Origin of the sequence: Mangrovibacterium sp., assembly GCF_041596335.1 — a bacterium.
Classification (GTDB): Bacteria; Bacteroidota; Bacteroidia; order Bacteroidales; family Prolixibacteraceae; genus Mangrovibacterium.
Genome location: NZ_JBFHIT010000030.1, coordinates 1 through 57,671, shown reverse-complemented (window position 1 = coordinate 57,671; position 57,671 = coordinate 1). Strand labels below are relative to the sequence as shown.

39 protein-coding genes (1 of these 39 running past the window's edge) are annotated in these 57,671 nt (G+C 43.3%); 27 read left to right on the top strand and 12 right to left on the bottom strand.

The genetic code is table 11. The features are described from left to right. The 5 genes from ABZD21_RS11875 to ruvX all read right to left on the bottom strand — a co-directional run. A protein-coding gene (locus ABZD21_RS11875) for a TrkH family potassium uptake protein (RefSeq protein ID WP_372775219.1) crosses the window boundary here: on the bottom strand, nt 1-1,103 show its 5' portion. The gene continues 346 nt to the left of window position 1, outside the view; the window shows 1,103 of its 1,449 coding nt (coding positions 1-1,103); it begins with the start codon at nt 1,101-1,103; its stop codon lies beyond the left edge, outside the window. Nucleotides 1,104-1,128: 25 nt separating this feature from the next. Then, nucleotides 1,129-2,463, bottom strand: coding sequence for a Trk system potassium transporter TrkA (trkA, locus tag ABZD21_RS11870; RefSeq protein ID WP_372775218.1), 1,335 nt, complete (start codon nt 2,461-2,463; stop codon nt 1,129-1,131). A 214-nt stretch (nt 2,464-2,677) separates the two neighbouring features. Then, on the bottom strand, nt 2,678-4,579 hold the full coding sequence (locus ABZD21_RS11865; RefSeq protein WP_372775217.1) for a ComEC/Rec2 family competence protein: 1,902 nt from the start codon (nt 4,577-4,579) through the stop codon (nt 2,678-2,680). Between the two features lie 123 nt (nt 4,580-4,702). After that, on the bottom strand, nt 4,703-5,266 hold the full coding sequence (def, locus tag ABZD21_RS11860; protein WP_372775216.1) for a peptide deformylase: 564 nt from the start codon (nt 5,264-5,266) through the stop codon (nt 4,703-4,705). Then, a complete protein-coding gene (ruvX, locus tag ABZD21_RS11855; protein ID WP_372775215.1) occupies nt 5,266-5,685 on the bottom strand; it encodes a Holliday junction resolvase RuvX in 420 nt (139 codons plus the stop codon). The genes def and ruvX overlap by 1 nt, the downstream gene beginning before the upstream one ends. 198 nt (nt 5,686-5,883) lie before the next feature. Between ruvX and ABZD21_RS11850 the strand changes: the two genes are divergently transcribed. Beyond that, nucleotides 5,884-6,453, top strand: a complete 570-nt coding sequence (locus tag ABZD21_RS11850) for a hypothetical protein (protein WP_372775214.1) — start codon at nt 5,884-5,886, stop codon at nt 6,451-6,453. 59 nt (nt 6,454-6,512) lie between these two features. Here the strand turns inward: ABZD21_RS11850 and ABZD21_RS11845 are convergent, their stop codons facing one another. Together ABZD21_RS11845 and ABZD21_RS11840 are read right to left on the bottom strand one after the other, a co-directional pair. Then, the gene (locus tag ABZD21_RS11845; protein ID WP_372775213.1) at nt 6,513-6,881 is read right to left on the bottom strand and encodes a methionine-R-sulfoxide reductase; all 369 of its coding nucleotides are present in this window, start codon (nt 6,879-6,881) and stop codon (nt 6,513-6,515) included. 183 nt (nt 6,882-7,064) lie between these two features. After that, nucleotides 7,065-7,715 (bottom strand): hemolysin III family protein, encoded by a 651-nt coding sequence (locus ABZD21_RS11840; RefSeq protein ID WP_372775212.1) that lies wholly within the window; start codon nt 7,713-7,715, stop codon nt 7,065-7,067. A gap of 255 nt (nt 7,716-7,970) precedes the next feature. Between ABZD21_RS11840 and ABZD21_RS11835 the strand changes: the two genes are divergently transcribed. From ABZD21_RS11835 to ABZD21_RS11820, 4 genes are all read left to right on the top strand, one after another. Next, complete coding sequence (locus ABZD21_RS11835) at nt 7,971-8,561, top strand: RNA polymerase sigma-70 factor (protein ID WP_372775211.1); 591 nt, start codon at nt 7,971-7,973, stop codon at nt 8,559-8,561. A gap of 87 nt (nt 8,562-8,648) precedes the next feature. Next, nucleotides 8,649-9,653 (top strand): FecR family protein, encoded by a 1,005-nt coding sequence (locus tag ABZD21_RS11830; RefSeq protein ID WP_372775210.1) that lies wholly within the window; start codon nt 8,649-8,651, stop codon nt 9,651-9,653. A gap of 183 nt (nt 9,654-9,836) precedes the next feature. Further along, entirely contained in the window at nt 9,837-13,091 is a 3,255-nt protein-coding gene (locus tag ABZD21_RS11825; RefSeq protein WP_372775209.1) for a TonB-dependent receptor, read from the top strand. A 31-nt stretch (nt 13,092-13,122) separates the two neighbouring features. Beyond that, entirely contained in the window at nt 13,123-14,793 is a 1,671-nt protein-coding gene (locus ABZD21_RS11820) for a RagB/SusD family nutrient uptake outer membrane protein (protein WP_372775208.1), read from the top strand. Between the two features lie 210 nt (nt 14,794-15,003). On the opposite strand, the gene ABZD21_RS11815 is transcribed toward ABZD21_RS11820, so the two are convergent. The 4 genes from ABZD21_RS11815 to ABZD21_RS11800 form a co-directional block, all read right to left on the bottom strand. Next, entirely contained in the window at nt 15,004-15,612 is a 609-nt protein-coding gene (locus ABZD21_RS11815; protein ID WP_372775207.1) for an NTP transferase domain-containing protein, read from the bottom strand. Next, the gene (locus ABZD21_RS11810) at nt 15,605-16,621 is read right to left on the bottom strand and encodes an XdhC family protein (protein WP_372775206.1); all 1,017 of its coding nucleotides are present in this window, start codon (nt 16,619-16,621) and stop codon (nt 15,605-15,607) included. Before ABZD21_RS11810 ends, ABZD21_RS11815 begins: the two co-directional genes overlap by 8 nt. Before the next feature lie 42 nt (nt 16,622-16,663). Next, on the bottom strand, nt 16,664-18,910 hold the full coding sequence (locus ABZD21_RS11805; protein WP_372775205.1) for a molybdopterin cofactor-binding domain-containing protein: 2,247 nt from the start codon (nt 18,908-18,910) through the stop codon (nt 16,664-16,666). 72 nt (nt 18,911-18,982) lie between these two features. Then, nucleotides 18,983-19,438, bottom strand: a complete 456-nt coding sequence (locus ABZD21_RS11800) for a (2Fe-2S)-binding protein (RefSeq protein ID WP_372775203.1) — start codon at nt 19,436-19,438, stop codon at nt 18,983-18,985. A gap of 658 nt (nt 19,439-20,096) precedes the next feature. Here ABZD21_RS11800 and ABZD21_RS11795 point away from each other — a divergent pair. The 4 genes from ABZD21_RS11795 to ABZD21_RS11780 all read left to right on the top strand — a co-directional run bounded on the left by ABZD21_RS11795 (nt 20,097) and on the right by ABZD21_RS11780 (nt 27,939). After that, nucleotides 20,097-22,016 carry a BNR repeat-containing protein gene (locus ABZD21_RS11795; protein WP_372775202.1) on the top strand — a complete coding sequence of 640 codons (1,920 nt, stop codon included), beginning with the start codon at nt 20,097-20,099 and terminating at the stop codon, nt 22,014-22,016. 40 nt (nt 22,017-22,056) lie between these two features. After that, on the top strand, nt 22,057-23,277 hold the full coding sequence (locus ABZD21_RS11790; protein ID WP_372775201.1) for a glucuronyl hydrolase: 1,221 nt from the start codon (nt 22,057-22,059) through the stop codon (nt 23,275-23,277). A 27-nt stretch (nt 23,278-23,304) separates the two neighbouring features. Then, nucleotides 23,305-26,421: a glycoside hydrolase family 2 TIM barrel-domain containing protein gene (locus ABZD21_RS11785; RefSeq protein ID WP_372775200.1), complete on the top strand. Its 3,117-nt coding sequence runs from the start codon at nt 23,305-23,307 to the stop codon at nt 26,419-26,421. A 183-nt stretch (nt 26,422-26,604) separates the two neighbouring features. Next, a complete protein-coding gene (locus ABZD21_RS11780) occupies nt 26,605-27,939 on the top strand; it encodes a BNR repeat-containing protein (RefSeq protein ID WP_372775199.1) in 1,335 nt (444 codons plus the stop codon). A gap of 41 nt (nt 27,940-27,980) precedes the next feature. Here ABZD21_RS11780 and ABZD21_RS11775 read toward each other — a convergent pair whose 3' ends face one another. Further along, on the bottom strand, nt 27,981-28,463 hold the full coding sequence (locus ABZD21_RS11775; protein WP_372775197.1) for a hypothetical protein: 483 nt from the start codon (nt 28,461-28,463) through the stop codon (nt 27,981-27,983). A 126-nt stretch (nt 28,464-28,589) separates the two neighbouring features. Here ABZD21_RS11775 and ABZD21_RS11770 point away from each other — a divergent pair, with 126 nt between their 5' ends. The 18 genes from ABZD21_RS11770 (at nt 28,590) to ABZD21_RS11685 (ending at nt 57,670) form a co-directional block, all read left to right on the top strand. Next, entirely contained in the window at nt 28,590-29,306 is a 717-nt protein-coding gene (locus ABZD21_RS11770) for a hypothetical protein (protein ID WP_372775196.1), read from the top strand. Between the two features lie 22 nt (nt 29,307-29,328). Continuing rightward, complete coding sequence (tsaA, locus tag ABZD21_RS11765; RefSeq protein WP_372775195.1) at nt 29,329-29,832, top strand: tRNA (N6-threonylcarbamoyladenosine(37)-N6)-methyltransferase TrmO; 504 nt, start codon at nt 29,329-29,331, stop codon at nt 29,830-29,832. A 283-nt stretch (nt 29,833-30,115) separates the two neighbouring features. Next, a complete protein-coding gene (locus ABZD21_RS11760; RefSeq protein WP_372775194.1) occupies nt 30,116-32,260 on the top strand; it encodes an ATP-binding protein in 2,145 nt (714 codons plus the stop codon). 247 nt (nt 32,261-32,507) lie between these two features. After that, a complete protein-coding gene (locus ABZD21_RS11755) occupies nt 32,508-32,954 on the top strand; it encodes a thioredoxin family protein (RefSeq protein WP_372775193.1) in 447 nt (148 codons plus the stop codon). 4 nt (nt 32,955-32,958) lie between these two features. Then, nucleotides 32,959-33,945 carry an FAD:protein FMN transferase gene (locus ABZD21_RS11750; RefSeq protein ID WP_372775192.1) on the top strand — a complete coding sequence of 329 codons (987 nt, stop codon included), beginning with the start codon at nt 32,959-32,961 and terminating at the stop codon, nt 33,943-33,945. Between the two features lie 77 nt (nt 33,946-34,022). After that, the gene (locus tag ABZD21_RS11745; RefSeq protein WP_372775191.1) at nt 34,023-34,244 is read left to right on the top strand and encodes a DUF4266 domain-containing protein; all 222 of its coding nucleotides are present in this window, start codon (nt 34,023-34,025) and stop codon (nt 34,242-34,244) included. A 13-nt stretch (nt 34,245-34,257) separates the two neighbouring features. After that, nucleotides 34,258-35,730 (top strand): DUF3570 domain-containing protein, encoded by a 1,473-nt coding sequence (locus ABZD21_RS11740; protein ID WP_372775190.1) that lies wholly within the window; start codon nt 34,258-34,260, stop codon nt 35,728-35,730. A gap of 425 nt (nt 35,731-36,155) precedes the next feature. Beyond that, the gene (locus tag ABZD21_RS11735) at nt 36,156-36,542 is read left to right on the top strand and encodes a YidH family protein (RefSeq protein WP_372775189.1); all 387 of its coding nucleotides are present in this window, start codon (nt 36,156-36,158) and stop codon (nt 36,540-36,542) included. A gap of 1,119 nt (nt 36,543-37,661) precedes the next feature. Beyond that, nucleotides 37,662-42,425 (top strand): glycosyltransferase, encoded by a 4,764-nt coding sequence (locus tag ABZD21_RS11730; protein WP_372775188.1) that lies wholly within the window; start codon nt 37,662-37,664, stop codon nt 42,423-42,425. A 357-nt stretch (nt 42,426-42,782) separates the two neighbouring features. Continuing rightward, the gene (locus tag ABZD21_RS11725; RefSeq protein ID WP_372775187.1) at nt 42,783-44,009 is read left to right on the top strand and encodes an exonuclease SbcCD subunit D; all 1,227 of its coding nucleotides are present in this window, start codon (nt 42,783-42,785) and stop codon (nt 44,007-44,009) included. After that, nucleotides 44,006-47,086: an AAA family ATPase gene (locus tag ABZD21_RS11720; protein WP_372775186.1), complete on the top strand. Its 3,081-nt coding sequence runs from the start codon at nt 44,006-44,008 to the stop codon at nt 47,084-47,086. Before ABZD21_RS11725 ends, ABZD21_RS11720 begins: the two co-directional genes overlap by 4 nt. A gap of 358 nt (nt 47,087-47,444) precedes the next feature. Further along, nucleotides 47,445-48,455 (top strand): L-rhamnose/proton symporter RhaT, encoded by a 1,011-nt coding sequence (locus ABZD21_RS11715; protein WP_372775185.1) that lies wholly within the window; start codon nt 47,445-47,447, stop codon nt 48,453-48,455. Nucleotides 48,456-48,497: 42 nt separating this feature from the next. After that, the gene (locus ABZD21_RS11710; protein ID WP_372775184.1) at nt 48,498-49,631 is read left to right on the top strand and encodes a mandelate racemase/muconate lactonizing enzyme family protein; all 1,134 of its coding nucleotides are present in this window, start codon (nt 48,498-48,500) and stop codon (nt 49,629-49,631) included. 4 nt (nt 49,632-49,635) lie between these two features. Next, nucleotides 49,636-51,072, top strand: coding sequence for an NAD-dependent succinate-semialdehyde dehydrogenase (locus ABZD21_RS11705; protein WP_372775183.1), 1,437 nt, complete (start codon nt 49,636-49,638; stop codon nt 51,070-51,072). A 2-nt stretch (nt 51,073-51,074) separates the two neighbouring features. Further along, the gene (locus ABZD21_RS11700) at nt 51,075-51,773 is read left to right on the top strand and encodes a bifunctional 4-hydroxy-2-oxoglutarate aldolase/2-dehydro-3-deoxy-phosphogluconate aldolase (RefSeq protein ID WP_372775182.1); all 699 of its coding nucleotides are present in this window, start codon (nt 51,075-51,077) and stop codon (nt 51,771-51,773) included. Between the two features lie 45 nt (nt 51,774-51,818). After that, nucleotides 51,819-52,907: a sugar kinase gene (locus tag ABZD21_RS11695; protein WP_372775181.1), complete on the top strand. Its 1,089-nt coding sequence runs from the start codon at nt 51,819-51,821 to the stop codon at nt 52,905-52,907. 437 nt (nt 52,908-53,344) lie between these two features. After that, entirely contained in the window at nt 53,345-56,581 is a 3,237-nt protein-coding gene (locus tag ABZD21_RS11690; RefSeq protein ID WP_372775180.1) for a glycoside hydrolase family 2 TIM barrel-domain containing protein, read from the top strand. A 207-nt stretch (nt 56,582-56,788) separates the two neighbouring features. Further along, nucleotides 56,789-57,670: an AraC family transcriptional regulator gene (locus tag ABZD21_RS11685; RefSeq protein ID WP_372775179.1), complete on the top strand. Its 882-nt coding sequence runs from the start codon at nt 56,789-56,791 to the stop codon at nt 57,668-57,670. Nucleotide 57,671 lies beyond the last annotated feature (1 nt).

Sequence of the window (57,671 nt, the reverse complement as noted above, 5' to 3'; positions counted from 1 at the left end):
CGTAATTCATAATAACTGTTTTTCAACAACAGTACAATTCGCATAATTTTGATCCCACCTCCGGTAGATCCGGCACTACCGCCGAAGAAGAACAAGGTGAAAATCAACACCATCAGGAAAGGTTTCCAGGTTAAATAGTCGGCCGTCGCAAACCCGGTTGTCGTAATTACTGATACAACCTGGAATAAGGTATCGCGGAAGGCTTGTTCGTAGCCTAACTGGGTTGTTAACAATAGACCAGAAAAAATAATTGCAGTAAATATGACGACAAAAAGAACGTAGTATTTAAATTCTTCATTCTTGTACATTTTGTCAAATTTGCCAATCAACGCGCTGTAAGTCAGTGTAAAGTTCGTTCCGGCAATAAACATGAAAAAGATAATTACATACTGAATGAAGGGAGAATCCCAATGCGCGACTGATGCCTGTTTGGTTGAGTAACCACCGGTAGCCATTGTGGTAAACGAATGGTTGATGGCATCAAATAAAGTCATTCCGCCCGCCCAAAGCAATAGCGATTCAACCACCGTAAACGAAACGTAGATGGCCCAGAGGTTTTTGGCCGTTTGCTGAATTCTCGGGTTGAGTTTGTCGGGTACCGGGCCGGGTACCTCCGCGGCGAAAAGCTGCATTCCACCAATTCCAAAGACCGGTAAAATAGCTAACGAGAGAACAATAATTCCCATTCCACCAAGCCACTGGGTTAAACTTCGCCAAAACAAAACCCCATTGGGGAGCGCTTCAATATCGTTTAAGATTGACGATCCGGTTGTGGTAAAGCCCGACATGGTTTCGAAAAAAGCGTCGGTAATGTTGTCAATCGATCCGCTCAGCAAGTAGGGGAGGCTGCCAAAAAATGAAAACAGTATCCAGACCATACTGACAATAATGAATCCATCGTTTCGGTTAATCCGTTTGTCAGCATTAAACATACTGGCCGAAGTGACTCCTCCGATTACTATTGTGATCAGTGATGATTGAAGAAGAGGAATAACATCGTGGCCCCCATATATCAATGCAACCAGCATCGAGATCAGCATAAAAACACCTTCAACGATTAATAAAAATCCTAGAATCTTTATAATAGCTTTGATATTGAACATATGCAGATCGGGTATGTAAAAATGATTATTTAAAGAATTTTTCTAATTTTCGGATTGCTGATTGCAGCGCAAAAACAACAACTTTATCTCCTGCTTGAACCTCTGTATCGCCTTTGGCGACGAATGCCATTTGTCCGCGAATGATACCCCCCACGGTTGCATCTTGCGGAAATCCAATGTCCTTGATAGGACTTGTTGTAATTTTTGAGTTTTCAGAGGCGATAAACTCAAAAACTTCGGCTTCGGAGGCCGTTAGGCATTTTGCCTGGGCAACCTGAGCTCCCAAGGTATATTTGTAGATGTAACTGGCGGCAATCAGTTTTTTATTGATGAGACTTCCAATGTCCATGCTCTCTGCAATGCCCATGAAATCGATGTTTTCAACCTCTGCGACGGTTCGTTTTATCCCGAGGCTTTTGGCCATGTGGCACGATAGGATATTGGTCTCGGCATTTCCTGTTACCGCAATGAAAGCATCCATTCGTTCAATCCGTTCTTCTTTAAGCAGGTCGAGGTTGCGACCATCGCCGTTAATGACCAACACATTTTCGAAGCGGTCGGCTACCTGTTGGCTGCGAACTTTATCGGATTCAATGATTTTGATGTTGTAATAGTCTCCCAAGCGTTCGACTGTCTTTTGGGCAATGCGGCTCCCTCCTAGAATCATGATATTTCGAACGGGGAAAATTTCCTTGCCGGTTAGCTCAAAGGCTTTGTTCATGTACGCTCTGGTGGTAATGAAGAAGATAATATCTCCACTACGCACGTAGTCCCGGCCATGCGGAATAATCGTATTGTTCTCACGATTGATGGCTACCGCACGAATTTCAGATTCAATGAAGGAGAGTTCCTCAAACGTTTTGTTCAATACCGGAGCATTTTCACGAATTTTTATACCCATCAAAATTAGCTTTCCGCCTGAGAATTCAATCAGTTGCCGGGTGCCAACTTGTTTCACCGACGAGGCGATTTCTTTCCCTGCCAGACTTTCCGGATAGATTAGCTCGTCAACCCCAAGGTTCCGAAGTTTTTCTTTATACTTCTCTTCCAAATATTCACCGTTGTTAATCCGTGCTACTGTGCGTCCAACACCCATATCTTTGGCCATAACACAAGCCATAATATTTCGTTCTTCGTACGGAGTAACAGCAATTAACAAATCGGATTTTGATACACCAGCATCCTTTAAATCTTTAAACGAGTTGGCATACCCGGTAATGGTCAGCAAATCTACTTGGCTGGATAGTTTATTCAGTTTCTCAGTATCATCGTCCATCAATACGATGTCGTGATCTTCCTTGCTCAGCATTTTTGCAAGGTGAGTGCCCACTTCTCCAGCTCCGACAATAACAATCTTCATTGAGTAATTTTGTATGCTTCGTTAAAATATGCCAAGCAAAGAAACATATAAAATCTTCAATATCCATGCAAAAGGAATAATTTTTAACAGGTCTGCATGGCGCTTAATATCAGCGTCAAAACGTGTTTTTACACCTTGTTCGATTAGTATCTGCTTCCCGAAATTCGAAATTTTCAGCTGTTTTATTTGTCGGTTTTGCGATCGATTGCACAGTTCAATTTGCATTGATTTGCGGATTGCCGGTTGGTTTGTCACCACCGCGAGCGTGTTTTATCAGCTTAGTCTTTTTTTGAATATCAACCCAGAGGTAGGTCTCGTTTCCAAACTGGCAGAGCTGGTTTTCGATCAGGATATCGCGATTGCGGAATGTTACCGAATCGACTAGTGGAATTACATGAGGACGATGGAGATGGAGTTGGGTTTCTGCCATTGAATAAATATACGGCGACAGGTTACTCGTATCGCTGGAAATCAGATAGTTTTCTCGTCCGTTAATGAAGTGAAACGTCGGGTTTTTCCCTTGATAGATAAGTAGTTTATGTTGATTGAGTAGGTTTAGTTTATTGTTGATTCCGATTATTTGAAACAAAACAAAGCACAGTAAACTGAGTTGCAGCAATCGGGCTCGCTTGTAGTGAATAAAAATGATTATTAGCACGATCTGGCTAACAAGCAGTGTCAACTGTCCGAATGTTATCGAAATGTTTTCAACCAGTGCTCCGGGTAGTTGGCTGATAAATTTAAGTAGATCGAGGACCAGCGTGTTGACAAAATCCAGGCCAATCGCCAGAATCTTACTGATTGGAGGAAGAGCCGAAAACAGGAAAAAGAGCAAGGTTCCGGATAGCAAAATAAAGGCTGCCGGAATAACCACGAAATTGCTAAGCCAAAAGTAAACCGGGAATTGATTGAAGTAGTAAATGCTCAAAGGGAATGTGCCTATTTGCGCAGCCACTGAAACACACAACAGTTGCCATGGATAAGCCAGAAGCTTGTTTCTGACTGGGAGCATTTGTTCCAGTTTAGGGTAGAAATAGACAATGCTTAAAACAGCAGCATAGGAAAGTTGAAATCCCACAGCAAACAAAATGTCGGGGTTGATGAGTATAAGTGCAAAGGCTGAAGCGGCAATCGAATTGTAAATTGAGTTTGTCCTGTTGGTGCTTTCGGCAATTAAAAGGAAGGTAAACATGGTTGTTGCCCGTTGAACCGAAGGTGAAAAGCCGGTAATCAAAGCGTAAAGCCAAAGAAACGTCGCAATTAGGATAAACCGAATTAGTTTTCCCTTGCGAATGTGCTTCAAAAAAAGAGACAGCCGGAGCAGAAACATGAAAATTAGTCCAACATGCAAACCGCTCACAGCCAACACATGCATGGCTCCGGTGGTGGTAAAAAATGCTCTTGTTTCGGGCATAAGCTCTTTCCGGTAGCCGAGTGTAAGAGCGGAAATAACCTGAAAGCTTTCAGAACCCGGAAGCTGAGAACGCAGCTGGGCTAAAAGTTTATTTCTGAACTTTTCAGCAGCCAATCGGATGCTGAATGGGCTGCCACCGGCAATCGTTATGTTTTCAGTTTTTAAGTAGCAGCTATAAAAGATGCTCTGTTGCTCAAGGTAAGCTTTGTAATCAAATTCAAACGGGTTGCCTCGGTTTTCTACCCGATTCAACCTGCCTTTACAAAACAGCTGATCCCCAACCTGAAGGTTCCCGGTCGATGGCGATTTCTCGATCCAACAGATGAGTTTGCGACCGATCAGCGAATCGGGTTCAGTATAGTCAATTCTCATTAAACACTGAAAGCTATTGGGTTTTTCAGTTGGGTTTTCAAGCAAGCTTCCCAAAAAGTGAGTTTCTGCGACCGGAGCCGATGGAACTGACGGATGCTGTAATTTGTAATTTAGTGCCGACAGCAGAAAAATGAGACTGGCCAATGTGGCTGATAGCGCCAAATCGAAGGGGTATTTTCTTTTTACAGACAGATAGATGGACCAGCACAGAAAGAACAGCAGTATGAATCCTGTTGCAATGAGCAGAATTGGGAAATGCCTGGCGGTTAGGAGACCGGCGATCCAGAATCCAAGGATTTTTAGAAAGGGATTGTTGGCAAAAAATTTCACTGTAAATTCATGATGAACATGTAATTTACAGTGAAATCATAGTTGAAATCCAGTAGTCTACGCTATGAATTTGATGAATAGCGGATTTTCGGAGTCGAAACCCCGTAAGTTTATCACGAACGACTATTTTCGTGTGCCCGGAATCACAATCCGATAACTCGTTTTTACCTTTCCTTTGGTAATATTTGTTAGTCGGCTTTTCAGCATTCGTTTTTTCAATGGAGTTAAATAATCGATCAGAAGTTTACCTTCCAGATGGTCGTACTCGTGTTGAATGACCCGGGCTGCAAAACCGCCGTACTCTTCAATATGTTCTACAAAGTTTTCGTCGAGGTATTTGATTTTAATAAACTCAGGCCGCGATACGTCTTCTCTAATTTCCGGCAAACTCAAACAGCCCTCATTCATCACCCATTCATCACCTTTTAGTTCCAATATTTCAGGGTTGATAAATGCTTTTTTAAATCCTTCCAACTCCGGTTCTTCTTCAGCAGCGGTCGACGCGTCAATTACAAACATCCGGATCGATAGCCCGATTTGAGGAGCAGCCAGGCCAACTCCGTCCGAGAAATACATGGTATCAAACATATCTTTAACCAGCTGATCGAAATTTGGGTAATCCTTTTCAATCGGTTGGGCAATCTTCCGCAAAAGTGGTTCTCCGTAAACAGTAATCGGGTAAATCATTATCTGTATTTTTTTTGTTCTAAATACGATTGCAGGATAATAGTCGCACTAACCGCATCAATCGTCGCTTTATTTTGTCTGTCTTTCTTTTTTAATCCGGCATCAATCATCGTTTGAAAAGCCATTCTGGAGGTAAACCGTTCATCGACCTGTTCAATCGGCATCTCCGGGTATAACTTTTGAAACCGCTTTAAGAACGGATTGATATACAAAACGGCTTCAGAGGCTTCATTGTTCAATTGCAACGGATATCCGATGATCACTTGCTCTACATTTTCCTTCGCGAAGTATTCCTTCAGAAAGTTAAATAACTGGTGGCTCGGAACAGTCGTTAGTTTCGTCGCGATCAGTTGCATTGGATCAGTTACTGCCAATCCAACCCTTTTTTTTCCGTAATCAATAGCTAAAATGCGTCCCACCGTTTCAAATTTTGCTGCAAAAATAACAATCTAATTGCATTTCCGAAGCAGAATGCAAAAAATATAGTATTTGCTTGTTGCTGTAAGTGTTTGAAATTTATGTTGTTGTGGTTTTGGCATGCCGTTTGTAAATTCTCGATCAACTGATATCGGTAAAAGAGAACAAACAATTTAAGTTGAATTTTAAACCACGAAGTCATGAAAACAAATCTAAAATACCAGATCGCTGCAGTAGCCATGATCGCCGGATTCGGCTTAGTCAGTTTTACAGCAGAAGCTCAAAAGAACGATTCTAAAAAGGCAGCCAAAAAGGAATATAAGTACGAGAAAAAAAATGAGCGTAATAGTTACGATGCCCGGTCAGACTACCACTACAATTCGAAAAATGAACGGAAAGCCTACAACTACAATCGCTATCAGCGGAATGTTGTAAAGAGCAAACCTTACAATGACCAACGCTACGCCTATCATCATCCGCATTACGGACAAGTGTATCGCCAGTTCGACTATAGCCCTGTTCGGTTAAAACATGCACATGGCGATTTTTACTATCACTCAGGATCTTATTATACCTATCGACCACACGTAGGCTATGTTCGTGTAGCAACTCCTTCAGCTTTTGTTTTTAGCAGTCTGCCGGGGCAATACAAGCGCGTTTACTTTGGTGGAACCCCTTATTACAGAGTTGGTGATTTGGTTTTTGAACGTTGTTCGCACGGTTACAGACTTGCTCCCCAGTTAAACATTAATTTATCGGCTCGGTTTTAACCGAAGGTGGTAAACGAAATTATTCAACCGGCAGGTAGCGCTCTACTTGCCGGTTTTTTTTATTTCTTGTTGGTGGGTTCAAAGTTCAGCGAAACCGAATTCACACAGTGGCGGGTATTTTTGTCCGTCAACCTTTCGCCGTAAAACACGTGCCCAAGGTGTCCGCCACAGTTGGCGCAGGTAATTTCCGTCCGACGTCCGTCGGCGTCAACCGATTTTTTGACTGCGCCCGGAATTTCATCATCAAAACTTGGCCAGCCACAGCCTGAGTCGAACTTGTCGTTTGATTTATACAGCGGCGCGTTGCATTGTTTACAGGTGTAGGTACCATTTTCGCTAAAATCGTAGTATTGCCCGGTAAACGGTCGTTCAGTTCCTTTTTCGAGAATAACATACCGTTCAAAATCATTTAATTGTTTGAATTCCATGGTTTCATTTTTTAGTTTCTTCTCCTGCGCACTGCCGCTAAAGCAAACAAACATAAGGACGAGAAGTGCCGGTACTTTCATTGCTTTTTCTTTTAAGGACAATCGCACGCGTAAATTTGTTTGGTGAGAATTGTTAAAAGTTCCCAATGCCAACATGCTGCGGGGATTGCAACAATGGAGTGGTTATTGAATCGGGAGCAAATACAGAAAGGCAAAGAAATGGCAGATTGATCCACCCAGAATGAAAAAGTGGAAAACCAGATGAAAGAACGGAACTTTTGGAAAGGAATAGAATGCGGCCCCTGCAGTGTAACTTAGTCCACCTGCCAATAAAAACCAGAGTGATGTGGCCGGTACATTGCGGATTACCGGTACAATGGCAAAAATAATCAGCCATCCCATGGCGATGTAAAGGGCTGTTGACAGGTTGCGCCAGCGGGGTTTATAAAACCACATTTTAAAAACAACCCCTGCGATAGCCAACGACCACACCAGCCCGAAAAGTGTCCAACCGACCCAGCCCCGCAGCGAGGTTAACGTGATTGGTGTATAGGAACCGGCGATCAGGATGTAAATCGCTGAATGGTCGAATCGATTAAGCTTTTCCTTCAGCCGGGGCTTTTTCACTCCATGGTAGAGCGTTGAGGCGAGATAAAGCAATATCATGCTCACTCCAAAAATTGAAAAGCTGATAATATGCCAGATGTTTCCGTGTAACGCACCAAAGACATTCAGTAAAACAACTCCGGCGATTGCCAAAGCTACACCAACTCCGTGAGAAATGCTATTCGCGATCTCTTCAGCTTTTTTCAGTTTTAACTTTTGTAATCTCATAGGGCATTTATGTGGAATGATTTGAAGAGCAAAATTAATGAATCGTCAACACTTTGGACACATTAATCGGTTGGAGTTACGAACAAGCTGGTTTGCTTTGATTGAAATAAAAAATTGGATCTCGATAAGGAATTTTATATTTGTCGGAGATAAGTTATTCTGCATGCGTTTACCAAACGGCGTTTTCGCTGTGAAAAGTGCAGGAGAATTTCGTTCAAAAAATCGATAATACTTTTCTTCAGGGAAAACATAAAATTGGCAAATCAAATACCATATCAAACTGAACAGGAAATACTAAGCCGGATTGCCCAAGGCGATTTGAAGGCCTATCGTATATTGTTTGACCGGCATTTTTCTGATTTGTGTAATTTCCTTCTGAGTTACTTGCATGATCGCCGTTTTGCTGAAGAGATTGCTTTAGAAATTTTCACGACCATTTGGGAAAAGAGCGATCAGCTAAATATCCATACAAGTGTTAAAGCCTATTTATATACTGCTGCAAAGAACCGAGCCATCAGTATTTTTCGACGCAATAAAAATCATTTATTAAGAAGTTTGGATATTGAAGAACAGTCGGTAATTGCTGACGAACGATCTCACCTGTATCTGGAAAATAAGGAATTGCGGGAAATAATTCAGGCAGCGGTGGATTCACTTCCCGATCAAAGCCGCAAAATTTATAAGATGGCCTGGGAGGAAAATCTGTCGCACAAGGAAATCGCTGAAAAGTTGGGCTTGAGTCCCAAAACAGTAGAAAACCATGTGGGCATTGCCTTACGCAAGCTACGAACACAACTTCGACCATTTTATAAACAGATTTTTACGATCTGGGTTACTGCACTTTAATTCGCATTCGAAAAAATTATTGCAAGAAAATAAAAATCCGTTGAGGGATTTCTATTTTCCCGACGTCATACCAACAACAACACCGTAATGAAAGAAAGTCAAACACCATGGGACGCTATCGGAGCCTATCTGAAAAATCAGTCAGATAAGCAAAATGAAGCCATTGTAAAAGCATGGTTAAACGAATCGGCAGAAAATATTGAGTTGTTCAGGGTGATTGTCGATACCCAATTGATTACACGCCAGGTTCCTGATTTTTATGAACCCGACATGGAAAAACTTTGGGCGGAACTAATTACCCGTGTGCAGCCCAAACAAAAAGGGCGTAAAATCATTTTGTTACCGTTGTTGAAATATGCCGTCGCTGCAGCTATTCTGGTATTTGTCTTTATAGCCGGGAGATGGTTTTCCGGAGATAAAGCAGTGGAAGAGACAATGGAGGCATATTCGACGGTGTATGCAGCGCCGGGGCAACGAACGCAGCTGGTGTTGCCCGATAGTACCAAAGTTTGGCTTAACTCCGGTTCTTCCTTAAAATATGCCACCAATTTTAACTTCGGTGAGCGAGAGGTTTTTATCTCAGGCGAAGGTTATTTCGAAGTCACAAAAAACAAGCGTAAACCTTTTGTTGTGCATGCAAACGATTTGCAGGTGAAGGTTTTGGGGACGCACTTCAACGTGAAAGAAGATTTGAAACACCAGGTATCGGAAGTAACCCTGGTGGAAGGGAAGGTGCAAGTGCTGGATGATAACGCGAAATCGCTGACTTATTTGGCTCCCGGCGAACAGTTGAAAATGAAAGACAGGCACTACAGCGTTGAAAAAACGGACAATCCGGAAGCGCTCATTGCCTGGACGCAAGGTGTGCTTGTCTTTAAAGATAAACCATTCGGTGAGGTTATTGAATATTTGGAAAGTTGGTATGGGGTAAGCATTCAGCTGGAGGAATCACTATACGACAATCACCGTTATACCTTCAAGTTAATGACAGAAAGTTTGCGTGAGATGCTGGATCTGATTTCAGAAATAACACCAATTCAATATGAAATAGAGGGGGAGCAGGTGTACATCAAAACGAAAAGAAATTCTTAAAATAAAACAGGAAAGGCGGCCACCTTTCCTGCATATTATCAATTGTTAAACCGAATCTGAATACATCGCATACCGCTAAATATGACTGTATTCCGGATTCATAACTGATCTCGTAAAATTATGAAAAAAAAACGATTGAATTTGTACCGGGGTAACTCGTGTGCAAAAAAAATGCTTTTGACTATGAAGCTAACAGTTATCTTAACCTTGCTAACGACACTAACTGTGTTCGGAGGGAGTTTTGCTCAAAACTCGAAATTAAACCTAAAAATTCAGAATCGTCAAATCAAGGATGTTCTGAATGAGATTGAAAATCAGTCGAACTATTCCTTTATGTACGACACCAAACAGGTCGACGTGGAACGGCATGTGAGCATCGATGCCCAAGAAAAAACGATTGATGAAGTTATGGCAGACCTGTTAGATGGGACCAATGTGACCTACAAGGTGATTGAACGTCATATTATGCTGATGGCGCAAGACAGCCCAAAAGTGCAAATGCAAACCGGTTCTGTAACGGGCCATGTTGTATCTTCCGATGGTCTACCATTACCAGGAGTTACGATTGTTGTAAAAGGAACCAATGTCGGAACAATCTCTGATTTTGACGGAAATTTCAGCTTAGCTGGTGTGAAGGCTACCGACGTACTTTCTTTCAGTTTTATTGGTATGCAACCTCAGGAGATCCCTGTTGGCAACCAAACTGCTTTCTCGATAACGATGCAGGACGAAATCATCGGTGTGGATGAAGTCGTGGTTGTTGGTTATGGTGTGCAAAAGCGTTCTGATATTACCGGTTCGGTAACTTCCGTTCCTTCAGACCGCTTGGGAAAAGTACCGGTAACGAACCTGATGCATGCCATTGAAGGTTCGACAGCTGGTTTAAACGTAACACAAACGTCGTCGGTTCCAGGTAGTTCAGGCAGCATGCAAATTCGTGGTGTCAACTCAATCAATGCCAGTACCAGTCCGTTTATTGTGTTGGATGGTATTCCATTCTTTGGTCAAACCAACGACATTAATCCAAACGACATTGAGTCAATCGAAATTCTGAAAGACGCATCTGCTGTCGCGATTTACGGTACCCGTGGTGCGAACGGTGTAATTTTGATCACCACAAAACGCGGTTCACAAAAAGATGGCAAGCCGGTTATCACCTACAATGGCCATGTAGGTGTTGAGAGTATTGCTCACAAGTTGACCCCGATGGATCCGGAAACCTATGTGCAGAAATATGCAGATTTCAATACAGCCAACGGGTTGACACAAACTTCGGTATTACCCAATGCTTCTGAAGTTGAAAACTATGAAGCATGGCAGCAGGGAAATTATACGCCAACCGACTGGATGGACGAAGTATCGCAGACCGGATTGCTGCAGGATCATAGCATAAGTATTTCAGGTGGTACCGATAGAGTGCAATATTTCGTTTCCGGTGGTTATCTCGATGAAAAAGGGATAGTTAAAGGTTATCACTATAAGCGTGCCAGTTTCCGCTCTAATCTTGACGCTAAGATCAATGATTTTTTAAAAGTTGGTACGTCGGCATTCTTTACCAATAATAATTACGACGGTGGCCGTGTAAACTTTTTGGAAGCGAATGCCATGAGTCCGTTTTCAAAACCGCGCGACGAAAACGGCAATTACATTATCTATCCCATGGCGCCGGAACAACTTTTTGCAAACCCGTTGTTAGGATTGACAAAGGATCGTTTGGACAGAGCATTGAACCTGACTGGTAACGGCTATGTTGAATTAACGCCGGGAATTGAAGGATTGAAATACCGGATGAATGCCTCATATATTTATAACATCTACAGGCAGGCCAATTATTCTGGTCGGGCGGCTAATGATAATAACGGAACTGCAGCAGTATCGAACTGGCAAACTGATAACTGGGTTGTGGAGAATATTCTTTCGTACACCAAAGATTTCGGGAAGCATCACATTGATTTCACAGGTCTTTACTCAGCTCAAAAAGTAACCTATTTCAGATCGTGGGCAAACGCTTCAGGATTCATTAACGATGCACTTTCTTACTACGATTTGAAAGCGGGCGTGTCTCAGTCGGTTGATTCGGAAGGTGATGAGTATACTTTGCTCTCGCAAATGGGGCGCATCAACTATTCATACGATAGCCGTTATTTATTTACTGTTACTGCACGTCGCGACGGTTATTCGGCCTTTGGTGCGAACACCAATAAATACGGGTTGTTTCCTTCGGTTGCTTTAGGTTGGAATATTGCAAATGAAAGTTTTCTGGAGGATAGTCCAACAGTAAATCAATTGAAGCTCCGTCTTTCTTACGGTGAAACCGGCAACATGGCTATTGGTGTTAACCAAACTGCTTCGACTGCCGCAACTGTTCAGTATCCATTTGGAGGAACAGCCTATACTGGTATCCTGTACAATAGTTTGGGGAATGGAAACCTGAACTGGGAAAGTACGAACTCTGCTAACCTCGGTGTCGACTTTAGTTTGTTCGACTTCCGAGTAAGTGGTACAGTCGAGGTTTACAAAACAAAAACAAGCGACATTCTATTGAAACGTAATTTACCCGGAATCACAGGTTATTCAAGCATTTGGGCCAACCTGGGTAAAATGCAGAACGTTGGTCTGGATGTGACTATTAAAACTATAAATATTAAAACTGCCGATTTCAAATGGACCACCGACCTAAACTTCTCAACTTATAGAAATAAGATTCTGGAACTTTATGGTGATGGGAAAGACGACATTGGTAACCGCTGGTTTATTGGCGAGTCGCTGAAAAATTATTACGACTATGAGAAGGTAGGCATTTGGCAAACAGGAGAAGATACATCAACTTCAGATCCTGTGTCTCAAGCGGGTGATTTGAAATTCAAAGACCAGCTGACTGTTGATACCGACGGAGACGGTGTGGCTGATGTTGCTGATGGTAAGATTAGCTCAGATGATAAAGTGATTTTAGGGCGAACCGACCCCAAATGGACCGGTGGTATTACAAACACATTCACCTATAAAAACTTCACATTAAGCGCCTTCCTTCAGATCTCTCATGGTGGTTTGAAATCGAACCGTGACCTGACTTATGCTGATGAAGCATGGCGCCGCAACCTCCCTGATGGCTTTGAGTACTGGACCGCTGATAACCCCAGTAACTACTGGCCTTCATTGGCCGCGTACAAAAATGTCAGAGGCTATGGTTTTGCTGAAGACTGGAGCTACGTTCGCATAAAAGATGTGACACTGAGTTATTCTGTTCCAAAAGCTTTCTTAAATGAGTATAACATCGGCGGATTAACTCTTTTTGCAACCGGTAGAAACCTGCACACCTTTACAAAGTGGTTTGGATGGGATCCGGAAATGAATTACGATTCAAGGGGATCGGGCAATTGGACTAACAATTACCCTCCTGTACGTACGATTTCATTTGGACTTAACCTAACTTTGTAATTTTAGCACCTGAAAAAAAATGAAAATAATTATGAAAAAATATATCAGAATAATATTGAGTGCCGGTGTTATCCTAACAATAATCACGGCCTGTTCCAAATCGTTTTTGGATGAAGAGGTACTGGATGCCTATGCTCCTTCAACACTTGATAACAAGCTTGGTTTTGAAGCTGCTTCGATCGGTTTGTATAATCATTACAGCACAGCGTTAACCACTACCTGGGATCAGACCAGGCTGGGGATGTTCCAGTTAGGGACTGATATTCTTTGGGCGCCAATGGGGCGGTCGAATGGTGATGCACGCCCTTATTTCAATTATGAAAGCTTAACTTCAACGGACGCTGCCGCCGAGAAATACTGGGATTACCTCTATACGTTAATCAACAACGCGAACGTAATGATCAGTAATGCTGACAAAACGAGTGCTACCGACATGACCGCAGCAGAAGTAGCTGCCTACAGTTCCGAAGCAAAATTCTTCAGAGCCTGGGCTTACAACCAGCTGGTAACGTTTTGGGGCGATGTTCCTTTATTGACCGCTCCGCTGACTGAACCGAAAACAGATTTCACGCGCAATGCAGTTTCTGAAATCAACACCGTAATTGAGAGTGATTTGCTTTACGCAATTAACAATCTCGGAGATATTGATGCCGTAAGCCAAGCTCGCGCGAATAAATCGATGGCTCGCCAGTTGTTGGCTACGGTTTATCTACGTGTTGGAAAATATGCTGATGCCGAAACGCAATGTACAGCCATTATTACCTCAGGTAAATTTAGCCTCATTACAGAACGATACGGAGATACAAGCAATGGAGGCGATGCGTTCTCGGATATGTTCCGTGTTGGCAAGCAACGGCGTAACCAGGGAAACACGGAAGCAATTTGGATTTTGGAACAGGAGAATCCAGCGGATGTACCCGGTGGAAGCACTAATTATCCACAACAACGTCGCGTATGGGGTGGTGGCTATCACGATGTGCCGGGGATGACTCCTTGCGATACACTTGGAGGACGTGGATTAGGTCGTGTTCGTTTAAACAACTGGGTTGTGTATGAATTGTATGATGATGGTGATATGCGAAATTCACGGTATAGTCTGCACCGCCAGCACTATTTCAATAATCCGGATGCCAAGTATGCGGTGGTTTATGGTCAGCCGGTTCCCTATGGTCAGGACGTAACCTTTGATTTGGGGGGGACTTACGGAACATTGAAAGTGAATGCGTTGGATACCATATACAAATTGGCACCTTACACCTTAAAATGGGGACATTTCGACCCGCGTGATACCTTTGGTTATGGGATGTGGAAGGACTTTGTTTTGATGCGTTTGGGCGAAACGTACCTGTTGAGAGCTGAAGCACGTTTCAGACAAAATGATTTGGATGGTGCAGCAGATGATATCAATGAATTGCGCGATCGTGCTCGGGCTCCCGAAGTTACGTCAGGCGACATTACGCTCGATTTTATTTTGGATGAACGTGCTCGGGAATTGTTAGCTGAGGAAAATCGTCGGGAAACCTTAATTCGCACCGGAACACTAATTGAACGTGCCACGAGGTTGAACGGAACGACTACTTTGGCTAATGGAAACATCGAAACAACAAACGGGTTGGAAGCTCACCATGTGTTGTTCCCGATCCCTCAAGCTGAAATCGACTTGAATAAAGACGCCGATCTTGGACAAAACGACGGATATTAATCGTCTCGCAGAACTGAATCCGGAAGAAGTAACTAATAAATATGCAATTTCAGATCAGTTAATGGTTCTATAGATCTAAGCGAAAGGCTGTTCGAGAAATTTTCGGGCAGCCTTTCTTTCTATGTTGCCGCCGGTAATTGTCAGCTCATGCATCGATTGTAAAACAGGTCTGATATGTGTTTGGAACTTGCAGTTTTAATGGCAGTTTCATTAGCCGGCAGATTGACTTTTTAAAAAAGCAGCCAGCATTTCCTGATACTTTTCACGGGTGTCCATATCTTCGAGTTCACTGTCGGAATCTACACAAATCACCCATTCATTATTGTCAGTAATCAATCTTTTTGCCCCTTTTTCGCCATTTAATTTCTTGAGATCATCGAAGTAACTTTTACCAAAAAGAGCGGGTACGCCCTGCCAACCGTTTTTCGATCGCGATGCGACGATCCTGTTTGGGTTGAAGTTTTCGATCATTTTTTTCAGATGTACTGCGGAGACCATGGGCTGATCAATCAGGGTGATCAAGATGCCTTCGGTTTCCGGAAATTTTTTGGTCATTTGAGTGATTGCCGCGGAAATAGAACTTCCCATACCTGCCGGCCAATCCTTATTCAATAAGACAGTAGCCGGATATCTTTCGACAAATGGTCTGGTTTGCGCTGACTGCGAACCAAGCACGACAAATACGGGATACCCGGTATTCAGCAACTGCTGAATTTGAAACTCAATTAAGTTGTATGATCCCCAGGGGAGCAATTGTTTGGGTTGTCCCATTCGGGATGATGATCCCGCCGCTAAGAGTAAAATAGAAATTTCAGCCATGGATCGAACCTGTTTTGTTCCGTAAAGCAATCGGTTCCTGTCGGCGGATGACGCTTAGTATCTCGGCCAGGACAGATACCGCTATTTCTTCGGCAGTTTCCACTCCCACGTTGATTCCGGCAGGCCCGTGGATCTGATCTAAAAAGTCAATGGATAGTTCGGGGTTGAATTCCAGAAGGCTTGACAAAATTCTCTCTCGTCGTTTCACAGACCCAAGTAGACCGAGATAAGCAGGGGTGACATCCTTAAGCGCCAGTAAATACTGGACATCTTTGTTCAAACTGTGCGTCATCATCACAATTGCCGTCTGTTTGTCAAACAGCGATTGATTGATTTCCCCGAAGGATGGGGTGATAATTGATTTGGCGCCGGGGAAAAATTCGATTGTTTTCGAATCGTCGGGAGAGGCGACGACAGTAACATCCCACCCCAACAGGGCGGCTGATTTGCACAAATGAACCGCATCGTGTTCGGCACCAAAAATGTACAATTGAAACGGAGGATCAAACGATTGTACGAAAGATTGCTGATCTTCAATTTTCTTCGGATTAAAGTTGGGATTAAGTGAGTAGCTTTCTCCGTTTAGCTCACACAAGGTGCCCAGATTTTCGTATTCACCAACGGATGATTTAAAGTAGGCTTTCATGCTAAATGGCAGCCTTTTTTTCAATGCTTTACTAAAAGCGTTAATCAATTCATAGCTAAGAAAAACCGGTTCAATGAGTATCAGGATATTGCCATCGCAGCCTAAGCGGAAACGACCATCATAAGTGATCATTTTGGACGTCCCGCGTTGGAATACCGTCTGCGCCTGACGAGAAATTTCTCCTTCAACACAACCACCGCTGACAGCTCCGACTGAATCTCCGTTTTCATTGATAACCATCCGCACCCCGGGGCGGCGATAAGAAGAGCCTTCCAGGCCGACAACCGTAACAAGAACAGCCTTTTTATTCAACTGCTGCCATTGGGCTAAAGTTTGAAACAAGCATTTTATTTCGTGTGTCATATGTCAACGATTTTTGTTACTGAAAAAGCTTACCCGTTGTGTTCAATCAAATTGGTTTTTAATGAATGGCTGATGATAGTATCGTGTGCCGGTTGCTTTGTACAAAGCATTTGCCAGTGCAGCCATTACAGGAGGGTAGGGCGGTTCGCCGAGACCTGTCGGATGGATCTCATTTTCCACAAAATGGACTTCGATCGATTTTGGAGCTTCAGCATGACGGATAAGCCGGTAGCTATCGAAGTTATTTTGATCCGGTTGCCCATCAGAAAATGTGAGTTGACCGTACATGGCCTGCCCGATTCCGTCCACGATGCCTCCTTCTGTCATATTAACAGCAGCATCCTTATTGACTACAATGCCGCAATCAATGGCAGCGTAAACCGTCTGAATAATGGGTTCGCCATTGTCAAACTCAATGTCCAATACATTGGCCACATACGAACTATGGCAGAAATAAGCGGAGACCCCACGTTTTTTTGCGGCAGAATCTGTTCCCCAGCCCGATTTTTCGCGAACCAGTTCAAGCACTCCGGCATAGCGGGCTGCATCGTAGTCATTTTTCTCGCCAACCGGATTATCCTGAGCCCGTTTCAGCAGATCGAGACGAAACTGAATCGGGTCTTTACCTGCCGCTTCAGCTACTTCATCCAGAAATGATTGCTCCGCAACAGCATTGAAATTGGAGCCCGGTGCCCGCATTGCTCCAACACTGATGTTGGATTCAATGGCCCAGCTATCGGCCAGGTAATTATCTACAGCGCCGGCGGGAAACCGGTTTGCATGTAAGGCATTTTCGGGAATACCGCCCATCCGGACATGAAAGCCAATGAGATTATTATCGACATCGAGTGCTGCACGGTAAAGCGCATGGTACGCCGGACGATAAATACCAAAGGTCATTTCATCTTCGCGGGAGTAGATCAGTTTCACCGGTGCATTCATCTTTTGCGAAATCAAAGCCGCTTCAACCATAAAGTGTCCGTACAAACGCCGGCCGAATCCACCACCCATCCGGGTCATTTGGATGTCAATTTTTTCCAGAGGCAAACCCAATCGGGCCGACAAGGTTTTTTCCATATACTCAGGTGACTGGATCGGACCAATTAATACGGCATTGTCCGTTGTTACGTCGGCAACGAAATTCATTGGCTCCATCGGGCTGTGGGCCAGAAACGGTGCTGTGTAAGTTCGTTCAATTACTTTAGCCGCATTTTTAAATGCTTCTTCCGGCTTGCCATCCCTTCGCTCTTTCCGACCTGGCTTTGTCGCAGCTGCCGCCATTTTCGCATTGTGGCCGTCTGAACTTTCGAGACCAGAGGGTACAACAACTGTTTGATCGCCTCCCCAGCCTGCAACAGCCATCTCATAGTCCGAAAAAGGTTCCCATTCGACTGTTAACATCAGCTTGGCATTCATTACTTCCCAGGTTGAGCGACCGACAATAGCCACCAGATCGGTGAACGAAGCCGTGTCGCACCATTGTTGCTTATAGTCGTCGTTATAGGTTTTAATTTGAAAAACATCTAAAATCCCCGGCATGGCTTTCGCTTCCGTTGCGTCGAACGATTTCAGTTTCATTCCGAAAGCAGTTGGATGTTCCAGCATAGCAATCAGCATGCCTTCTTTTTTGTAATCGAGACCAAATAACGGTTGACCGGTCACGATTTTATATCCGTCGACATTCTTTTTGGATGTCCTGATAATTTTAAAATCTTTTAAATCCTTCAACTCTACTTCTTCCGGAACGGGCAGTTGGGCTGCAGATGAGGCGACTTCGCCATAGCTCACCTTTTTCCCGCTGTTTTTATGATACAACACACCTAATTCGCTGGTGATTTCATCAACCGGCACATTCCATTTTTGGGCTGCAGCTTCTTTCAGCATTTTACATGCCGAAGCGCCTGCCAGTCTGAGCGCGTTCCAGCTCTGTTTTATCGAGTCACTTCCTCCGGCCAATTGCCGGTTAAAAATGTCGGTGTTAAGCGGTGCCTGCTCTACGATCACATTTTTCCAGTCAACATCCAGTTCTTCGGCTACAATCATGGGCATGGAAGTTTTCACATTCTGACCAATTTCGGGATTGGGCGACATGATCGTGACCACGCCGTTTTCACCGATCTTTAAATAGCCGTTAATTTCGAACCATTCATCAGGGATCGTCAGGCCTTTGGGAGCATCGGCGGCGCACGAAGCAGCCAGCCAGTTAAATCCAATCAGCATGCCTCCACCGGCTAAAACAGAACTTTTTAGGAAAGAACGCCGATTCAATTTCGTTTTTATAATTGTCATGTCACTTGGGTTTAAATTAGTGATTCATCTGTAGAAAAGATGATTTACAATTGGACCGAAATGGAAAGTCCGTTAAGAATTGGCCGCAGTTTTAATTGCTGCCTTAATCCGGGTGTAGGTGCCACAACGGCAAATATTGCCATTCATGGCGGCTTCAATTTCCGCGTCGCTGGGATGTGGATTACTCAACAACAAGCCGGCAGCGTTCATGATTTGCCCCGACTGGCAATAACCACATTGCGGAACATCATGTTCTATCCACGCCTTTTGCAGCGGGTGATCGCCGTTTTCAGAAAGTCCTTCGATCGTTGTGATTTCCTGATCCCCAACTGAATCGACAAAAGTGATACACGAACGCACAGCGAAACCGTTCATGAGAATGGTACAGGCTCCGCATTGAGCCATTCCGCATCCAAACTTGGTTCCAACCAGATTGAGATGATCCCGGAGTACCCAGAGCATCGGGGTTGAAGGATCAACATCAACCTGGTATTCTTTTCCATTAATCTTTAAATTGAATTGTGCCATATGTTGAATTTTATAGTTGACAGCCTTGCATGAAGCATTCACATTCATCGGATGTCGTTAATTTTGCACAACCAGCTTTTGCCAGATGTGGGAGCAGTCGGTTTTCCTTTCTTACGAATTTATACAAAAATGTTAGCCCTTACTATTCGTTTTTGCGTCGATATCTCTCGATTTTAGTGTTTTACAAATGTTCCGAATCTTTTTCAAAGACTTTAAGATACGTCATCCGGTTTTGATCTCTTTGCCGTCCTCACGAAAAAGCTTACGATTATATTACTATTGAAGTCGATTTTACCCGGAACTTCCGTTTGCACCATGTTTTTTTGAACACGGGTGTATTGGCAGGGGGAAATTATTTTTTTAAGCTCTCTTCCTATTTACCGGAATATACTTGATGATCCAAAAGTCCAAACTAAAATTAATTGAGTAAAATTTGTTTTTGAGTTGAGGGTTAAAGGAGCTTTATTCGTCATTAATTAAACATGCTTTAATTAGCACTCCGGTTATTGTTACCTGGATCAATAGGAGAAAGGGTATCGGCTAAAATTCTAACCCAAAATAAAAAGAGCTATATTCCATGCAGGATTGTCGGTTTTTGCGCAAAAAAATTTCCGTTTTTGAGACGGGAGCTTTATCTACTTTAGAAATTGATACAAAAATGAGGCTTCCATTTACAAATTTCGGGAATGGCCAAGCTAAGCGTGTAAAGCAAACTGTTTTATGCTTGTTGATTGCTATCGTCAGCCTGACAAGTTGTTCGGGAGCAAAAGAACAGGTTGCAACTAAAAAGACCGATCGCTACGAAGTAGCCCGCGAAGGCGCCTGGTGCTGGTTTGCCGATCCCCGGGCGATTCATTATGAGAATGAAGCCGGAACAATCAATAAAACGTTCATTGGCTACATCGATATTCATGGAAATATTAAAGCTAGCCAGCATGATTTTCTGACGGGAAAAACGCAAGAGGTTTTGATCAGATCCTGGTTTCAGCCGGATGATCACAATAATCCGACCTTCCTGGTTCTTCCCGATGAGCGGGTCATGGTATTTTATTCACGACACACCGATGAACCGTGCTTTTATTACCGCATTTCCGGGAAGCCCGGCGATATTACAGACCTCGGCCCGGAGTTTACAATCCCAACCGATCGGAATACAACTTACCCTTCTCCTTTTATTTTGTCCGACGATCCCGATCATTTTTACTTGTGCTGGCGGGGAATAAGCTGGCACCCGACAATCGCTAAACTGTCGTTGCCCGATGACGAAGGGGCGGTTGAAATGGTTTGGGGCCCAAATCAAATCGTGCAATCCACGGCATCACGGCCCTATGCCAAATATGCCAGCAACGGAAAGGATAAAATTTATATGGCCTATACAACCGGCCACCCGGATCCTACGATGCCCAATTATATCTACTTCAATTCAATCGACATTAACTCGATGGAGTTAAAAGATGTCACAGGCCGCGTGATTTCGAAAATAGGCGATGAATTACACCATGTAGCAGCAACACAGGATTACGAAGATGAATATACCAATGCTGTTGTTGATGATACACAGCTGCGCGATTGGTTATGGCAGGTTACTCTGGGTAAGGATGAAAATCCGGTTATCGCCATGGTGCGCATCAACGAGGACAAAAGTTCGCACGATTACTATTATGCACGTTGGACAGGTACCGAATGGCAAAAGACGTTTTTGACAAATGCCGGCGGCCATTTTCATCAGTCGCCCGACATTGAGAAATGCTACAGTGGCGGAATGGCGATTGACGATCAAAATCCCAATGAAATCTACTGCTCTGTACCGGTTTCGGGGAAATACGGAGAAGTTTACGAGCTTGTAAAATATACCATCAATGAGCAAGGTGAAGTCAGTCAAACAGACTCACTAACGAAAGATTCGAAGTTGAACAATGTCCGTCCTTTTATCATTCCCAACCGAAACGATTCTCCCCTGAAGTTGACCTGGATGTATGGAGATTATCACGATTGGATTGTCAGCAAAGAACGTCCGCAGGGATATTGCACGTCAGTTTATGCCGATTACAACCTGAAAGGGGAAGCCGTTGACCTAACTTCGGGCTTGGTATCCGATGCGTCTTATTCCGCGAAAGAAACAGGAAACAGAACATTTCAGATGCCGGAGTCGGATGAGTATTCAATTTTTCTGGAATTGGAACTCGATACTTCGGCTTATAGCGGAACATTGCTTAGCGCGAATAATTTCGAATATGCGGTAAACGGCGAAAGCATGAAACCATCTATTCGTTGCGAAGAAAGCACATCTAACAGCACGAACATTTTGGGAAATTCCGATGGTTGGAAAGAGGCGCCCCGATCAACAGACGGCGCTTGGTGCGATCCTGTAAAATATACCTCTGTCCGGTTAACGCTTGTATATTCGGATTACGAGTTGAAGAGCTACCTGAATGGCCTTGTTGATCAGGTAGTGGGAATGAACGGATTTAAATTTACGCAGTTTCAAGTCGGCGAATTTGCCACTAAAATCAAAACCTGTAAAGTGTATAACCGAACGTTAAATCAGGCTGAAATTAATCAGTTGTCAGGTAATTGATGATATTTAAAAAGAGCATTTATATAAATAAACCCAAATCATGCATAAACAAATTAGTTCCTTTTTGTTGCTGCTCGCTGTTTTTTTCAGCTGCACAACACCGGAGAATAAAGAGAAGCCGTTGGCGCAAGTGATTAACGAATCGTTGGAATTTGCGACGCAACAAAGCCTTTTAATGGCTGAATCGTTGAAAGACCAACCCGACCGTCTACCCAAAACCATCAACGCTGAAGGACAATTGGAAACATGCGGTTCAGCCTGGTGGGTGAGCGGATTCTTTCCCGGGGTACTTTGGTATTTGTACGAAAGCAATCCTACAGATAGCCTGAAAGATTGGGCGATCAACTATACCTTGCGCGTTGAGGATCAGAAGTACACCACCGACAACCACGATGTTGGTTTTATGATTTTTTGCAGCTTCGGTAATGCCTATCGTCTAACCGGAGATACAGCTTACAGCGAGGTGATTCATACTGCCTCAAACTCACTGATTACCCGTTTCAACCCAACCATTGGCTGCATTCGCTCGTGGGATTATGCTCCATGGAGCGCCAAGTGGCAGTACCCGGTAATTATCGACAATATGATGAACCTGGAGATGCTGGAATGGGCATCCAAAGCCTTCAGCGATACCGTTTACAGTCATGTTGCTGAAAGCCATGCGAACACAACACTGAAGAATCATTTCCGGGATGATTTCAGCAGCTACCATGTTATTTCCTATGACACAATTACCGGTCAGGTTGAAAAGAAAAATACCGCTCAGGGTTATTCCGACGATTCCGCCTGGGCACGTGGTCAGGGCTGGGGCTTGTATGGTTATACCATGATGTACCGCGAAACCGGCAACAAAGTTTACCTGGAACAAGCCGAAGGTATTGCCGACTTCATTTTGAATCATCCGAATTTGCCGGAAGACAAAATTCCATACTGGGATTTTAATGCCCCGGATGTCCCAAACGCGAAGCGTGATGCTTCAGCCGGAGCATTGATTTGTTCTGCTTTAATTGAACTGAGCGGTTATGTTCCAGCTGAAAAATCGCAAGATTACCTGATTGTCGCCGAGACTCAGTTGAGAAGCTTAAGTTCTCCGGCTTACCGGGCCGAATTGGGTGCAAACGCGAACTTCATACTCAAACACAGTGTTGGGCACATGCCTAACGGAACAGAGGTTGACGTGCCGTTAACTTATGCCGATTACTATTACGTGGAAGCTTTGATGCGCATGAAGAAACTACTTCAGGAAGAAGAAAAGCAATAGTGAAACAATCAAACGATATAGAAAACCATGAAGAAAAATTTAATTTATTTCCTTTTAATTTTATTCTCAATTACCACAAAGGCACAGTCGACGAACGACTGGGAAAAACCGGCTGTTTTTGGAATTAATAAAGAAGCTCCACGGGCGCATTTTATTCCTTTCGCTGATGAAGCTTCGGCTTTAAAAAACGACAAATTCGAATCGGCTTTCGTTTTGAATTTGAATGGAAGCTGGAAGTTCAACTGGGTGTATGCACCCGAACAGCGACCGGTCGATTTTTACAAAGAAAGTTACGATGTAAGTGGCTGGAATCATATTGAGGTCCCTTCGAACTGGGAACTGAAAGGATATGGAACGCCGATCTATACCAACATCACTTATCCTTTTCCGAAAAACCCACCCTTCATTGATCACAAACACAACCCCGTGGGTTCGTACAAACGCAGCTTCGATTTACCGGCCAATTGGGATGGTCGTCGGGTGGTTCTGCACTTCGAGGCTGGTACTTCGGCCATGTATGTTTGGGTGAATGGTGAAAAAGTAGGCTACAGCCAGGTAACCAAAAGCCCGGTGGAGTTCGATATTACCGACTACGTCCGCAAGGGGACCAATAATTTGGCGGTTGAAGTTTACCGTTGGAGCGATGGCTCGTATCTGGAAGACCAGGATTTCTGGCGCCTTTCGGGTATCGACCGCGATGTTTATCTAACCAGCACCGATCAGGTTCGTATTGACGATTTCTTTGCCAAAGCTGGTTTGGATAAAGCCTATAAAAACGGAACGTTCTCAGTAGAATTGGACGTGAAAAACTACAGTGCCAAGGCAGCTTCCGGTTCATTGCAGGTTCAAATTCTCGATGCTTCCGGCAAGCAGATTTATAACACTAAGAAAAGCTGGAAAGCCGGGGCGAATGCTTTGGCAACTGTTTCAGCTGCCACAACGGTAAAGGGCGTGAACCCGTGGAGCGCAGAAACACCAAACCTATACCAATTGCTCCTTGCGTTATATGATGCCAACGGAAACTTACTTGAAGCGACTTCTCAGCAAATTGGTTTCCGCACCGTTGAGCTGAAGAATAGTCAACTGCTGGTAAATGGGAAAGCCGTTTTGGTGAAAGGGGTGAACCTGCACGAGCACAATCAAACTACCGGTCATTATGTGGATAAAGCAACTATGCTGAAAGATATTGAAGTGATGAAAGCGCACAATGTCAATGCAGTTCGTACTTCTCATTATCCGCACAGTTCGCTTTGGATCTCTCTTTGCGATCAGTATGGTTTGTACCTGGTTGACGAAGCGAACATTGAAACGCATGCCATGGGAGCGGAGTTGCAAGGATGGTTCGACAAATCGAAGCACCCGGCTTATTTACCCGAGTGGCATGCTGCTCACATGGATCGTATTCATCGTTTGGTGGAGCGCGATAAAAACCATGCTTCCGTTATTCTTTGGAGTTTGGGAAATGAGTGTGGAAACGGCCCTGTTTTTCACGATGCTTATAAGTGGATTAAGGAGCGGGACAATACCCGTTTGGTTCAGTTTGAGCAAGCCGGAGAAAATGAAAATACCGATGTCGTTTGCCCGATGTACCCACGCATGAAAAATATGCACGAGTATGCTGAAAGGGAAAACCCGGGACGTCCGTTTATCATGTGCGAATATTCGCACGCGATGGGCAACAGTAACGGTAATTTTAAAGAATATTGGGATCTGATCCGCTCCAGTGCACACATGCAGGGGGGCTTCATTTGGGACTGGGTTGACCAGGGCCTGGAAGCAACAAACTCATTAGGCCTCAACTTCTGGGCTTATGGTGGCGATATTGGCGGTTACAAATACACGCACGACGAAAACTTCTGTATGAATGGAGTCGTCTTTCCTGATCGCACGCCACATCCGGGATTGATGGAAGTGAAACACCAGTATCAGAGCATTCATGTCAGCGCTGTCAACTTGTTAAAAGGTGAACTGGCCGTTTACAACGAATATTCATTCATCAATTTAAGTGAATTCAACTTTAAATGGATTTTACTGAAAAATGGCGAACAAGCAGCAGCCGGTGAATTCACAAGTTCTGCCAAACCCGGCGAAACTCAAAACGTGAAAATCGGTTTGCCTGAAGTGAAAACTGAACCCGGTGTTGAATACACCCTGAACGTTTATGCCTATACCAGGGACGCCAAAAACCTTGTTCCTGCTGGTCACGAAGTTGCACGCGATGAAATCGCTTTTGAAAACAACAATTACTTTGTAGCTCCCAAAGCTTCAACCGCTAAACCGACCGTGAAAGAACATGATCGTCAGATTACACTGGAAGCCAATGGTGTTCAGGTGATCGTCAGCAAACGTTCCGGTTTGCTCGGGCGGATGGTTGCTGATGGTCAATTGCTGATTAGCTCAGAGTTGACTCCCGACTTCTGGCGTGCACCGACCGACAACGATTTTGGTAACGGAATGCCTGTTCGGTGTAATGTTTACCGGGCAGCCGGCTTAAATCGTGAGTTGAAACGCATTACGGTGGAAGAAACAGCAAATACGGTTGTTGTGACCAGCGAATTGTTGCTGAAGGATATACATTCAAGCTATACACTGGTTTATGCCATGAATGGAGACGGTAGCGTGAAAGTTGATGTGGATTACAAAGCCGGCGTCGACAATTTGCCCGATATGCCACGCTTTGGTATGGTGGTTCGTTTGACGGGCGATTACGATCAGTTTAGCTACTACGGCCGTGGGCCCTGGGAGAACTATAACGACCGCAGTTCTGCTGCTTTCCTTGGAGTTTACTCAAGTGAGGTCGCCGATCAGTACGTGCCCTATATTCGTCCTCAGGAGAATGGTTATAAAACCGATGTTCGGTGGATGAGCCTTACCAATGAAGCGGGTACTGGTTTGAAAGTTGAAGGTTTACAACCGTTAAGCGGCAGTGCCCTTCATTTCGAATCGGCTGATCTGGATCCGGGATTGACTAAAAAACAGCAAAATGCAGCCGATGTTCATTCGCGTTTTGATGTTTTCCTGCACATCGACCTGGAACAGTGCGGTGTTGGCGGAGATGACAGCTGGGGAGCCTGGACACACAAACAATATCGGTTGGAAGAAAAAGCCTATTCTTATAGTTTTATATTGAAACCAACAAAATAGAACAACTAAAAAAAAGGGGATGTCCCAAAAGTTCAGGCTCAGGTTATCCCGAACTCCCTGCCCGGCGGCAGACGGGGGTTCGGGATCTCAACATACTGATCGTCAGATGCTGAAATAAATTCAGGGTGACAATGCAGAGAATTTATGACTTTTGGGACAGCACCACTTTGTTAATATAAAACCATGAAATTCAAATTGTATTTTTTTGCTGTATTGGTTTTTTGGGGGCTGATGTCCTGTTCATCTCCAATAGAAACGAATCCGGCAACGGAATTTTCGGCCACACTGAAACCAATCGGTCTGGCTTGGTCCGAAAACAGCGTGAACGCAACCATTTTTCGTAAAAACTCCGTCGTATCATCGGCCAACTTTCAGTTTGTAGCCTATTACGACAGCGCTGCTCATGTGGTGTTGGCGCGTCGAAAGCATGGCTCCGATTATTGGGAGCTTCACCAAACGCAATATTCCGGCAATGTTCGTGATGCGCACAATGTCATCAGTCTGATGGTGGATGGTGATGGTTATTTGCATCTTAGTTGGGATCACCATAATAACCAACTGCACTATTGTCGCAGCCTGGAACCCGAAGGACTTGAACTGGGAGAGATGATTTCGATGACCGGTGAAAATGAAACGGTGGTTTCTTACCCCGAGTTTTATGCCATGGCCGATGGTGGACTGTTGTTCGCCTATCGCGATGGCGGTTCCGGAAATGGTAATTTGGTACTGAATCGATATGACCTGAAGGACAAAAGCTGGTCGCGTTTGCAGACCAGTTTAATTGATGGCGAAGGACAGCGCAATGCTTATTGGCAAATGTATGTCGATCCTGCCGGAACCATTCATGTTTCGTGGGTTTGGCGCGAAACGCCTGATGTTCATTCCAATCACGACATGTCATACGCTTGCTCTAAAGATGGCGGTCGCAGCTGGTATAAATCGACCGGCGAACAATACCAACTGCCGATTAATGCAACAACTGCCGAAGTTGTGAAAGTAATTCCGCAAGGCAGTAACCTGATCAACCAAACATCGATGACAACTGATGCTGCCGGTAATCCTTTTATTGCCACATATTATAAGGCACAGGGCGACATTTGTACCCAGTTTCATATTATTTACCGGCAGGAAGGCGTGTGGAAATCATCGGTTGCAACCAACCGCGAGCTTGATTTCGAGTTGGGGGGTGTTGGCTCCCGAAGTATCCCGGTTAGCCGCCCGCAACTGATGATTCTAAAGGTTGGCGATGCGCAGCAATTGGTGCTAATCTATCGCGATGAAGAGGAGGGGAACAATGTTGTCCTTTCAACATCGGTGTTAAGCGATAATCCGGAGTGGACTTCGCAAATCATCAGTCCCTATCCGGTTGATCGCTGGGAGCCCTCTTACGATACTGAAATATTACGCCGGCAGAATAAACTGGATCTGTATTTCCAGAAGGTGGCGCAAGGGCAGGCCGAGACAACAATTGCCTTGCCTCCACAACCGGTAGGCGTTTTAGAAATTAGATTGAAATAGATTGATTTGATTGGTCCTTCGCATTGCGGGGGGCTTTTTTTTTAATCCTCAAAGTAGAAATCGTCGGGATTGAAGGGAATATCATCGTCCGGATCGTGATCGAATGGACCAACCCCGGGGGGATTGAACAAACCCCAACGGTCGATGGTGTAATTGGTGATATCGAACGAAGCAACCCAATCAATAAAAAGCAAGCGGTATTCTTCGAGCAGATCACGCACGATTGTATAGTATTCAATTTCTTCAAAACCGAACATCTCAAGGCTGTGGTAATGTATTATTAGGTTGTGCGCGGCTTTCCGGATTATGGTGGCGCATTCCATTTTGATATCGTACAACGAAGACGCTTCAGCTCCGGCAACTTTCACCATCAGGATCAGCGAATCGGTTAAAATTTCGGTTTTAACAAACTGAAGTTTTTCATGATCATCCGGAATTAAGTCGGCAATTTTGGAAACTACCTCGTAAATCTCATTTCCTTTTCTGTAAATCGGTAAATGTTCAGTCTGTTTGTTCCTTAGCATGTGGGGTCATATTTGTGGTTGCGATTAATATAACGTTAAAACATGGGCTTCATTTTGTCACATTCAATTAAAAATAGGGTACGAACGGGCTTTATTGAATATTTTCGTGCCAAAGTTCAACAAAAAATGGATTACTTAAAGTCGGCCCTTGAATTGAAACAACTGATTCGGAAGGTGAATCACCTGCAAACTCAGAAAGAAACGAGTGTACTCGCGCATCGGAATAGTATGTTCCTTTTTTCGGGCAGCCATTTGATTGCCGAACAGGTAATGGCCGAATTCACCAATGAATTTGTTCAAAAAACCTTAGCTGTGTATCCGAACGCCACGTCATTTGTAATGACTGATTTAGCGGCTACCAAGGTGAAAGAGAAAACGCTGACTTACTGGTTGTACAAGGGCTATCATACCGGATTGGAAAAGGGGATGGTGTACTATCAGCCGATTGATGAACAGAGCTTGAACAAAATAGGGCGTCTGCAGTACAGCAACCTGGAAGACAATATTTTCCTGAAACATAGTGCTCCGGACTTCGAGGAAAGTTCGGCAAATGCCATGGAAACGGAAGAACAAATTGAAGGCAGTAAAAGCATCGTATTCTTTATCGGCAATATGGACGAGACTCGCTTGTTGTACGATATTCAACGGGTGATTTTCGATACGCTGAACAATGTTCAGAATCATAAAAATCTGAATTTCAGGTTTATTCTGAATATTACCCGATTCGGAGGAAAAACAACGACCGAATTTTTAGCTCAGCTGAAGGATATCGAGCATTTCGTCAAAAAAGAACTGGAGCGGGAATACCCCAATGTGCGCTATGTATTCGATCTGGAAAAGTAAGCCCAATTAAAAACGAACTAGCATGAGTGCGACTAATTTCCCATCGATCAGCTTTCAGCCCATTGGCCTTATCCGTACGCCACATGCCGACTTGGTAAACATGCCCATTCAGCCTGTTGGCGCTAAAGGAGTTGAAGGCATGATTGAATTGACGCCCGATTTACAGGAAGGACTGACTGATCTGGATGGTTTTTCGCACCTCACACTGATTTATTATTTGCACGAGGTGAAAGGTTGTGAGCTAATGGTGAAACCGTTTATGGACAACCGGGAGCATGGTATTTTCGCCACCCGTTCGCCCAAGCGCCCCAATGCGATCGGGCTGTCAACGGTGAAGCTGATCAAGGTAGAAGGAAATCGGGTTTATTTTGAAGGAGCCGATATGCTTGATGGAACACCTCTGCTGGATATCAAGCCGTTTTTCCGCCAAACCGATAATCGTCCCGATGCCGTTTCCGGGTGGCTGGACGAAAAAGATGAGCTCATGGCTCACAACCAGCGTTCGGACGATCGCTTTACGAAATAGAGCAACACCACCAATTTTTTCTTTTAGGCAGATTTCTCGCCGGCATTAACCGAACTTGAGTCGCACCTGTTGGCGCTACTCAAGTTCGTGTCACCCAATCTGCTGTTTTGCTTTTCATTTTGGCTCCCGGTACACCTGCCGGTCGGGAAAGCGTCTGACTTCGATGAAACCCCAAATTTCACAAATAGCAACAAACTTCGGTTTTTAGCAAAATCAAACCCACTATGTGATCATACCATTCGAGGATTTTTTTTTCTACATTTACAGGCTTTACACAAGTGGAATGAGTAAAGTGCTTTCAAAACACATGATGTTTTATTTCGTTGTTTTTATATTCTTGTGCACGTTAAATAGTTACGCGCAAGAGGAACTTCAAATTGATTCCCTGAAAAAGCGAAATCGAGTTGAGTTAAATAAAAATCAGCAAGTCGATAATTACAATCAGATTGCCTATTTATTTGGGGGTTTTAACACCGACAGTTCGCTTTTTTACAGTCATAAAGCGTTGTTTTTAGCTGAAGAAGTTGGATTTACAAGCGGGCAGGCAACGGCACATTCCTACATTGCCCGAGGCATGATTCAAAAGGGAGAATTGAAAAATGCGATCACAAATTTCAATTCTGCCATTCCCCTTTTTGTTTCCGAAAACGATTCGTCGAATGTTCTAAGTTGCTACCGGGGGTTGGGTTTTATCTACTCGTATGGCTCCAATAAATTAAAAAGTCTGGAATATAACCTCAAAGCACTCCATCTTGCCGAACAGCTGAACGATTCTGCCAGCCTTTCAGTTATCTACAATAACATAGGAGCAATCTACCGGTTTCTCGACAACCATGAATCCGCTTTGTTCTATTTCCAAAAATCGTTGGATATGGAAGTCCAGTGGCAAAACTTCTACGAAATGGCAATTGGGTTCGCAAATGTTGGAACAGTAAGGGTTGAAAATAACCAATATGCAGAAGCGGCGCAGGACTTCAAAAAAGTGTTGGAACTCCTTCCGCAAGTAGATGGAAACTACATAACGGTGAATTTAGATTTGTCACTATCGAGGTATTATACGACAATTAACCGCTTCGATTCGGCTTCCTATTTTATCGAGCAGTCAATTCGAAAAAGCAAGCGTGGTAAATTGCCTCAATATTTAGCAACCGCTTATTCCCGGAAAGGCGAATTGTTGTTAAAGCAAAAGCGGTACAAGAAGTGTATTCGATATTTTGAGAAAAGCTTAGCGCTATCCGATTCGATTGGAATTCGAGATGATTTGCCTAAAATATATGAATCGCAGGCCATTGCCTATGCAAATTTGGGTATGCACAATAAGGCCTATGAGCTATTGTTGGAACGAAATAGCGCGATAGATTCAACAAAGAATAAGGAAGTTGCCGTTTTAATTGGTGAATTCGAAAAAGAGCAAAAAATAAAGGTCGAGTCAGAACGTCAGATCTTAGAACATAAGCTAAAAGAACAAGTCGCCGAAAATAGATCCATTCGCATGAGGTATCGGCTTAAGTATGCCATTGGCATTATCTTATTGCTGTTGTGCATTATTGTCGTTGTCGGGTATCTGTTTCTGCGAATAAGGAAAAATAAGCAGGTTCTTGAAAGTCAAAACTCGATTATAAACAGCCAAAAATTACAACTGGAAAACAGTCTGAAGGAGTTGGAAATTAGTGAGGAAAACCTCAAGCAGTTGAATGTCACCAAAGACAAATTTTTCTCCATTATAGGGCACGATTTAAGAAGTCCGTTCAATGCGATCATCGGATTTAGCGACGAACTAACCCAGTCGTATGACTCGTACAATGACCAGCAACGAAAAGACATGATTGCCATCATCAGCGATTCATCAAAATCGACTCAAAAACTGTTAGACAACCTTCTAAACTGGGCTTTATCGCAACAAGAGCGAAGGCCTCTATTTAAAAAGCGACATTCGCTGACCCGGTTGGTTGAAACCGGGATTTCGGCTTACAAAAGTGCTGCCGCTTTAAAGAAACTTAAGGTGACACTATCAATACACGATAACCCGACTGTGTGGGTCGATAATGAGACCATTGAAATTGTGATCTCGAACCTGTTCAACAATGCCATAAAATTTACCCAATGTGGCGGATCAATTCACCTCCATAGTGTCGCTACGGCAGGCGAGGTTCAGCTTTGTATTCAGGACAACGGGATTGGAATGACAGACGAAATTAGAAGCGGCCTATTCGAGATTGAAAAAGACGTCAGGCGTTTGGGTACATGCAGCGAGAAAGGCACCGGTCTTGGTCTGCTTCTGTGTAACGAATTTGTAAGCAAAAACAACGGTAAAATTTGGGTGAATAGCACCGAAGGTAAAGGAAGTGAATTCTGGATTTCGCTACCTGCTTCCGAAACGAACAGCCAGGCCACCGGCCGTTCTTACACGACATTGGCAGAAGCGTAAACCACATGATCCAAGCAGGAATCAATTTAAAAAGTTTGTAATCGACAAGCCACCGTTCGTTTATGCGGGCGCATTGCTATTGAATAGGGGATAGCCATGGCTTGTGAAGCGTACAATTGTCATTTTACGGTGGTTGATTGTAATTTGGACAGGGAAGTTGCCCGCGATCCCCAACGATTTCAGATCTGTAATTGTCAGCGCAAATACTAATAAGACAAAAATGTCGTTTAATGAAAAATGCACGACAATGAAAAAAATGAAATTGATTTTAACACTTCTGTTCTTTGCAGGACAATTATCGCTAGTCTATTCTCAGAATTGGGAATTAGACTTTGACAACGCACTGAAAACAGCTCAGGATTCGAATAAAATTATTGTTTTAGTGTTCTCTGGTTCAGATTGGTGTGCCCCCTGTATGAAGTTGGAAAAAGAGATTTGGGAGAGTGAGACATTTAAAAACTATGCTGAAGACCATTTTGTAATGGTGCGAGCCGACTTTCCGAGGGGAAAAGCGAATAAATTGCCGAAAGAACAAGAGGAAAAGAACGCGAAACTTGCTGAAAAATACAATCAAAATGGCTATTTCCCATCCGTCGTAATTATCGATCAAAATGAAAAGGTATTAGGCAATACGGGGTATAAAAAGCTGTCGCCCGAAGAGTATATCGAGCATATAAATAACCTGGCTAAATAAAAACATGAAGCAGACCTTTTTCTTTTTAATCCTTTTTCAGGTAATAACTTGTCAGGCTCAAGAAGCGTTCAATAAAACTGTTCTTTTAATGGGAAGCAGGTTCGACATTACAGTTGTTGCAATGAACGCTACCGAAGGAGACAAATATATTGAAACTGCGATAGCCGAAATTTCAAGAATTGAGAAATTGATTTCTTCCTGGGACAATAATTCACAAACGTCAAAAATTAATCAAAATGCAGGCATTCAGCCTGTAAAAGTAGATCAAGAGCTGTTTGATTTAATTTCTCGTTCGATCGCTATTTCGTCAGTTACCGACGGGGCTTTTGATATTAGTTACGCGTCAATGGATAAGATTTGGAAGTTTGACGGAACTATGACACTAATGCCAACGAAACAAGAAATTCAAAAATCGGTAGAGAAAGTGGGGTGCCAAAAAATTAGTTTAAATCCTGAAAATCAAACCGTATTCTTACCTCAAGTGGGTATGAAAATTGGCTTTGGAGCTGTTGGGAAAGGATATGCAGCAGATAAAACCAAAAAATTATTGATGGAAATGGGTGTTACTGCCGGAATCATTAATGCTTCCGGCGATATGAATACCTGGGGAACGAAACCCGATGGTACCGAATGGACCGTTGCGATTACTAACCCGATGAATAAAAACAAAGCCTTTGCTCTACTTCCCTTGAAACAAGGAGCCGTAGTTACAAGTGGTGATTACGAGAAATATGTTGAGTTTGATGGCATTCGGTATGCCCATATCATCAATCCCAAAACGGGCTATCCTTCTCAAGGCATTATTAGCGTAACTGTATTTGCGCCAAGTGCTGAACTTGCCGATGCCTTAGCTACCTCTATTTTTGTAATGGGTGTAGAAGTTGGCTTAGACCGCGTAAATCAATTACCCAAGGTGGAATGTATTATTATTGACACGGAGGGCACTATTTTTCAATCTCAAAATATAAAGATCAATGAAACGGGCAGGTAGAATAATTGAGCCGGGAGTCGAATTAAGATACCTGCGGGTTCCATATTATGCCATTCAAAACATTCAATTTTAATCGTATGAATAAGCGAATTAGTTTTATTGTATTAATCTTCTTAATACTCGTAAGTTTAAGTTCTTGCGTAGCCGTGAAACCCTACGAAATGGTATCTATTAACGATCCCGATATGACGTTGACAGATCGAAACGCGAAAAAATTTCATACCGCCTTTCAAGTTTATCGTGAAGGGGCATCGGGAGGAAATGGCGGAAAATCAGGAGGTGGCTGTGGTTGTAATTAAAAGCGTCAATCGTATGAAAATCATTCTAATAAGTTTTATTGTCCTCTTGCCTTTTTGCCTATTTGCTCAACAGGACACAGATAGTACAGCTTTTCATAAAAGAGCATTGGAAAATACCGAATTGAGTATATTAACTAGTTTCTATACTCAGGATGGTAAAAATGCCGCTGTAACGGGAGGAATCGGCTCTGAACAACTCAATGACTATGCGACTAACATTCACGTTTCCATACCCGTGAAACAAAATGGTGTTTTAACGATCGATGGAACTGTATCCGCATACACATCAGCATCGTCCAGTAATTTAAACCCTTGGTCGGGGGCATCAAACGGAGGTGATGATGATGACGATGATGACCATGAAGACCATGATGATGATGACGACCATGATAATGAGGCAGGTGTGAATACAGGCACACCATGGGCAGCATCTTCAGGAGCCTCGCGCCAAGATGTTTGGGCAAATTTAGCTGCATCATACAGTCATTACTCCAAAGACAGAAATTCCATTTACAGTGGAAATTTGAGTGTCTCGAATGAATATGATTACTTTTCGCTGGGAGGAGGACTTGGTTTAGTAAAGCTTTTTAACAGAAAAAATACAGAATTAGGAATAAAGTCGAATGTCTATCTCGATAACTGGAGACCAGTTTACCCGACAGAAATAAAAACCTATATTGAAAATAATGGAAATCTTAATTCAGATTTTTTTCAAGACACCGATATATTGAATCAAAACGGAGACATTATTGATAAGTTTTCGCAAAATGCCTGGAGACCTTCGCAGGATAAATTAATTGATGACAAAAAACGAAATACTTATTCCGCAACAATTAGTCTTTCCCAAATACTCGGTAAAACAACTCAGCTATCTCTTTTTTCTGATATCGTGTATCAAACGGGGTGGTTGGCAAACCCGATGCAACGGGTTTATTTTGCTGATATCGACAATTTTTATATTGGTAACGCATCTAGTATTCCAGTTTATACCGACGAACGGAATCGCGATGTTTTTCAATTAGCCGATGACATTGAACGACTTCCCAATAGCCGACTGAAAATCCCAATAGGCATAAGGTTAAATCAATACGTGACAGAAAAAGTTGTTTTACGTACTTATTACCGTTATTATTTCGACGATTGGGGCATACAATCGCATACCATTGACGCGGAATTAGCGATAAAAATTGGGCGAAAATTTACCATTTATCCAAATTATCGTTTTTATACGCAAACCGAAGCAGATTATTTTGCTCCTTACGAAACACATCTCTCAACGGATGAATATTACACGTCCGATTTTGATTTGTCGAAATATGACACGAAACAACTAGGCCTGGGCGCGAAATACACGGATATTTTTACAAAATCTCATGTCTGGAAATTCGGCTTAAAAAGTTTGACACTCGACTATAATTATTATGAACGAACAACCGGACTGAAAGCACATATTGTTTCATTTGGAGCAGATTTTATAATTGATTAAAAACGAAGCGCTTGTGCTGATCATTAAGCGCCCGTTCCGCGCGAGGCACAGCGGCTGAACCGGGTGTTGAGGTAGTCGGTAAAGACCTTTACCTCTCCCCGGGTGAAGGATTGAATTCCGCTGAAGCGTTCCGAATCATCTCCAACATTGATCCTTGGCGCTGCAAGGTTTGTTTCGTTGGACTGATCAGCGCTTTTCCGATTAACAACACTGCTTAAGCCTTTAAACGGCAAACGTTTGTTGACTCAGGCGATAGCCTACCAGATTTTATCTATGATCGGAATCCTGATTTTACGATCGATTAACCATATGAATTATAATTCATACATTTAACATCGTAGCCGGTCGCTGCGAGAGAATACCAGAATGTCTTTTGTCGTTCATGCAGACAGTACATACATCGAGAAAACAGATTCAAAAACGCTATGGAAAACTTAGAAGAAAAAAACTCCATTGAAAGATCAAGAGAACATCTGGCTAACGAGAGAACCTTTCTTGCCTGGATACGAACATGTATTGCTTTAATGGGACTCGGCTTTGTCATTGTGAAGTTTTCTTTGTTTTTAAAACAACTCTCATTATTTTTTGAAACAGAGGATTTTCTATCAAAAGGGTATTCCTCAATGGTTGGCGTAGTCATGGTCGCTATAGGTGTCGTAATTACAATCCTGGCTTTTTTACAATACAAAAGAAATGAGAAACAGCTGGACAATAATCACTTTGTTTCCTCCTCCATGTTGTCACTATTAGTAACGCTCATAATCATAATCGGTGGCATCTTCTTGATGTTTTACTTGTTTTCAAATCTTTGATTACGATCCGATCTGAGTTAAGATATTTTGCCCGACCGCCATGGTCGGGCTTTTTATTTTTAAGCGGCTGTCAGCTCCTGTTTTTATTGTTTGAACGGAAGGTTTCGAGTCCTGTCTTGTGTTCGGAAAGCTGATTTTCGATCAGTTGCCCTTTTTTTGCGAAGCTCTGCCGGGCCCGGAGCAGGGCTTTTTCACCAAGTTCAGTATTGATTTATGATTTCGGCACGCTCAGGCCGCGGCTCGCCGGAGCCCAATCGCCAGATGGTATCCAGCTTTTCAGTTGCGGCAAGCCGGATCCTGCTTACGACTATCGATGCGTTCCGGCAAGTTTATCCGCCCCATTTCGCTACCTGCTTCCGAAACGAACAAGCAGTCCGCCAAACACCACGCCAACAGCATTCGGCCATTTACGCAACCAAGTAAGGAAGATTGAACCAACCGAAACCCGAAACCAACCAACAGTAAACCAACTCGTACGCTGCGTAAACCAGTTACAACAAGCATCAAACAACATCAGCAGACATGTAAACCGTTTGCAACCCTCATTAAACCACATTCGCAGAACTGTAAATCGCTTTCAACCGTTATTAAATGACATAAGCAGAAGCGTAAACCAATTTCGACGATCATTATACGACTTTAGCAGTAGCGTAAACTACATTCTGATTACATTATTCGACTTTAGCAGAAGCGTAAACCGCTTTCGGATATCATTATTCAACTTAAGCAGAGGCGTAGACTACATACAACCTTCATTACACGACTTAAGCAGCCGAGTAAATCAAATGATCCAAGCAGTAATCAATATAAACCGTTCGTAATTGACAAGCCACCGTTCGTATTTGCGGGTGCTTTGCGAATAGGCAGGGAATAACCATGGCCTGTGAAGCGTACAGTTCACCTTAAACGGTGGTTGATCGTAATTTAACAATTGTTGAAAACTAGCTGAATATTTTTGTAAAATAAATTACGTAAATCAGTAATTTAGTGAATCCAAAAAACAATGATAAATAAACAGCCCACGCACATTGCACACATTAGCAAATCGCACAGGCTGACACACAAACCAAAATTTGCAAAGGAGTGCAATAGTTCCCGAAACAATAGCCGTATCTAGAGATGAAATTCTGTGTTATCATAGCGACCTCACAAAAAAGAACATACTGGTTGATTAATCGAAGTTTGCTTTCTGTTTACAGCCAAGTTGGAATTAAAAAATCGGAATGGAGTGTAATCGTAGTCGATGATAATAGAGGCACGTCTGAGTTTATTGAAATTCAAAAACAAGTAAAACTTCTAAGAACCAAATTGAACCTTAGTCCTACTGAATTTTCTACAACTATTATTAGGAATAAACGAACTCAGTTTATGTCTGGTACAGGCGCATGGAATACAGGAATATATGAATCCCATGTTAACTCTCCTGATGGTTTTGTAAGCATTCTAGACGATGATGACGAGTATTTGCCAAATCATTTATCAGAATGTGTTTCAGTAGTGAAGACCGACTCTGTCGCGGTATTTCAGCGTTTAATATGGTATAATGAGGATAAATCAACTACGGATGTAGATTTGACAAAAAGAAGTTTAACTCCAGAAAATTTCTTTATTGGAAACCCAGGTGTTCAGGGGAGTAATATGTTTTTTAAAACACAAAGCCTTATCGAAATAGATTGTTTTGACGAAACACTACCCAATACAACTGACAGAGATTTAATGATTCGTTTCCTATGGAAAAATAATTTGAACAATATAGAGGTAATAGAACAAGTTGGAGTTTGGCATTATAATCATAAAAGGCAAAAAGTGAACAACGATATTCTAAAAAAACAAGAAGGATTGGATTTGTTTTACAAAAAATTCAAAACTCATTTTTCAGAAAAAGATTATCAAAAATCATTAATTAGAGCAAAGAAATATTTCAATTATACTCCTTCGGAACAGATTGTAATTTGTATGGCATTAAAAAATGCAGAAAAGACTGTGGAAAAAGCTGTTCTTTCTGTTTTAAAACAAACCAATACAAAACGTGAAATTGTTTTATTAATCGGTAACGATAACTCAACTGACAACTCAGAAACAATACTAAAAGAAATTGTTTCGCAAAATCCTAGTATTGTTTTGCTTAATGTGAGGTTTGGTAAAGCATATTTAATCAGAAATTATTTGAACAAATATGCCCGAAAAAACTATCCCAATTGTGTACTTATTGGCAGACTTGATGCAGATGATGTGATATACAATGAAAAAACAATTAGTCAGATTGAAAAATTGTATGATGAAACAAATTTTGATGTTTTTATGTGTGGTAATAAGCAAGTTAAAAACGGAGAAATTCTAGAGTGGGAGAATAAGCCAAGTAAAAAACTATTACAAGAGGAATATCTTTTAAGTCAGCTATTTGAAATGACAAAAAGAAATCCCAAAGCAGAACTACCTTCTTGTAATACATTCATAAAGCCATTCATAAAGACTGAATATCCTGATAAACTAAGTGCAGAAGACCACTGGTTTACAGTATTGCTTCTGCTTCAAAAAGAAAAGCTAAATATTCAAATTGACGAAAATTTGATTTATTCTGTTTATTCCTTGGGTGGAAATACCACTAATAACAACAAAAAAGCAGATGTCTATAAAGAAAGCAGAAAGGAGCTTTATGAGTTTTTTAAATATCAGAGTAGAATAAAAAGAGCAGAAAATATCCTATTAACAAGAGGTATTCAGTCGATTGAATATTTAGGTGAAGGACATGAAGGAGTAGTTTTTAAAGATACAAAAAGTGTATATAAGGTTTTACTACCAATAAACAACGAAACGTTTAATTTTGAAATAGCCAACAGAAGAAATTCTTTCTTTTTAAATCTACCTATGGATTTAAAGCACTTGTATTGCATTGAACTAATAAAAACACAAGAATCCATTATTGTAAAATATCCTTTTGAAGAAGGGGCGAAATGCAGTTCTTACACAGAAAACGAAGCTATTAGTATCCTAACCGAGCTTTGGCAACAAAAAATCATCATTTTAGATTGTAAACCAGAGAATTGTATTCGAATTGGAGACGCTGTGAAAATCATTGACTTAGATGGTAAAGAGTACAATGATAATTTGTTTTTAAACATGTGTGCAAGAATGTATTTGTATGCTAACTATTACAGTAAATATGAGTACGCAGAATTTCATAAAGTAAAACGAAGTGCCATCAATAATTTTGAACTTCCAGAGCTAAACGGGTTGCGTGTTTTTGTTAATCGAGTGTATTCCAATATCATTTTTGAAGAATCAAAGCACTTTAACCATTTTGAGGATCCTGTAGAAGATGAAATTCAGGAGCAAATCAATATTAATGACAATTTGGAAAATGTATTATTTTCCAAAATCAAAGACCATAAATTTTTAACAGGAATCTATCTTGATGGATATAAGCTGAATAGTGATAATTATTTTGAGCCTATAAATCTGCGAGTAGGTTTTAAACCAATAACGCCTATTGATAAAAAGGTTACATTGCTTATAAAAACCTGCCCACAAGACACAGCGACCATTGATGAAAATGTAAAACATATTATAAAGCAATTGTCTTCTCCAAATTCATTTTATGAAGTATTGATTTCCATTGATACGAAAGAGGAAGATTTTCTGCGAGAATTTAACGGCAGTGGAACTTTAAAAGAGCTACTAGAAAAGGTTGAAAACCTAAAAGAAAATAGGATAATTGACCGATATATTATTTTCGACCAATCCAAAACCAAGGAACTAAATAAACGGTGGTTTGACATAGATTCAGAAGCTTCGCATACAATTAGTAAAGCCCCTTTAGCTCCTCAGTTATATGCCTTTGAACAGTGTAAAGGGGATTATATTCTGCAAATGGATAGCGATGTCTTGATTGGCCGAAAAGACTACAGCCATTCATTTCTTACCGATATGTTGTCAGAGTTTGATAAAAACAAAGATGTTGTTTCAGTCGGTTTTAATATCCCACAAAAAGAAACTAACGACTATTGGGGATTTAAAGATGGCGGATTTGTTCCAGAGGTTCGGATGGGGTTATTGCATAAAGAACGTATTCATAATTTGTTTCCATTGCCTAATTCGGTCAGCGCAAATGGGAAACCTGAACTAACTTGGCAGAGGTCTTTGCTAAAGATGCAAAAAGAGCGCAATAAAGTTTCTATTCGTGGTGGTGACCATCGAAGTTTTTACATCCATCCGCAGAATTACCGAAAAAAAGAACCGTATGCCTGGCTAACTATTTTAGATAAAGTAGAACAAAATATATTGCCTGATTTTCAATTTGGAAAGTTTGATGTAGAAGGTTCGTTGTATGATTGGTCAATTCCCAAAAGGAATGAAAAAATTGTAGTGGTTTCGTGTTTTAGAAATGTTAGTATTGACCGTTTCCTGAGAATGTGGTGTTCTTTAATGGCTCAAAGCACAGCTGATTTCGGAATTATTCTCTTAGATGACAATTCTGATAACGGACTCCCTTATTTTATTGATACCCTAATTAAACCTCATTTGAATAAGGTTACTATCATCAAAAAAAGAAACAGGTCTACACGCTTGGAGAATGTGTATACTGCAATTCATTATTATGTATCGAATCCGGACTCAATAATTGTGATGTTAGACGGTGACGATGCTTTGATAGGAAAAAACGTATTAACTACAATTGTTGAGAAATATGACGCTTACAATGCTGATGTTGCAGTAGGTCGCTTTCATCAAACTTATAGAATACAGCCACACTATCGCTATCCAGTTGATTTTGCAAATCCAAGAAAAACAGGAGGCAATGTTTGGCAACATTTAAAAAGTTTCAAGAAATATCTTTTTGATGCAATACCACTTCATTATTTCAAATACAAAGAAGAATCTGTAAAACTTTATAATAACAAATGGCTTCAGTCATGCGATGACTTTGCTTTAATGGTTCCTATTGTAGAAATGTCCCAACAACCAATTTATTTAGATGACATTAACTATTATTACGAGCGTGATTATCAAAAAAGAGATGATAGTAGGGACATAAAAGAACATTGTATTGCGGAAATTCTAACAAAACCACCCCTATCAAAAAAGGATGTATTCAAAAAAAGGAAAACCTTTCTTCCCAATACTAATAAAGTTGAAATAGACATTACTTATGAGTGTAATCTAAAGTGTTTAGGGTGTAATCGCTCATGTACGCAAGCACCAACAACAGATTGTGTTACATTTTCAGATATAAAGCAGTTTGTAGAAGAGTCTGTACTTTCTAATAAAAAATGGGAACTTATAAATATTCTAGGTGGTGAACCGACCTTACATACAGAATTTGAAAAGATTATAAAATATATACATAACGAATATATCCTAAAGCAATCTCCTAAAACTATATTGCAAATTGTCTCTAACGGATATGATGAAAAATCACGAATTCTATGTGATGATATGAGAGCAAAGTACCGGAATGTACACATTGATTATGGTTCATACAAAACAGATAGAGTGGTAGAATATTTTTCACCATTTAATGATGCACCCGTTGATGATGATAATTTTAAAGACGCAGATTTTAAAAAAGGTTGTTGGGTAACCAGTTACTGCGGTATTGGCTTAAATAAAAATGGCTATTATGCCTGTGCAGTTGCAGGTGGAATAGATCGAATTTGCAATAAAAATATGGCTATCACCAAATTGACTGAAATAACCAATGAGAGATTAGAACAGCAATTAGAAGAATTTTGCAGATACTGTGGTAACTTTAAAGCATACGAAGAGAATTTTGGCAATTTTATTCCAAGAGTAGAAAAAGAACCTTTTAAGAATGAAATTTCAGAATCGTGGAAAAGATTATATGAAGGTAGGCATTCGCCCAACCCCGTCTTGTGTCTTTAGCTAGGACAGTTCTCTTTTAAAGTTTCTCTAAAATGTTCGGAGAACTTTGAGAAATTTAGGAGTGACTTTGGTTTATGGGTTTGAAATTGTAAGGTTTCACTTTAGCTACCTTTAGATTTCGTTCAACATCATTACACGACTTAAGCTGAAGCGTAGACAACTTACAACCCTCATTACTCGACTTTGGCAGCCGAGTAAAACAAAAGATCCAAGCAGTAATCAATATAAACTGTTCGTAATTGACAAGCACCGGCAAACTTCCTCTTTGCATTTCCAATCGCTCAACTTGCTGCACCCGCCGAGTTCGAGTATATTTGGGCTGGCAACTGATTTGTTGCAAAAAACTTGATGTAGACTATGAAACTCCTCCATACTTCCGATTGGCATCTGGGTAAGCGGCTCGACGATTTTTCGCGGCTGGAAGAACAACAGGCTGTGATGAGCGAAATTTGTGACCTGGCCGAACGCGAGCAAGCTGATGCGGTGCTGGTAGCCGGCGATTTGTTCGATACGTTTAATCCGCCCACCGAGGCTGTTGATTTGCTGTATAAAACACTGAAACGCCTAACAAACAATGGTCGCCGGCCGGTGATTGCAATTGCCGGAAACCACGATTCGCCCGACCGAATTGAAGCGCCCGATCCGCTGGCCCGCGAATGCGGGATTATTTTTGCCGGCTATCCGAATTCGGTTGTCGCTCCGTTTGAGCTTGAAACAGGGCTGAAGGTGACCCAAAGCACCGACGGTTTTCTCGAGATCAAACTTCCCGGAACAGCGGTTCCGTTGCGCATTCTGCTAACGCCTTATGCCAACGAGTACCGACTGAAAACTTGTCTGGGACTGGAAAACAGCGAAGCCGAGCTGCGGGCTGTGCTTCAACAAAAATGGAACGAGCTGGCCAGTCGGTTTTGCGACCAGCGTGGGGTGAATGTGTTGGTGTCGCATCTTTTCATGATTAAAAAAGGCGACGAGCTACCCGAAGAACCGCTGGACGAAAAGCCAATTCTGCATGTTGGCGGGGCGCAGGCCATTTATACCGAAAATATTCCGGCACAAATTCAACATACCGCTCTGGGGCATTTGCATCGTATGCATCGTGTTGGGCCGGCAGCCAACCATTCGGCCTGGTACAGTGGCAGCCCGCTTTCGTACAGTTTTGCCGAAGCTAATCAGAGAAAATATGCCTTGCTGGTGGATGTGGAGCCGGGCAAAGCAGCCGTAGTTTCAGAAGTTGAATTAACCAAAGGAAAGAAATTGCTCCGCAAGCGAGCCGAAGGAATGGACGATGCCCTGCAATGGTTGTCCGAAAACCCCGATGTTCTGGTGGAGCTGACACTGGTGACCGACTCATTTCTCACGGCAGCCGAACGCCGGCAGTTGAGCGCCGTTCACAATGGCATAGTTGTCATTATTCCGGAAGTGACGAATGCCGATGAGTTGGTTGGCCGGCAGCAAAAGCAGATCGACCTTACCCAGAGCATGGAGCAACTGTTTCGCGACTATTTCAGACACGAGAAAGGGCAGGAGCCGAATGACGAGCTCATGAATTTATTCACCGAACTATTGGCCGAAGAAGAACAATGATACCGATACAACTCACCCTGCAAGGTTTGTATTCATACCAGGAAAAGCAAACCATCGATTTTACAAAACTGACAGCGGCCAATCTGTTTGGCATTTTTGGCTCGGTTGGAAGCGGAAAGTCGTCGATTTTGGAAGCGATTACCTTTGCGATTTATGGCCGTACCGACCGATTGAATCTGTCGGGCGACAATCGGTACTACAACATGATGAACCTGAAGTCGAACGAGTTGCTTATCGAGTTCGTTTTCGAGACCGGGAAGAACCAAACCACTTATCGCGCATCGGTAAAGGGGCGGCGAAACAGCAAGAATTTCGACGATGTAAAGGCGCTCGATCGTTCGGCCTATCAGAAAACAAACGGCGAATGGATTCCTATTTCCGTTGAATCGCTCGAAAGTGCTATCGGCCTTAGTTACGACAATTTCAAGCGAACGATCATCATTCCGCAGGGGCAGTTTCAGGAATTTTTGCAGCTTGGAAATAAGGATCGAACGCAAATGATGAAGGAACTTTTCAACCTCGGAAAGTTCGAGTTTTATTATAAGGTGGCGTCGCTCGAATCGAAAAACAATGCGCAAAAGCAAAACATCGACGGGCAGTTGCTGCAATTGGGCGCTGTTGATCCGGAGCAGGTAAAAGTGCATCAGGAACAACTGAGCCAACTCGGAAAGGAGATTGAAAAGAACAGCCTTCGGCTAACCGAACAGGGAAAAGCGGAAGAGCAACTTCGGCAGTTACAGGAACTAACCAAAAAGCGGGCTGAAGCGGGGAAAACATTGTCGGAACTTCAGCAGCAAGCCACCGTTTACGATGCGTTGGAAACGAAAATTACCCGATACGAACAGTGCGTGCTTGGCTTTAAACATGTGCTGGATTCGCTTCAATCCGGAACGCGGAGGCTGGAGGATCGGAACCGGCAAATTAAACTCGATTCCGGTCAGCTGAAACTGAAAGAAGAAGAAATAGCAAGGTTGAAGCAATCTCTGGAGGCGCTGAAACCGCAGTACGAGAAGCGGACCGAATTGAAGCAGAAAGCCGATGAGCTGACTCTTTTACTGCAAATGAAAGATCTGGAGAAGCAGCTTGTTTCCGAAAACGAACGACTGAAAAAGGGGAAGGAGGCTTTTTCCGATACCAGCGACAAGGCCGATAAACTGAAAGTACAGAAGCAACAACTGGAAGAACGCCTGAAACTGCATCGGCAGAAGTTGTCCGATCTCGACGTTTTGGCGCAGGTAAAAGCGTGGTACGTCGAGAAGCACAACATCGACAAGCAGCTTCGGGAGCTGGATAAGGAAATTGAAAAATACAAGCGGGAAGAACAGATTAACCGGCAGGATCGGTCGAAATTATTGACTTTGCCCGTTGTAGAAACACTTTCTCGCGATGCGGAGCCGGACGTTTATTTGCCATTCATTCAGCAAAAAACAAGCGAAAATAAAGCGAAACTGAAAGTGCTGGAGGAGCAGGCCAATCATATTCAGGTGAAAGCTCAGCTGAAGACTTATGCTGAAGATTTGGAAGACGGAAAAGCCTGTCCGCTTTGTGGGGCGGTTCATCATCCGGAACTGTTCAATGCCGACGATATTGCAGAAGCACTGGCGAAACTGGCGAAGGAGCGCGATGCTTGTGAGCAGCAACTGGAGCAGTTGGCAAAGGTTGCGCAGTCGCTGAATTTGCTCGAAAGTCAGCGGCAGTTTACGCTTCGGCACCTGAACGAACTGTCGGAAAAGAAAGCCCTTCAGCAAAAGGCGATGGCGGCTCACGCGGCTTTGTTCTGTTGGGAAAAATTTCGGGACGAGACCGAGCTTACCAAAGCCTCTCTGGAAGTATCGCGCATTCAGCAGGTGTTAAAAAAGGATGAATCGGAGCTGGAACAGCTTGCCAAAGAACTGACACAAGCGGAGAAAAACAAGGAACGCTATCAGGCTGAACTCGAAAAGATAAAAACCAGCCAGACCATTCGGGAGACCGAGCTGAAAACCATTGGGCAGCAGCTGAAGATTGTTGTTCCGGCACAGTATCAGCAAACGCAGTTGCCGGAATTAGAAGCCGAAAAAGCCGGTTTGTTGCAGCGCTTTGCCCGCATTGAAAAGGAGGTTGCCGAAAAAACTGAAACGCTTGCCGAGCGAAGCAAGCAAAAGGACACTTTAAGCGGAAGTTTACTTGTGAACCGCAAGGAACTGGAGCAGGATGAGCAGCAAATAAAAGAACTGAACAAGCAACTGCAGGAGCAACTGGCAAAAACGGCCTACGAATCTGCGGAGGAAGTGCGTAGGGTGTTGGCCGAGCCAATGGATCTGGAGCGTGAGAAAAAGCGACTCGCACAATTTAACGACTCGTTGGTTCGCAGTAAGTCGCAAGTTGAACAGTTGCAAAAAGAAATTGGCGATCGGGTTTACGATAGTGAGGCGCACCAAAAGATGCTTCGGGAAATTGCCGAACGGAACGCACTGCTGAAGCAGCAAAATCAGGAGTTGGGCAAAACGCAGGAGTTGTTGAAAAAGCTGCAAAAAGATTTGGAAAGCCAGGCAGTTTTGCGAAAAGAGTTGGAGAAACTGGAGCTGAGAGCGGAGAATATCAAAACCATGAAATCGCTGTTTAAAGCGAGCGGGTTTGTCAATTATATCTCGTCGGTTTATTTGCAAAATTTATGTCATTCGGCCAACGACCGGTTCTTTCAGTTAACCCGGCAAAAGTTGAGTTTGGAAATCACCCCCGACAATAGCTTTCAGGTGCGCGATTTCATGAACGGAGGAAAAGTTCGCAGCGTAAAAACCCTTTCGGGCGGACAAACCTTTCAGGCCGCCTTGTCGCTGGCCCTGGCTCTGGCCGACAATATTCAGAAGATCACCGAGTCGAATCAGAATTTCTTTTTTCTGGACGAAGGTTTCGGTTCGTTGGATAAGGAATCGTTGACTGTTGTTTTCGAAACACTGAAGTCGCTCCGAAAGGAAAACCGCATTGTCGGTGTCATCTCTCATGTTGAAGAGATGCAGCAGGAAATCGATGTTCATTTGCGGATCGACAACCACATCGAAAAGGGGAGTCTCATTTATTCGAACTGGAATGAGTGAATGCTCGCTCGCGGAGTGAGCACCAAAAACCGAATTTTGTTCGAACGCGGATCGACGAAAGAAGCTGGCCTATAGTCGGCTTCTGTTGTTTGCTGCTCATACAGCTCCGGTTTATACCGTGCTTTCAAGTTCAGCTTCAAGCCTGATTACTATTGGGAATGGCAGCGATAGTGTGCACTGGAGAAATCAGAAAAAACAAACTAAGTTGTAAGCTCCCTGCTTTAAATCAGGTTCTCAATTATCCGGAATAAAAGCCGGAGGAAGGAAAGAGAGGTAATTTTATGCAAGTAACGGATAAAATCGGGTAATATACTCCCATCGTAATCAGGTTAATTTGTTGTAAAAATTAATCTCTATTATGGAATTCGCACTTATCCCCTTCGCGTTGGTATTCCTTGCCAGCATTTTTCAAGGAACTTTTGGCCTCGGAATGAAGTTTATGGCGCCCTTAAAATGGGAAGCCTGGTGGTTGGTTCATGCTACTGTCGCCATGGTGCTTTTCCCCTTGATTTGGGCTCTGGCGGTTGTTCCGAACCTATTTGAAGCGATTGCCAACGCTCCGGCTGAGGCCATCCTGGTCGGCATGTTGTTTGGCTTCCTTTGGGGAATTGGCGGAATCATGTTTGGCAAAAGTATTCCTTATATCGGTATCTCGTTGACTTACGGAATTGTTATGGGCGTTTGCTCTGCCGTTGGCAGTCTAATTCCTTTCTTTCAGCTCGAAAACGCGACGAGTTTGCCGGCTTTCCCTTATGTAATGACTGGAGTTGCCGTTATGCTGGTTGGTGTTGCCATTACCGCTTTGGCCGGTATTCGTCGCGACAAACTGGAGCAGCAGGGTAAAAAGAGTGAGGTCAACTTAAAGGTCGGACTTACAATCGCTGTTGTCAGCGGAATCCTTTCGGCTTTGCTGAACGTGGGTTTTGTAAATGCTCAACCGGTTGGTAAGGCTGCCGAAGCTTATGGCACCATAGCCCGAAACAGCAGCCTGGCCATTTGGGTTGTGGTATTAATCGGAGCCTATATCATGAATGCCGGCTATGCCGTTTTCCTGTTAACTAAAAATAAAACCTGGGGGTCGTTTGCCGTACCCAAAGCCAGGAAAGCTTATTTCTGGTCGATTGTTGCTGGCTTGCTGTGGTTTGGCGCGCTAGGTGTGTACGGGCAGGGAGCCACACTAATGGGCGATATGGGGCCTGTTATCGGATGGCCAATTCTGCTTGGTGTTTCGCTTATTGTTAGCAACATCTGGGCTTATCTGAATCAAGAGTGGAAAGGGGCTTCCAAGCCATTCTCGTTGCTGTTGGTCGGTTTGTTGGTACTTTTAATTGCCACGATCATCCTCGGATATTCAAACGGAGTCGCATAAAAAAAATAGATAATCAATTTTCATTTGATAAACGAAATTACGATGAAGATAAAATCAATTGAAAGCTATATCCTTTCGGATAAGTTAAAAGAGAGCTTTTATTTTTCCCAGTGGGAATATTCGGAAAGACGCATTTGTATTGTTAAAGTAACGAGCGACACCGGACATGTTGGATGGGGCGAAGGCTATGGCCCGGCAGGGGTTATTCAGGCTGGAATTGAGCACTTAACTCAGTTCATTGTTGGTATGAATCCACTGGAAACAGAGACAATCTGGAGCATGATGTACCGACGAACGTTGGACTATGCCCGCCGGGGAGTGCTTGTTTCAGCCATTAGTGCCATCGATGTCGCCCTATGGGATTTAAAAGGTAAAATCATGCAACAACCGGTTCATCTTCTACTCGGAGGAAAGAAACGGGATTTTATAACTCCATATGCTACCGGACTGTATTATACGCACTGCGATGACCTGTGCGGAAAGTTAGTAGAGGAAGCCAAGCAATATGTTGCGCTTGGCTACAAGGCAATGAAAATGAAAGTGGGGTTGGGTATCGATGTTGATATCGAGTATGTTAAGAGTGTTCGTGAGGCTATTGGTCCGGATGTTCAGTTAATGATTGATGCCAATCATGCTTATAATCTAAGAGAAGCGGTACAACTTTCACGAGCGGTTGAACAGTACAATATCGGATGGTTCGAAGAGCCAATCTCTCCCGAATATTACGATCAGTACCACGAGCTGAGAACAAAAACAACCATTCCGATTTCCGGAGGTGAATGCGAATATCTGCGCTTTGGCTTTCAAACGTTGCTACAGTCGAAATCGGTCGATATCATTCAACCCGATATTTGCGCTACCGGTGGACTGACAGAAGCCAAACGCATTGCAGCACTGGCTTCAGTTTATGGTGTCGAGCTAGTACCGCACACCTGGGGAACCGGAATTGCCATTTCCGCCGCGTTACATTTTGTTGGTAATTTAGATATCTTACCAGGACGTTTACGAACTCCGAACGCTTTTATTGAGTATGACCGTACAGAAAACGGACTGCGCGAAGAGCTAACCACAACTGATATGGTGGCTGTAAACGGCGAAATAAAATTGAGTGACAAACCGGGATTGGGGTTTGAATTTAATGAAGATATCTTGCACAAATACACGTTAAAAGAATAAGACCATGGAACTGGGATACAAAAAAATGTATATCGACGGACAGCTGGTTGATGCCGTGTCCGGCGCGAAAGAAAAAGTTGAATGTCCGGGCACCGGTGATATTATCGCTGAAATTGCCTGGGGCGGAAAAGAAGATGCGATCCTGGCTTTGGACGCTGCGCAAGCTGCGTTTAAGAAGTGGTCGAAAATGAGTATCAACACCCGCAAAATGTGGATGGACAAGCTCCGTGATGCCGTGATTAAACGGCAACATGATATTCGTGAAGCGGTGATGTATGAAATGGGTAAAACCTATAATCAGGCGGTTGAAGATTATGAAACCGTTGTTAACGCTTTGGAATGGTATCCGCAGGAAATGTTGCATCGTCGCGACGAGATTATTCCCGATCCGGACGGAACGCATGCCCATCACCTGATTGCCAAACCTGCCGGTGTAGCTGTTGGCTACCTGGCCTGGAACTTCCCACTTTTAAATCTGGGTTTCAAAATTGGTCCGGCTTTGGCTGCCGGATGTACTGTTATTTTAAAACCATCGGCCAATGCGCCTCTTTCAGCTTATTTAATTGGTGAAATATTAGAGAGTATCAACTTCCCGAAAGGGGTGGTAAACATTGTTGCCGGCTCGAACGAGGAGTTGGCACTTACACTTTCATCAAGCAAAATTCCGCGCGTGATCACGATGATCGGATCTTCCGTTTCCGGACGTATCGCTATGCAGCAGGCTGCCACTTCAATCAAGCATTTCAGCATGGAGTTGGGTGGAAATGCTCCGGCTATCGTGTTTGATGATGCCAACATTGTGCAGGCTGTAAACGACTTGGCAGCCCTCAAATTTGGTAACTGCGGACAGGTATGTGTGTCGCCAAACCGGATTTTTGTGCACGAGAATGTCTACGACGAGTTCGTGGAACGCTTTGTAGGCAAAGCCAAAAAACTTGAAGTCGGTTTTGGCAACGACGCTAAAATAGACATGGGACCGATCGTCGACGGCCGGTCTCGCGACCGGGTGATGAAGTTGGCTGAAAAGACTTTGGCAGAAGGCGCCAAGCTGGAGTGCGGCGGAAAAATCCCGGCCGACAAACCCAACGGCTATTTCTTCGAGCCTACCGTGTTTACCAATGTAAATCGCAACATGACCATTTTCCGCGAAGAGATTTTCGGACCATTGGCAGCAATCTACAAGTTTAAAACCGAAGAGGAAGTGCTGGATATGGCCAACGATTGCGAGGTTGGTTTGTCAAGTTATCTGTATACCAACGACATCAGCCGGATCAACAAGTTTACCTCCGAAATGGAAGTTGGTGAAGTGCATGTAAATGGATTCAAATATGCCATTTACCTTCCACATGGCGGGGTAAAGGAAAGTGGCCTGGGGCACGACTGTTCCCACCTTGCTTTAAATGATTATCTGGAGTTAAAACGTATTACCATTAGAAAATAACCATGCAACCTATAGCACAACGGGCAATGACGCCCTCAATAATTAAACGAATTGATGACGCAGGTATTATCGCGGTTTTAATTATCGACAAATTAGAACATGCTGTGCCCGTGGCAAAAGCCCTTTTAAAAGGAGGTGTCGATGCCATCGAACTAACCTTGCGGACTCCGGTTGCCATCGATGCGGCCAAGTTGATAAAAAAAGAGGTGCATGAAATGGCGCTGGGGTTTGGAACCGTTTTAACGGTCGACCAGGTAAAAGCAGTTGCCGATGTTGGAGCCGATTTTGCGGTTTCTCCAGGTTGTAACCCCAAAATTATCGCCGAAGCCTATAAGCATGGCTTGTCGTTCGCGCCCGGAATTATGACTCCAAGCGATATTGAAATCGCCGTAGAACAAGGTTGTCGGGTGTTGAAATACTTTCCTGCCGAAACATCGGGCGGAATGGAGCATTTGGAAAACATGGTTGCACCATACCAGTATTTGGGACTTTCGTTCATCCCGCTTGGCGGATGTAATATGAACAATGCCAGCAATTATCTCCAATCACCTCTGATTACTGCTATTGGCGGTTCGTGGGTGGCAAAACGCCCGTTGATACAGGCTGAAAACTGGGATGAGATTACAGCCAATGCGCGAGCGATCAAAGATTTAATTATCAATGTTCGATCTGGTAAAAAGCCGGTCGGGATTATCCATTAAAATTTTGTACATCAATTATTAGATCAGAAAAATAGTTAGAATAGGATGAAGACAATAGTAACCTTTGGTGAAATTATGGGCCGGATGGCTTCGCCCGAGAATTTGCGCTTGCGCCAAACCAGAAATTTAGAAGTTACCTACGCCGGAGCCGAAGCAAGTGTGGCTGCTTCAATCTGTAACTTTGGTGGAAAAGCCCGATACGTAACCGCACTGCCTAAACACGCCTTGGCCGAAGCAACGATGGACTCAGTTCGCTCGGTGGGGATCGACACGCAGTACGTTCTTCGAACTGACAAAGGACGGTTGGGCCTTTACTTTCTCGAAACAGGCGCGAACCAGCGTCCAAGTAATGTAATTTACGACCGTGAGGATTCGGCAATCGCCATTACACCGGCCGATCAGTATAACTGGGACGCTATTTTCACCGATGCCCAATGGCTTCATTTAAGTGGAATTACTCCTGCGTTGTCTAAAAAAGCGGCCGAGGCAACCTTGCGAGCTGCCCAAAAAGCCAAAGAGGCCGGCGCGTTGGTTTCAATCGATTTAAACTTCCGTGGAAAACTGTGGAAATGGGATCCAACAAAGTCTGCCCGTGAGCTGGCCCGGGAAACGATGAAGGGGATTTTGCCTTTCATTGATGTGGTGATTGCCAACGAAGAAGACTGCCATGATGTGTTAGGGATTCGTGCCGGCGACACCGATGTGCATTCCGGATCACTCGACACTTCCCGCTACCCGGATGTTGCCCGTCAGGTGGTGGCTCAATTCCCGAATGTTTCGAAAGTGGCTATTACGCTGTGCGAGAGTTATTCGGCAACACACAACAATTGGGGAGCCATGCTTTACGATGCCGGTGCTGACAAAGCGTACTTCGCACCGCTGGACGCGGACGGGAATTACCAATCGTATGAAATCAAAAATATTGTCGATCGTGTGGGGGGAGGCGATTCATTTGCCGGCGGTTTGATATTTGCGCTAACGACCAGCGAACTGAGTGAGCCGCAGACTGCTGTGAAATATGCTGTAGCAGCTTCATGTTTGAAGCATTCTATAAAAGGAGATTTTAACTATTCTACAAGGGCTGAGGTTGAAGCTTTAATGGGAGGCTCCGCTTCGGGTAGGGTAGTGCGCTAATACGATGTTTGTTTAATAGAAAGCTCTCTTTATGGGGGCTTTCTGTTTTCTGTTGAAGGCTGTAATTTGTCGGTTCAAAACCGTAATCGATACTCGTTCGTATGAAGGAATGCCGGGCATGATTAAAACAGCAAATGAGGGCGGAGTCCGGTACATCGGGCAACATTCTTCGACCACTTGTTGAACCGTGATTTTCTGAGCGGCGACTTTCAGGTTCAGCATAGTCGTTAATCGGGCGGTACAGTTGTGGTTGCAAGTTAATTAGCGGCCATTTTACCGGTGGATTGACTAAATAAATTGGGGCGGAAATGCTGCATCTGTTATCGAATGGCACCCTTTTTCGTATTGATATGAACCCCTATGGCCGGAATCGCAGCTTGTATCTTTGTTTCAAACCATAAATCAATAATTATTGAACTATACTAAAGGAGTAAATTATGATTAAAAAAATTGGACTCATTGGATCAATCCTGTTTTTTTCAAGCTATCTTCTTTTTGCCCAAAAAGATTGGGAAAATGAACATGTTTTCGAAAAAAACAAATTGGGCGCTCGTGTACCATCCTATTCGTTTAAAAACGTTGAGGACGCATTAACCGGCGATCGCGATAAAGCCCGGCTGATGTCGTTAAACGGAACATGGAAGTTTAAATATGTTGAGGATGATGAACTTCGTCCAACCGATTTTATGGCAACCGGTTTTGCCGGAAATGACTGGAATGATATCGAAGTCCCCTCGAACTGGGAACTGAAAGGTTTCGGCCAGCCTATTTACTCCAACATCATCTATCCGTTTACCCCTAATATAATGGATCAATCGCTAAAGTACGACTGGCGTGGTCCTCAGCCACCGTTCCCTCCTAAAATATACCGCGAGAATCCGGTGGGAAGCTATTTTCGCGATTTCGAACTTCCGGAAGATTGGACAGATCAATCGATTATCCTGCACTTTGGCGGAGTTTCATCCTCGTTTTATGTCTGGGTGAACGGGAAAGAAGTTGGTTATAGTCAGGACGACCGACTGGCTGCTGAGTTTGATATTACCGACTATGTTCAAGCCGGAAAAAACAGGGTAGCCGTTCAGGTTTTTCGCTGGAGCGATGGCAGCTACCTCGAAGATCAGGATATGTGGCGGTTGAGCGGAATTCATCGCGAAGTGTTGCTGTTGGCCAAACCCAAAATATCGCTCAACGACTTCTACGTCCGTACAACGTTCGATGCCAATTTGCAAGATGCCAAACTCGAAATCCGTCCAAGCGTTTGGGTGAAGGAAAATGAAGATAAACTAAACGGATGGACGATTTCTGCCGAGCTTTTTGAAGCCGATAAAAGTCCGGTGCAAACAACGGAGATGGTTGTTCCGCTTGCCAAAGTTTATTGGGAACGTTGGCCTCAGCGCGATATCACCAAGTTTGGTTTGTTGGAGACTATGGTGCGTCACCCGCGCAAATGGTCGGCCGAAGATCCCTATCAGTATACGCTGGTTTTTTCGGTGAAAAATCCACAGGGCGAACTTGTTGAAGCAAGAAGTCAGAAAATTGGATTTAGAAAAGTTGAGTTTAGCGCTAAAAATGAATTGCTGATCAATGGCCGCGTGGTTGAGATTATGGGCGTCAACCGGCACGACCACAGTGCTGTTAACGGGAAAGCGCTCACGCGCGACGAGATGCGTATGAACGTTGAGGTTCTGAAGCAATTCAATTTCAACGCGGTGCGGACTTCGCATTACCCCAACGATCCGTATTTCCTCGAACTGTGTAACGAATACGGACTATATGTGCTGGACGAGGCGAATGTGGAATGCCACCATTTGGGAAGTTATATTCCGCAGCAACCTTCATGGGCTGCACCAATTCTGACCCGCGTGACAAATATGGTTATTCGCGATAAAAATAATCCCTGCATCATCGGTTGGTCATTGGGCAACGAAGCCGGAACAGGACCTGCCTTTGCTGCCGCTTCTGCCTGGATCAAGGATTACGATCCTTCGCGCTTTGTTCATTACGAGGGAGCACAGGGCGATCCAACTGATCCGCATTACCAAGAGGGTGAGGCCGCCCAAAAAGTCTACCGGGGCTCAGCAATGGCGAACCCTGATGACCCAAATTATGTTGATGTGGTGAGCCGGATGTACCCGGAGCTCGACCAATTGGTAGCCATGTCAAACAGCCCGCACATCAACCGCCCGATTATCATGTGCGAATATTTGCATGCCATGGGAAACTCAATCGGAGGTCTGAATGATTTTTGGAAAGAAGTCCGTCAACGGCCAAATCTGATTGGTGGCTTCATTTGGGACATGGTTGATCAGGGGTTGGAAAAGCAAGGGCCTGACGGTAAAATGTTTTACGCTTATGGAGGCGATTACGGAGATATTCCGAACGATCAGAATTTCTGCCTGAATGGCGTGTTCGCTTCCGACCTTTCGCCAAACCCTCATGCCTGGGAATGTAAACACGAATTTCAGCCAGCTGTATTTGAGTTGGTTGACGCGAAAGCGGGAACGGTTCGGATCATCAATCGCTTCAACTTTACCAATCTGGATAAATACGACATACGTTGGGTGCTATCAGAGAATGGTGCCGACCTACAGTCGGGTGTTCTTCAGGCTGCTGATGTTGCTGCCGGAACATCGACTGTGGTTTCTGTGCCAATTAAACAGGTCGAATTTAAGGCCGAATCGGACTACTGGCTGCGCCTGAGTCTGCACGAGAAAACCGACCGTCTCTGGTGTAAAAAGGGTTTCGAAATAGCCAAAGACCAACTGCTTATAAAGGCAGCGGAAGCGCAGCCAGCTTATGTGTCAACATCCAAAGAGCTTGTTGGTGTTGATGAAACAGACGGAGCTATCGAGGTGAGCAATAAACTATTTGGTATTTCTATTTCTAAAGATAATGGGCAAGTGGTTTCGTACCGATTAAAAGGTGTGGAGCAGTTTAAATCACCTTTGATGTTGAACTTTATGCGCCCATCAACAGATAACGACATTCGTGGTGCAAATGTGAAATACGTCGCCGATATTAAGAAAGTTTGGGGGAATTATCCTGAAAAGTTACAGACTAATTCGGTTGTATTGGCGAAACAGGACGGAATGAAAACCACTGTTGAAGTGCTTCAAACGGCTGAAGGGATTGAGCTAAAAACAACGTACACGATCTTTAGCGATGGGACAGTTCAAGTTAATGTGGCGTTAGATGCAGAGCAATCGCTTCCTGATTTATTACGCTTTGGTATGACCGTTGGTCTGTCGAAATCGTTGGCCAATACAAGTTATTACGGAAATGGCCCGTGGGAGAACTACAGCGATCGGAAAAAGGGAGCAGAAGTGGATGAATTCACTTTAAAAACCGATGAGCTTTTTAACAATTACGCGCAGCCACAGGAGAACGGAAACAGAACCGATACCCGTTGGTTGAAGCTAACTGAAACAGACAAGAAGTCCGGACTACTGTTTAAAGGACTGTCAACCTTTGGCTTTTCAATTTGGCCCTATTCGGCTGAAAATATCGATGCAGCCAAACATCCGTTCGACTTGAAACCGTTGGGTTATTACACATTGAATATCGATGCTGTTCAGGCTCCGGTTGGAGGGACACTATCCGGTTATCTGCCGCAATACCTGTTAAAAGCAGGAGCGTATCAATTTGGCTTTCTGTTTGGTCCGTGCTGCAAATAGTAAATTTTTGCTTTGTTAGATTTTTTAATTCGATTACTTGATTTATTGGATGTTTTTAACCCCGTCAATCAATACGATTGACGGGGTTTTTCATGAATATCCAAACTTCTTTTTTTATTGAATGTTACTATTTACAGTTATTCTTTCTATTTTTCAGAACATTAACGAATGGTTTTTGAGAATAGTTACCCTGAAAATAAGCCACTGATGAAATTGATTCGGAAAAATACAGATCGATTTGAAAATGAACGGTTGAATATAACCATGAAAGACATTCCATGTTTGGATTCATCCTGGCATTATCATCCTCAGTTTGAGCTCTTGTATATTTCTCAAAGTACAGGTATTCGGTTTGTGGGCGATAGTGTATCTCAGTTTTCTCCCGGAGATCTTGTTTTGGTTGGGCCTAATTTACCGCATTTGTGGCGAAACGATCCCTCCTATTACAAGGAAGGTGATGAAAGCCGCGTTAAAACCATCGTCATCAAGTTTTCAAAGGATTTTATTGGCAAGGGAACTTTTGACAATGCGGAGTTCTATAGTATTGGCCATATGTTGGAAGAATCGAAGTTTGGCATTTCCTTTGGCAGAACAATCAGCAGAAAGTTTCACAATGATTTGATGGAGATCATTGATTTATCGCCAGCCGGGCAATCAATCATGCTCTTAAATATTCTTCTTCAATTGTCTCTTGCCGAGGAAAAAACGGTTTTGTCATCAACTGATATGAGACAATATACAACAGACAATTCCCAGCGAATTGATGACATTCTGAAATATATCTCCGATAATTATTCTACCTATATCAGTCTGAACGATGTAGCAGAAATAGCCTGCATGACCACCAACTCATTTTGCCGTTTTTTCAAGCGAATGACCAATAAATCCTACACTCAGTTTTTGAATGAAGTGCGTATTAGAAATGCGGCAAGGCTGCTGGTTCAAAACGAGGAATTATCGGTGTCAGAAATTGCCGATATGGTTGGTTACACGTCAATAACGAATTTCAACAGGCAGTTCAAGCAAATTTTGAACAACACTCCCCGGGATTTCAGACAGCTTCATGGCAGTGGTACACTTGTGTACTAGT

Coding starts and splice junctions, on each gene's coding strand:
- ABZD21_RS11820 (WP_372775208.1), top strand. CDS start 13,123: ATGAAAAAATATATCAGAATAATATTGAGTGCCGGTGTTATCCTAACA.
- ABZD21_RS11830 (WP_372775210.1), top strand. CDS start 8,649: ATGAAAGAAAGTCAAACACCATGGGACGCTATCGGAGCCTATCTGAAA.
- ABZD21_RS11840 (WP_372775212.1), bottom strand. CDS start 7,715: ATGAGATTACAAAAGTTAAAACTGAAAAAAGCTGAAGAGATCGCGAAT.
- ABZD21_RS11685 (WP_372775179.1), top strand. CDS start 56,789: ATGAAATTGATTCGGAAAAATACAGATCGATTTGAAAATGAACGGTTG.
- ABZD21_RS11780 (WP_372775199.1), top strand. CDS start 26,605: ATGAAATTCAAATTGTATTTTTTTGCTGTATTGGTTTTTTGGGGGCTG.
- ABZD21_RS11750 (WP_372775192.1), top strand. CDS start 32,959: ATGAAGCAGACCTTTTTCTTTTTAATCCTTTTTCAGGTAATAACTTGT.
- ABZD21_RS11755 (WP_372775193.1), top strand. CDS start 32,508: ATGAAAAAAATGAAATTGATTTTAACACTTCTGTTCTTTGCAGGACAA.
- ABZD21_RS11815 (WP_372775207.1), bottom strand. CDS start 15,612: ATGGCTGAAATTTCTATTTTACTCTTAGCGGCGGGATCATCATCCCGA.
- ABZD21_RS11745 (WP_372775191.1), top strand. CDS start 34,023: ATGAATAAGCGAATTAGTTTTATTGTATTAATCTTCTTAATACTCGTA.
- def (WP_372775216.1), bottom strand. CDS start 5,266: ATGATTTACCCGATTACTGTTTACGGAGAACCACTTTTGCGGAAGATT.
- ABZD21_RS11775 (WP_372775197.1), bottom strand. CDS start 28,463: ATGCTAAGGAACAAACAGACTGAACATTTACCGATTTACAGAAAAGGA.
- ABZD21_RS11770 (WP_372775196.1), top strand. CDS start 28,590: ATGGATTACTTAAAGTCGGCCCTTGAATTGAAACAACTGATTCGGAAG.
- ABZD21_RS11690 (WP_372775180.1), top strand. CDS start 53,345: ATGATTAAAAAAATTGGACTCATTGGATCAATCCTGTTTTTTTCAAGC.
- ABZD21_RS11790 (WP_372775201.1), top strand. CDS start 22,057: ATGCATAAACAAATTAGTTCCTTTTTGTTGCTGCTCGCTGTTTTTTTC.
- ABZD21_RS11695 (WP_372775181.1), top strand. CDS start 51,819: ATGAAGACAATAGTAACCTTTGGTGAAATTATGGGCCGGATGGCTTCG.
- ABZD21_RS11810 (WP_372775206.1), bottom strand. CDS start 16,621: ATGACACACGAAATAAAATGCTTGTTTCAAACTTTAGCCCAATGGCAG.
- ABZD21_RS11795 (WP_372775202.1), top strand. CDS start 20,097: ATGAGGCTTCCATTTACAAATTTCGGGAATGGCCAAGCTAAGCGTGTA.
- ABZD21_RS11720 (WP_372775186.1), top strand. CDS start 44,006: ATGATACCGATACAACTCACCCTGCAAGGTTTGTATTCATACCAGGAA.
- ABZD21_RS11710 (WP_372775184.1), top strand. CDS start 48,498: ATGAAGATAAAATCAATTGAAAGCTATATCCTTTCGGATAAGTTAAAA.
- ABZD21_RS11845 (WP_372775213.1), bottom strand. CDS start 6,881: ATGGAATTCAAACAATTAAATGATTTTGAACGGTATGTTATTCTCGAA.
- ABZD21_RS11715 (WP_372775185.1), top strand. CDS start 47,445: ATGGAATTCGCACTTATCCCCTTCGCGTTGGTATTCCTTGCCAGCATT.
- ABZD21_RS11725 (WP_372775187.1), top strand. CDS start 42,783: ATGAAACTCCTCCATACTTCCGATTGGCATCTGGGTAAGCGGCTCGAC.
- ABZD21_RS11740 (WP_372775190.1), top strand. CDS start 34,258: ATGAAAATCATTCTAATAAGTTTTATTGTCCTCTTGCCTTTTTGCCTA.
- ABZD21_RS11800 (WP_372775203.1), bottom strand. CDS start 19,438: ATGGCACAATTCAATTTAAAGATTAATGGAAAAGAATACCAGGTTGAT.
- ABZD21_RS11785 (WP_372775200.1), top strand. CDS start 23,305: ATGAAGAAAAATTTAATTTATTTCCTTTTAATTTTATTCTCAATTACC.
- trkA (WP_372775218.1), bottom strand. CDS start 2,463: ATGAAGATTGTTATTGTCGGAGCTGGAGAAGTGGGCACTCACCTTGCA.
- tsaA (WP_372775195.1), top strand. CDS start 29,329: ATGAGTGCGACTAATTTCCCATCGATCAGCTTTCAGCCCATTGGCCTT.
- ABZD21_RS11735 (WP_372775189.1), top strand. CDS start 36,156: ATGGAAAACTTAGAAGAAAAAAACTCCATTGAAAGATCAAGAGAACAT.
- ABZD21_RS11700 (WP_372775182.1), top strand. CDS start 51,075: ATGCAACCTATAGCACAACGGGCAATGACGCCCTCAATAATTAAACGA.
- ABZD21_RS11730 (WP_372775188.1), top strand. CDS start 37,662: ATGAAATTCTGTGTTATCATAGCGACCTCACAAAAAAGAACATACTGG.
- ABZD21_RS11805 (WP_372775205.1), bottom strand. CDS start 18,910: ATGACAATTATAAAAACGAAATTGAATCGGCGTTCTTTCCTAAAAAGT.
- ABZD21_RS11825 (WP_372775209.1), top strand. CDS start 9,837: ATGAAGCTAACAGTTATCTTAACCTTGCTAACGACACTAACTGTGTTC.
- ABZD21_RS11760 (WP_372775194.1), top strand. CDS start 30,116: ATGAGTAAAGTGCTTTCAAAACACATGATGTTTTATTTCGTTGTTTTT.
- ABZD21_RS11705 (WP_372775183.1), top strand. CDS start 49,636: ATGGAACTGGGATACAAAAAAATGTATATCGACGGACAGCTGGTTGAT.
- ABZD21_RS11850 (WP_372775214.1), top strand. CDS start 5,884: ATGAAAACAAATCTAAAATACCAGATCGCTGCAGTAGCCATGATCGCC.